We start from the raw sequence: 57671 nt of genomic DNA, 5'->3' as shown, positions 1-57671 counted from the left end.
TCAGCGTGCTGACGCAACTCGGTCGTGCTTCGGGCTTCGGCCAAGTTAAACGGCAAAATGGCGAAACCCGCTGGCGGATTGATCCCCCACTGGGCAAGTTTGGCTGATACAGAAATATAGTCGTGAACTTCGGTACTCATGGGGCCCTCTGGGTAGTTTTTTCAATGCAATCATGGTAACACTATGCCAGCAGGCAAGCGGGGCCTTGTCTACTAGCGATGGCGACTTGTTTGGATAAGCCTTTTGGTTATAACCCTCAAGGCAGTTAAAGCGTAGGCTGGCGATGGGGTGCCGGTCGGTATAAATAGCAAACCGATTCTTCATATGCTGCTGCATTGTCGTTGTCGCACTCACTGAGACTCCTACCATGCGTAAGCAAAAGCTGCTCGAGTTTCGGCGGCATCCGCCATGCACTCTTCCATGGCGAGCATTCTCGCCTAAATCAGTGTCCGGGTACATTAAACCACTACAGGCAGAGTTCGGCAATGCGCTCCCTGACGGCTGGTTGGCAGCGGGCCGCTATCCCGCTCGTAATGATTACTACGTTACACGCGCCGAAGAACTTCTCCGCGTCTTCGGCAGTCGCGGGCGTATGCTTGAGTGTTCCCACTATCGGGTAGCTGGCAGAATCTCGAAGAAGCTTCGCCCCTTCTAATCGTAGTACGCCGAGCGTTAAGAATTTCTCGGCGATCTGCGTCCTCAGCGCGTCAGTCGGCACGACGACGAGCACTCGCTCGCAGATGGATGAGACCGCTGCCGCGATCATTGTGTCGGTTTTGCCCGTACCTGTCGGCATAACCACCGTCGCTACGCCACTGTCCACACTCCAATGCGCCTGGATCGCATGCAGCGCACCAATCTGCGGCGGCCTTAGACCGACAATACCTCGCGCCTCATCCTCCTGCAAATATGAGAACGCTCCGCGCCATGACTCGACTACTTTGGCAGATAATTGGTGGGCAAGGATGACATCGATGCTGGATTCGCTTGGATAGAACCATTCTTCCTGCGAAAGATCTAGGTCGGACGTGGGAACCTCGTCGAAGGGACTCACAATGATTTGCATACCGTCCATGTCCCTATTCGGCTTCTTCGCTAGCAGATGGACATGCGGGAGAGCCACTTTGTCAGGTACAAATACTAAGCCACTTCCCACGTCGCCGGTCCATTTAGCAAACGTTCCCTCCACTTGGTAACCAGGGAATTCGATTTGCCGAATCTCGTCTCCAGCCTTCGCATAGCGTATAGCAAGGAAGGGGGGCAGTTTCAGTTTCACGGTGGCTCCGGGATTAGGCTCGCTCCTGTGGCGCTGGCGGGAACGATAATTTACGAAACTTGCAGTGGACCACCTAAGGGTTCCTTTTGGCAACCACTATATATGAAATTATATTTTTTATAATTTAAATTTTGCAACTCCGATGGATCTGCGGTACGAGTATTTGAGGAGATCTCAAAAAGCTATCTATGCAAATATCCAAGCAACGTTTACGCATCCGTTCAAGGTGAATAGAAACTCTGAATTCAAGATCATTCCAGTTTAGACCAACATTTTGTTTTCTTTTCTCCTAATGCCACGCTTTTTTGGACCGGTTTGATTCCCCATAGCGACAATTCAGAGTCAAAAAAACGAAGCGGGGTATTACGGCGGTCGTTACGGGGCATTAAGGCAGTCGTTAAGATCGATGCTCCATCCAAGCCCTTATCATGCATGTTGCTATTATTAGCAGGAGCAGCGCTACCCATAGCATAAAAGAAAGAGGCAGCTTATCCCGGAAGAATCTAAATTTCTTTTGCTCATCAACCCAATCAATTTGATACTGCCAAAAGAACTTGTAATGGGCATACCAATCGCTAAATAGAATCTGCTTACTTATAGTGGTAGCATAGTATTCCCTCTCTATATCGTGTAATTGATCAGCAAAGTGCTTAACATCATCACCTGAATGACCTTGAACACTTCTATATAAATCTCTAAGTCTGTTGTAAAGAACTGTCAGCTTGTTAGCCGTTTCTGCATAGTTATTCTTGTTTGGCTCATAAAAAGTTATGTACAGAGCTATCAGTCCAAAAATTATAAAAGCAGCAGAAAGATGTTTTTCTGAGAGTTTGTCATAAATTAACGAGAATATGCCGAAAGCAGTCGAAAGAAATCCTATGAGCCCCGGTATCTTATCAACAATATCGTAAGTAGCCCAATGCTTCCTACCTCCGAAACCTACGTTATAACCAGTTTCAGCAATAGATTTAAGTAGTTGATCTTTTCTCATTCGATTGGCACGTGAATTCGGCTTTTTGCCACAATCACTCCCTCTTTTTCAATATAACATTCAACTATGTGATCACCGTGAAAATTTGTTGTTTCCACTATCTCGGTATCGCCTTTATCAATAGTGCCACGAGTACACTTTCTGCGACGAGCTTCCACACCGCGATTCAATACTTTCCACAATATTGTATAGTTGTCCGGCACATCGCACGAATCGATGTAGAAGCGAAGTTTTTTATCACGATTCAGTGGCAATCTTCGACGTAAAAAGTCTCTAAGCAAATAATCCCTGAATCCGTTCTGGGATACCTCACAATCAATATTAAGTGAGTATCGGATATCTACTGGCCAATTATCTTCTATAAATTGTTCACGCGAATCAAAGTCCTGATATCGTTCAAGAGCTATTGAAGCTTGGGACTTAGCCACAGTATCCGAGAATTCTCTACCATAAATCTTCTGCCATTTTGTGGTTTCATTATCTTGGCCGGCGGCTTCGATGGCATCCAGTGCAAGTTCGTATGCCTTCTTCGCAGGTTTTTGGAAATAAGATTTTACGCGAACCCGTTGGCCACTGCCTAGCGCGGCAAAGTAGTCTTGGCGGGGTAATTCAGAAAGGTATTTAAAGAAGTCCCTGCTCATCCAGTCGTAATACAGATAACTCTTATTATCGTAATCGTTAGTATCACGCAGAAAATTATGCGCGAGAGTGTCGATAAGAAGGCCACCCATCCCTACCCCATGTTTGTTCTTCCACGCCCTTGCCATTTTGCAAAGCCGACGTAGATTTTTATTTTTCTCCGTGATGAATTCTGTCATTGCAGAAATTTCTTCACGTGGCTTAGTAATCTTCCAGCTACCTCCTCTATAGGTATCTGGATATTTAAAGCTTTTGTCATTCAATTCAAAAACAGGCTGAACCTCCACGTGAAAGTTTTTATAGAGGACGCGTACCACTAATCGATCAACATACATCTCTGTACGAGGATATCTGGATTTAATTGCTGCCTTAGTTCTCTCAAGCAATGCGCTCTGCCCACCATCTTTATACTTATCCCACTGTAATGCTGGAACAATATAAAGCATATCTAAATCTGAGACACCCTTGATCGCCGTCCAGCGACCATAGGATCCCACTTGTAGATTGTTTGAAGTTTTGCTTTCGGAATCCCTGAACTCCTTATTCAAAGCAGATGTTATTTCACCGTACCGAAGTTCAATTTGCTCATCATTATCAACCTTTATATTTGACAAAAACTGCTTAAATTTATCTGCAATGCTCAATGTTAAATCCCCTACTATTTTCACACAAGAAAAAGTGCATTAGCGCTTCCCCCACCGTTTAATATGTAACCGACCCAAGTAGTACGACCATCGTCTAACATCAACTAAAGAACTAGTTTAGGCCGTGTCCCGTCAAATTTTCTAAGGCTGAGATCGATGATGCACCTAATGATATCATGTTGTCAATCTGAAAAAATTCCCGAAATCTTATGAATTACTTAACGCAGTAACAGCTGTTGCGAAAATTATCGCAGACACAATTGAGTTTTTACGCAATGAACTGTGTACTTGCAAAGGATTTAGAGCCTATGACATACGTTATCGATTGGGAGGCTATCTTCATCATGATTTCCACATCGCCATATAGCATAACTATTCATCGCAGTTCCCCCATCTCCCGCAGCGCAGGAACAAATTTGAGATAGCCCCCCCTGATTCATCTGGTCAAGCATAAACTTGGCGCCCAAGCTTGCGACGTTGGCCACAGAGCGAGCAAAGATCAGGTCAATGTTCACTGTTCATATCCGCCTGGCATAAGCAGCAGCTGTAGCCGACCGCCATGCACGGCAGCACGTAGCCGCACCTTGCGTTCCTTGGCATACAGCGTTGCTGTCGGCGATGGTCTTCTCGCACATCAACAAGCCCCTTTTTTGACCAGGTGTCCTTTGATAGTATGGAAGATCTAGCGCATCAGTGCGCTCGAATCTGGCAGGTGGCCACCTGGAGCGGTAGACTCAACCACAAAGGAGCAGCAATGTGAATCGCCACGAATTCACTAGAAGCTCGCACGTGGTTTGAAATGCGGCTTTTTGTATGATCGGGTGCAGCTCGACGCGCCGTTACTGCCCCGCCGCCCCCTAAGTCGGACAGGTCTGGCTGGTGTGGTACGGTGGCGTGGCCAGTAACACCGCCGTTCCATTCCATCTTGTAGGCGAGTTACTGCCTGAACTCGTCCCAACCCTGGTCTGGAATGGCACGTTGCAGCCCCGACTTCCGCCTGACCTTCTTGCCCGGCTGTTCGAGGGTGCCTTTGGAGGATCTGGACATATTCCGTACCTGCAAATCCTCAATGCAGACAAGCCCGTGGTTTTTGCTAATCGCCACTGTAGCCTTGTGCAGGAAGTCGCGTCTAGCCTTGGCGATACGGGGGTGAATCTTCTGGGCGCGAGATTTCGCCTTGTTCCATTGACATCCTCCCCGTCTAAAGGACGGAGATTTCTACGGCGCGGCGCGATGAGTTGCGACACGCTTCGTTGACATCCTCCCTGCCTAAAGGACAGGGATTTCTACGGCGTGGCGCGATGAGATGCGACGCGCTTCGGAGGGTTCCTGCTTCTTCGAGCGGCCTGACTGCGCCATCTCTCCACAGGCTAGCAAGCGGTGCCCCCGCTCTAAAACATTTGCGGCTCCAACTACATCGGCGTGATTTGCGTAGCCGCAATTGACGCATAGGAATTTCGCCTGGGTCTGCCGATTGTCTTTTGATACGTGCCTGCAAGTCGGGCACGTCAGGCTAGTGTGGTGCGGTGGCACGGCAAGCAGCATGCCGCCACTCCATTCCATCTTGTAGTTGAGCTGCCGTCTAAACTCGCCCCACCCCTGGTCGAGAATGGCACGGTTCAGCGCGGCTTTCTGACGCACCCTCTTGCCCGGCTGTTCGACAGTGCCTTTGGCGGACCTGGACATATTCTGTACCTGCAAATCCTCAATGCAGACGAGCGCGTGGGTTTGGCAGATTGTCGTTGAGGATTTGTGCAAGAAGTCCTTCCGGGCATTGGCGATGCGGGTGTGAATCTTCTGGACGCGCGCTTTCGCCTTCTCCCAATTGCTGCTGAATTTGACCTTGCGGCCCATGCGGCGCTGGTACCGCGCCAAGCGCTGCTGGTGTCTCTTGAAGCTGTTCAGCGGCGCTATGAAGCTGCCGTCGCTCAGGGTGGCAAAGCGAGCGATGCCGACATCTATTCCAACTGCCCTCGTAGCGATAGGAACCACCGGATCTACTTCGCGCCGGGTCTGTATTGAAATGAACCACTTACCAGCAGCCTGGTTTATGGTTGCACTCACAGGTTCACCAACAAAGTCCCGGCTCTTGCGGTACCGTAGCCATCCTAATTTGGGAAAACGCAGGCGGCTGTTAGTTTGTTCGAATCTAATTGCCCCTTTTGCTGCCACGCGGAAGGAAATTCTGTCGCCCTTGCACTTGAATCTTGGAAATTTTGCACGGCCAGCAAAGAAATTCGCGTAAGCTTTCTCTAAGTCCTTCAACACATATTGAAGTGCTGAACGAGGTGCGGCAGCAAGCCAAGGAGTTTCGCAACAGTTGCGCCATGCTGTCAGATATTTCGACATGTCCAGATATCCGATGAACTTGTTGCCGGCTGCGTGATTTTCTTTTTGCAGAGCCAAGGCTTTGTTGAAGACGAACCGGCACGAACCAGCGAAGCGGCGCATGGCGCGCTCCTGTTCGCCGGTTGGTCTCAACTCGAACCTGTAGGCTTGATATCTTTCCATGATTCTTCAAGCTTACTCGTGTGAAGGCAGTATCGGCCACAAGAAAGCTAGCCAATTTGCGCCGTATTTTTACTTGACATGGATTGCATACCGTACTGAATTGCACCTCCGCTCTCCCTCATCTACCTGAGCTGAAACCTCTGCCTCGCGATGATGTCGTCGAGCGAAGAAATGAGCGATGTTGAGACCAGGGCACCCATTTGGCCAAATCCACCAGGATGTGGTCCAAAGTTGAATGCAGTCCCCTCCTTTTGAGCATCCACGAAGTCATCCACCGTGCCGATGGCATCGATCAGGCCAATTTCCTTTGCCTCTAACCCGCTCCAGATTTCCCCGCTGGCGTAATTGACATCGTGCCGCAGGACGCGGCCGCGCCGTTCCTCTAGTTCGCGCAAAAAGGTTCGCCCTACCCTGTCCACCAAATCCTGCGCCTTGGCTTGCGCGTCCTGGCTAGGCGGTGTGAACGGATTCAAGAATGCTTTCAGGTGACCGGATGCATATACCTGCTGCGAGATTTCCAGGCGGTCCAGCGCACGCGACAGTTGCCATGGCGCGATGATGGCGCCGATCGATCCCACCAGACTGTATTTCCCTGCGATGATCTTGTCGGCGTGCAAGGCAATCATGTAGGCAGCCGATGCGCCGACGTTGCTGATCGCCGCCACTACTGGTTTCGGGTGCTTTTTCCTGAAAGAGTGAATCGCGTTTCCGATACGCTCGGCCTCGACCGGCGCGCCGCCGGGACTATCTATCGCCAGAACTATCTGCGTAACGTTGCTGGACTCAAACGCCCGCTTCAGGGCCGGCACGATCTTGTCTGCGGACGCGAGTGAGGTTGCAGCGATCTCGCCTTCGATGTGCACTATGCCTATGACCGGGCCGAAGGGACCTATTTTAAACTGCAACATTTGCATGAAAAAGTACAGGCCGAACAGGAGTGGCATGAGAACGAGCAACGACTTCAGCGTCAAGGTGAGGCGGCGAGCAAATTTCCGATCCCGTTCAAGCGCCAGGCGTTCTTCCCTGAATCCCGCGCGTTGTTCGCGTATCTCAGCCAACATCAGTAGTGCGAGATTGGCGGCCTGCAGTTCAGCTTGACTCTTATCGTCTTTGTTTTCCATGGCGTTTCCTTGGGGGGCTAGGCGCGATAAGTTAGCGACAACTGCCCCCCCAACCCAGTACGACAGTTTCCCAGGTCATCTTGTCACCACACGTTTTTTTTTCTTCTTCTCTCCGGTTGGGCTGTGCACTGTGCATAGGCGCGCCTTCCTCGATCATGGCCTCCGTCGGTTTTGTTTTTTCCATTTCGGCTAATGCGGCGGTGGCTTCTTTGAGCTTTGAGATTGGGCAGCGCATAACAAAAGCCTGAGGATATTCTTGCGTGCTCGCTGCTTCTCGCGTGACATTGGAAACACTACATAACTGAGCAGTAACTACCCGAAAATATTGATCGTCGAAAGCGATGCCATCCTCAGAATGGAGCAGCAAGAGCTGGCCATTCTTACAATGACTTGTTATAAACCGCAGAGCTAGCCGAGCGTAAATAACGTTCTCGTCTCGCGTGCGTGCTTCGACGAAAGTTCGTTGGGACAATCTATACGTCGTCATCGTCGACAAATCGCAGACTGAGTCGTCTGTGGGCTTTTGTGCGAGTGCAACCGCTTGCACCGATGAAACCGTAAATGCGAAAATTAGAGTAATAGTCATATGCAATAATTTCATAATGGGAATCCCCCTCCCTTGATAATTTCTTTGTTTTTGCTAATATATATAAACACATATTTTCGAGGTCATCGTGAAAGAAATGAAACAAATGTTTCTTTGTGGACTTGCCGGTGCAATAATCGGAGTTTTGTTGAGCTTTGGCGAACCTTTAGTGTTAATTGCTGTGGTTGCAGTTATGGGATTTGTTACGCTCTTATTTTTATATTGGATAATTTTTTTGATTGTATTTATTCATGAAAAAATCCCCAAAGAGGCTCACTTTAATTCGTCGCATTTAGTCATTGATGCGAATGAATATGAATGTAGTGGAACTAAATACTTTAGCAATCCAGCCTATCGATTAGACGAAAATGGAGATCCTGCCTTAGACCCCCAATGCCTCATGCGAGAACCGCAATAAAATTATCGCTTCTTAAAAATTTCTTTCAGTTTTTTAAAACCTTTGGCTCCAACTTCTTTTATTCCTCCTATAACGATGTCTGGATCCTCGGTAACTTGTTTATTCGCCTTGCCGAACAACGATTTGTTCGATGACACGTTGCCAGACGGCGTCTCGACAATTCCACTGTCGTTTCTAAATTTTTGTCGCGCTTTATTTTTGTCCGCCTCGGCTTTTTCGTCTATTTTTTCTACATCTAACTGAACTTGCGTAGGCGTTTTTTCAATTCTAGCTCGCTCTGCTGCCATCCAATCTTGTCCTTCTACCGGTAGAGTCGGTCCATCGTGGTTTTCAGTACTGTTTGCAGAATTATTTGGATTTTTCGAATGGGCCCGTGATTTGTTAGCCTGATGCTGCTTGTCGATGTCTGGATGCAGTGATGGATTTTCTTTCATGTTCCGATACGCCTCTCTTACTGATTCAAATGAGTTTGGAAGTTTGCTGTTCGTGGTTGGCAATATGGGTGTGTTTGCAATGCTCCCAAGATACGAATCGATAATGATTTTGGCGGAGGCACTATTCTGGTTGTGTGACAAAAGTGACTCAAACAGTTGAATATTTTTCGGATCCTTTGCCAGATCAAGATTAAAAGATTCACCACGTGAATGCGCTGCCGATATAGTAGTCGCATAGTTTATTTGTTCACGCAACGTCGCATCTGCACGCGCCGAAGTCGCAACCGTCTGTGTGATTCGGGATGCATTTTCGGTGGCTGTCCGTTGATCAGAAGTAACGGAGTTCAATAGACTGGTATTCTTTCCAAGTGTCTCTGCCCACTCTTTAAATTTGGAAACTTCGTCGTTACTGAGATAATTTTTGATCTCCGTTTCTTTTTTGTCTATGGAAGCGGAGTACTGTTTTCCGCCACGGCCTGTTATTGCAAATCTGCTGCCAGGAATTACACCGACCTGCGGTGTACCAATGTTGAGATCCGCTGCTACCCCAAAAGCTACGTGTGCAACCTGTTGCTCGCTGGCCCCCACGGCTTTCCCAATTACGTTGGCAATTTGCTTTAGTTCTTGCGCACGCGCGCCAAATTCTTCAATACTGTTCCTTGTGACACCTTTAGACCGATTCGTTGTAACGCTAGTTCCGTCGACATGCAGCAGGGCATTCGAGAAGGCGGCAGCTTTGTCCCTTGTTGCTGCGACAGCTTTCGACTCGGCTGCGGATACTTGTTGAGTGGCAGCTGCGACATGATTTTCCGTGACCTTCCCCTCCACTGTTCTGGATACTGGTCCTTCATTAGACAATGCCTTAACCGCAGTCAGCCCAGACAACACATTGGTGGTGAAGCTATTTCCTGAAAGATCGTTTTGCCGATTCCTGAAGAACGGTGACGAGCGGACAGGCGTCAAGGTCTTCTGATCCATGGCGATATTGCCCATGGATACATTCCCCGTTGCGGCCGAATTGGTGGCGGTGGTCACATTTCCTTGCAGCAGGCGCGTGCCATCGATGAGCGCGGTGCCAAAGTTCTCCATGCGCTTGAGAGCGGCCCAGGCAATGAAAGGAATACTCAGCGTCATGTAACCGACCACTGCTTCGCCGGAAATCGCTGTGGAAAAAATGTCTGATGACGTTGTCAGCGACAGGGCGTTGACCCCGTTGCCTACGCTGGCCGAAGCGGCCAAATCGCGCATTGCATACATGGTCGCAGCGTAGTTGAGGATGGCATACAACGGCGGCCAAAGCTGGATCCAAATAAGCACAGACGCATAGTTCTTGAAGCCAGCCACGGTATCTTTGCCGTTAGCCAACATAAGGAGCAGGATCATCAGCGGGAAAATTGCGTATGCCACCACTTCGACCACGTTGCGGATTACAGGCAGTGCCTGTTCGGCTACTTTTCCAGCGTTGATCCATGCCGCATTGGTCTGTGCCGCCGCCTGCGCGCGGCCGATAGCCAGCAGCATCGTGGCCGGATCGTTGACCTTTTGGCTCGCCAGAAGGCTGGTGTCGTTCACCGCATTGATGAGTGCGTTTTGGCGGATGATATCGGCTGCTGTGGCCGAGGCGTCCGCGATCCTTGCTTTGATATAAGCCTGCTGAACCTGGTCTGCGATCAGCGCCGCTGCGACCGGTCCGGGTAGCGTCGGATTCATTCGGAATGCCAGTGTGCCCTGGATACGCTGTACTTCGGCAGGCATCTTTGCCGATAGCTTGGTATATGCTTGCGGACAGGGAAGCAACTCCGCAGTGCCGGCCGCATTCGTGACGCCGGTAAACCTGGCAGGATTGGGATCCCCCATGAGCGCCCAAACGTCACCAGAGGTCGCAAATGCTTCCGGTGAAATGTAGCCAGAGGCCAGATCGTACATCGTGCACTGGTGCAGAAAATTAATCAAATCGTTCCTGAAGTACGGACTTTGGAACACGACCTTGGACGTTTCGCGCACCAGCCGGCTGCCGAACATGAGTCCATTGTTCTGATAGCTCAGCTTATCCGGCATGCCGGCCGGCCCCGGGATCACCTGCATGGCCGCCTCTTCGAGTTCTGTCAGGCTGTTGCCGACCGTACTGGTCAGCGAAGCGAGCACCGCCAGACCGAACGGTACGTTGTTAATGAAGACTTCGGCCGAACCTCCTGTCTTGTCGACGATGCCGACGGTCACCTTCGGCACCACGAGTACTGAAAATACCAGGACTACCGAGGCGAGCCACTTCCAGCCCACCATCTTTTCCGGAGCGAAAGCATAGCCGACAAGGGCAGCCACGAAGCCACACACGACGGTGATGCCAAGCGCATTGCGGTAGGTATTGGCGCCGACCATGGCAGCAACCGCGTTCATGAGTCCGTACAAACTATCCGAGTTTTGATAAGCAAAAATTTCCCACATGATATTTCTCCTCGTTTTCCGGTCATCAGTGCATGTAGGCTGCCCGGCGACCTAACATATCAAGCACATGCTGCGGAATATTGGCGCGAATATGCCGTTCCAGGTGTTCCAGGTCGTTGGACACCTCCGTGAGGGAGTTCACCTTCTGGTACACGAGGGTCTTTTCGCGGGACAATTGGGCCAGCATGTCCTTGGCGCGCAGCCGGATTTCTTGGGCTCTCCCCTGCTGTTTCATGTCTAAAGTAAAGTCTTTCTCCAGGGCTTGCATCCCCAACCGCAGGTTCTTCTCCAGAAACATGTAGGCGTAATCTGCGGCAATCACATCCCGATACGTGGCAATCAGCTGCTCATTGGCTGTGGCAGAGGGAAACGATGCACCGATCGACAGCATGCGGTAGACAGGCTCACTGGTCTGGTTCACAAAACCGACCTCCGGCGACATGTTGGGAATCGGTGTGCGCGTCTCGATTTTGTAGGCGATCGAGCGCATCAGCTTTTCGACCTTGACTGTAAACGGGGTATGGACGTACTCGGGGTCGATGGTGACCTGGTCGCAGTTGGTGTAGTTGTTGCAGCGCAGAACCGTTTGGTGGACGTTGCCGCTCCCGGCATCCGACTGGCCATAGAGCAGCTGGGAGATCGATGTGAAGGTCGGTGCGATCGGGTTCGGGTCTCGTCCTTCCGGATAGAAAATAACGGTCCCGACCATACTCATGATCATTTCCCGCTCCTTGTCGTCCAGGTAGTTGCCGGCGAGCTTAAGCGATTCCCAGGTGAGGTTGCCGACAAACGGCGCCTTGTTTTTGACCAGGGGATCGGAGGATTTGCGCGCCGTATCGAGAATGGAGCCCTTGTCGGATTTGCAGCGGACGGCTGCGGCGGCATAGTCCGATTCGAGGCCCAGCGAGACGGCGATGTCCTCGCAGGCCTTGCTGGAGCTGAACCCCGTGGCCTCGGCGGCCGACGAGACCAGGGATTTGGCGGTGTTGCAGGAATTGATTTGCGCATTCGTCATCATGGACTCGAGGTTTTTGGTCCACTTGGTGATACCGCCGAGCATCGGGGACACCGATTCGAGCGCGAGCTGAAACGCCACGCCAGGTAGCGCGGAGGTGACGTTTTTCAGCATGTTCTTGAATTCGGCCGCCGAAATGTAGGAGAACGAGCCGCCGAAAAGATCGATGCCGCCGCAGCCAGCTTTGGCCGTCGGGTAGTTGATGGCCATGAGTTGATACGTCTTGTTCGGCGCGCGCAGCATCAGGCTGCCGCCGCTATAGGTGTTGTAGACCTGTCCACGGAAGGCGCCCGGCGCCGAGTAGTTGCCGATGGCGCCGAGGTCGTTGAACATCTTGTTGACCTCGGCATTCAGGTCACCGGCCGAGGCGGGATGGATGTACAGGCTGCTGGTGGACAGGGATAGTGCGATGATGAGTTTGCGCATAGGCATGATGAGCTCCTTAACGAGATGAGTAATTGGTTGTCAGCGGCGCTTCGACGGCTTCTGCGGCGCGCGGCCGCAGGGCGTCGATCCGTTCCACCAGCTGGCCTTCCGACAGCACGCCAAAACCGACCGGCATGATCTTGCCGGTGATGGGCTGTGCCAAAAACAGCGCCGGAACTTGCTTGACGTTGAGCGTGGCGGCGGTACCGTTGTCGGTGCGGGCATTGGTAAAACCCGGCACCGCGCCGCCATCCAGGCTGACTGGCAGCACCTGGATACGGTATTTCGTGGAAAATGCCCGCAATACCGGCCCATAGGCATGGCAGTACGGGCAATCGCCACGGAAGAAGAACATGAGGATGTGGTCGCTCCCGATGTTGGCGAGGGCGGAATATCTCTCCTGCATTTGCACCTGTTCAAAGACCTCCAGCGCCTGGGCATTGACGGGGCGGCCCTGCGTGGTGGGGTCCAGGTCCGGATTGGCCCACGCCACTTTCTGCGACAGGTCGGCGAACAGCGAGGCATTCCTGAGGACCTTCGATTCGAGTTCCATGTAGCGGCGCACATTGGAGATAGTTGGATGCATGACGGCGACGGCCTTGAGCTGTTCCAGCTGCACCTGTAAATCGCGCAGCGCCTTGACTTCAGGCGGTGGCTGCGGCCCGGTGGGTTTTGGTAGCGCGACTGGCGCAGGCGATACTGAGGCCTTCTGCGGTTCGTGTATTGCCGGGTCGTCATAGAAATGCCAGCCGCGCCGCACAGCGGCCTGCGCGCCAGCAGCGTGGCCTATTGCAGGGACACTGGCGGGAACCTGGGCGTGCACTGCTCCGCAGGCGAGCAGCGCTGCCAGACAGTAGGGATACCTTCTCATGGCGTTTTCTCCAGACGCAGATTGGCGGGCGGCGGGCCATTGCGGCAGTAATTGATGCCGATATCGATCGTTTGCCTATTTGGTGCCTGCGCTGCCGCGAGCCTGACGCCTTCCTGCCAAAATCGGACGTTGAGCCGGCGGCAGCCGTCTTGGGCGTAACGGGCCAGTGTCGTAACTTCCATGAAAAGTGCGGAGGTGGCAGAGAAGCGCCGGGTGATCGCGTCCGCCAGCTCTCCCGTCAACATGCCGGCTGCACGGCCGTCGGGTGCATCGATGGCCGCCAACATCAGTGCTTTCGGATCGTTCACCGCCACGCGTGGTGTGGCTTCCGGGGCCGCACTGGCTGCGGCGCCGAGCATGGCGGAGCAAAGGGCAAGAGAAACTTTGTACGTCGTGGTTCGATTCAGCATTTCCCTCTCCCCAGATAACAGCTTGGCGCGCGCTGAGCGGCAGTGTCCTTGAGTGCCGCCACGTTGGGCAGCGTCGGCACGATCGAGGCATAGAACTCGGTCAGATCCAGTTTTGCGAAGTCGATGCTTTGCAATTGATCCACGCTAAAACCGGAACAGGCAGGATTTTTGGGTGCTCCCCACCCTATGCCGAGCTGCGCCCTCCCCTGTTCGTTGATCATCCTGGCCAGGCGCGAGTTAAAACAGCATTTGGAGGTCGTATGCTCGATGCACGCCACGCATTTCCCTAATACCCGGATGCAGGAGCTGCACCAGGTGCCGATGGTGTGACATAGCTGGGCGCCCTCCTTCATCGCCAGCTTGCCCTCGCCGGCGTTGCAGGACATCATCGACACCGCGATGTACATCACCGCAGTCATCGCCAGGCTCCAGGGATTGAACGCGATCGCCAGGTGTTCGGTAGTCGCCAGCGTGACCGATCCCGCCGGCAGCGCCGTGCCATTGACGGCCACCGTCACGCCAAACGTCGTATAACTGCCGCTGAAACCGCCACTGGTCAGCAGCGCCTTGGCGCCTTGCGTGATGAACTCGCGGTTGCCACTGTTCATCAGGATGTCGAATACCAGGCGCGAGCCGATGCCAAACAGGGACTGGTTAGTAAAGTGGGCCCCGGCGCCATCGGTATAGCAGCAGTTTTTGAGGAGCCGGTTGCGGCAGGTATTACCCTCGCCATTGAACAAAGTCATGGTCTTCGGATCGAGATAGACGCCAGCCTCACGCACGGCCTCCATGTAGGTCATGACCTGCGCAAAATCGACGTCATTCGTATAACTCGTACTGAAACATTGCGTACCGAGACAGAACGTTTTTGGCGCACAAATAGCGCCAGCGGGGCAGCCGGTGGTGTACGCGGCCAGCGTCGTCTCGGCACTCAAGGGATCGCGGGCGATGGCTTGCGCGGCGGCGATAGCCGGATCGGTGGCCAGCACGGGCGGGCGCGGCGTGTTGGCCGAGTTCAGGGCACCCACTTGCGCCGCGCACGCCGGGTCGCCGGGTGTCAGGGCGCAGGCCGCCAGGTGGGTACTGGCATCGCTTTTGAGGTTACTCTTGCCGTGGTAGACGGTTTCGGGTGGCGTCAGCGTATAGCCGGGCACGTGGGCAGTGGCGCTCTGGGTGGTGACGCTGGCCCGGGCCGCCTGGTTGGCAGCCGTGGCGCCGGCCAGATCCTCGTTGACTTGCGCCAGGACAATGGCAGGCTGCACGCTGCTCAAGCAGCAGGCGGTCGTCAGGGCGATCAGGCGGCGCATGGCTATTTTCCGATCTTGTCCAGGAAGCGGCCGGCGCTGTCGGCGAAGCGCGGTGCGCGTTGCTGGATGGTTTTAAGCGCGTAGTCAAGCGAGACGTCGCCGGCGACGCGAACATAAGCATCCGGCGCGAAACAACTCCCTGCCCCGCAGGCCTGGGTGGGTGCGCCGGCACTGAGTAAAACGAAGGTGGGTGCCTGGCGTACGGCAAAGCGGTCAAATGCCTGCGGATCGATTTGCCATGCCACCTTGCGCTCGCCCATGATTTTTTGGACATGCACCACGGTTTTGACCAGTGATCCGTCGTCCAGGCCCCGTAGTAACAGGGTCGCCTGCAGCTGTGCAGCTTGCATTGCCAGCTTGTGCAGCGCAGCTTCCGGCATGGCAAAGGTCACAAAAACCAGCAGCCGGTCGCCATTTAACGCGGCAAGCGCGATTGGGTTAGATGCCGCTTCGTAGCCTTTGGCCATGGCGCCCAGATCGACGGGTGGCGTTGGGCGAGGCTGGGGCAAGGCGTCGATCCGCATCCGTGGGGTAGTGGAAGTAGGCCCTGGCGGCGGGTCTTGCGGCATGGAATGGGTGTGCATGGCGCGCGCGATATCCTGCTCGGTGATGACCGGCTGCAGCTTTTTGGCGCGTTCAATGTCCGCGTCAGTGATCGTTGGTATCGCCTGCGCCGCCACGACCTGGGCCAGGAACAGAGAACTTAGCCCTGCCATGGTACGCAGTGCAGCAGGCCTGGCGTCCGCAGAGGGCACTTGGATCGAATTAGTAGCCAACACAGCAGTTCCTTTTTCGAAATAACATAAACGCAAAATCTTCGCCCTTGACGGGGTATTCCTTGCCCGCTCCCCAGGCGATGGTGGTGCGGCCAAAAGGCTGGCAGCATTTGCCCAGTTCCTTGTCGGTGGCCGGAACGGGATACGTCAGCTGGGATTTGTAGGCCGTCTTGTCCATTTCCGGCAGGAAGTACGGACCGCACAGCCCTTTATGGCCATGCATGCCCCATGTCAGCAGTTCTCGGTGCATCTTGGCAGTGAGGCGCTGCATCATCAATTCGGCGGTGCGCACCCCGCCCACGTGGTAGGCCGCGTGGCCATCGAGCGGGAAAAGACCTCCCTGGCAGCCGGCGCACCAGAACAGTTCTGAGCGGCCAAATCCCGTCGTGGCGGCAACGCAGTCCGCAGCGCAGGCGGCGACGGCGCCGGGATTGGCGAAGAGCACCGTTTCCGGATTGATTATTAAGGTGAGCTCATCGTCGCCCCATAAGGGGTCGACCTCGGTCATGTACGCGATGTCGAAGGAGCCGGCCTCCAGGCAGGGGAAATCGGCGACCGCCTTGAGCCAGTACATGACAGGATTGACATAAAAATGCGCCTGGTAGAAGGCGTCCTGGGCGCCGCCTGCGTCCGTGGCCCTGGCGGCTTCCGGCGCAGGGATGCCCGGATTGAGATCGATGCCACCCAGGGACACCAGGCAAAACGGTTTGCGCACCACTTCCACGTGGCGCACGGGTTCCCAAAAGCCGATGGACAGGCCGATCACCGGATTGACTTTGCACGAACAAATCGGACTGGACGGATTGGCGGTGTCTTCCTGGCCACCCAGGTTGCCCAGGGTGACGCTGCCCAGGGAGATCGGCAGAATGCATGACCAGCAGATATCCGTGATCGGGTTCGGGAAGGCGCCAGTGCAGGTGCCTGCCGGCGCCGCCTGGGCATGGCCTGCCACGATGAGGAGCAGGATCAAACCGATGGTATGTTTGAATGGGCTCATCTGGCCACCACGATTTCGTCGATGCGCAGGCGCATGCCTTGCTGGTAGACCAAGGCCGGGACATGCCGGATGCCAAAGCGCCCTACTAATCTGCCCTGCTGATCGAAGTAAATGCGCGTTTTCCACTGTTTCATCAGCTCCAGATACGAACCGCCGACGAGTACCGGCTTGATCCGTGCGCCATCGCGTTGAAGCAGAGTGCGCGCCATCCTTGCCTGTGCCGGATCGCGCGCGTCAAAAAACAGCAGCTTTTTCGACATGGACGTGATCGCAAGCGGGTTGGTACGGGTGCCGGCGGCGAACAGGACGTGACCTTGTGCGTCGAGGATGTTCTTGTCGAGCACATAGGTGGGGTCAACATAGACGGTTCGTGGTGCCTTCGCCGGCGTTAAACCCGCCACCGGCGCCGGGTTGGCCACGGCCGCCCTGCCTTTGGCGATCGCCTGCTCCTGCAGTGCGTGAAGCTGGCCGCTCTTTTCCAGCGCGCGCAGGCGCTGGGCAATCATCTCGAGCAGGTTTTGCTCGGCAATCGGATACGTCGGCCCGATCGCGGCCAGTTCCTCGGCCTTTGCCAGTGCTCCCATGAGGCCACTGGCCAGCACCAGGATCGATAAGGCGCGCATGGCCAGCTCACCGCATGGCAGGCAGACGAAGCGTAGTGTCGCAGGTGTCGGCTCAAGCAATACCATCATTTTCTCCTCGCGTCAAAAGATCGGAATGACGACGCCCAGGACCGCATCGGCGCGTACCAGGCCATTGATGCTGTAGCGTGAATCGAAGCTGTCCGGGCTGGTGCCTTGCACATAAAAATACGATGGCGGAATCACCATCTCGGCGATGGGATCGAGCCGGAGATGTTTGACGTTGGTATGGGTCTTGGCAAAACCGACTTCCTCACCATTGACGAACACGTGGCGATCCCGGACGGTCACTTTGTCGCCAGCCACGCCGCGCACGATCTTGAAGAACGGCTGGTGGTGCAGGCCGGGGAAGATGCGGTCCGCCGCCCCTTCGAATGCATAGACCACATAATCTCCGCGACGGATGCCGTTCGCCCGGTAGTCGACCACTGCGACCGTGTAGGGCAAGCTGGGGGTCACGTTAAACAGAATCGGCAAGCGCGGGGTGGTATCGATAAACAAACGCACATAGGCGAGTGTCCAGATCGCGAGCAGCACCAGGTACAGATACCAGCGTCTGCGCGCATGCTGAAAAAAATCGCGGGTCACAGTTTCACCTTTTTCCTGAGCAATGGAGTGAGATCGATCAGCGTCGCGCGGCTGCCGATCACCGCCGTTTTGTCGACCACCAGGCATGCGCACTCTTGCGGCAATTGCGCCAACGCAGCAGCAAAGCGTGGAACGAATCGTTCAGCGTCAGATATCGCCTGCCGTCGCTCTATGTCGGTACGGCTGTTCGTCATGGCTTTAAAGACCTGTTCCTGCTTTGCATTGAAGACGTTCGCCGCGTCGACGACCCCGATGACCAGCATTGGCCGCAGCACCAGCCGGTCGTATGCCACAATGCCGATCGCCACGAAGCAGGCCGATACGAGGACGTTGATCAGCATGAGTCTCATTGGAGTCCCCTGTCGGCCAGTACCCGGGCGATGGCCTCGTCGATGGAGTAGCCCTGGGCACGCAAGGCATCAATCGGCTTGTTATCGGCGAGTTTGTTCGAGAAAAGCAGCTGTGTGGCGTGATCAATGACCAGGCGTACGACGCCTTCACCGATCGGCGACGAGACATACATTTCCGCAAAGGCGCCGGCCTCGGTGCGTAGCGATTTGAGTAGCCGTTTTTTGGCCGCATCCATGACGATGCGCTTGTTGCTTTCCAGGATTTCAATCGACTCCGGTTTTTGCCGCAGCAAGAACACCCAGTCGGAGCAGTTGAAAGCGGCTGTCATTTGCACCGAACCGTAATAGTCATCGGCGCCCTGCGTCGCGGTGCCCAGTGCACCACCATACTTGCGCGCACGCCGGGCTGCTTCTTCCACCACGGCTGCCTTGACCGGGTCGTCCGCACCGATCTCGCCAAGCTGTTGCTTGAGTTCATCGATGATCAGGAGCTTCTTGCGATCGCGGTTCAGGTACATCTCGCCGGTGATCTGGTACATCAGCAGGATATTGACGACGGCATGCAGATCTGGCTTGCGTTTGAGTTCTTCGTTTTCGATCACGACGAAGTCATTCGAAAAATCGACGTTATTCTTGCCCTCGAAGAATCGTTCGTATTGCCCGTCTTTCGAGTACGGATTGAGCATGATGGCAAGATCGCGGATGCGGTCATCGCCTTTGATTTCGAGTTCGGCAATACTGCCGGTCTTGAATTCGTCGCGCAACGCGGTGATCGTCAGATCATTGCCGTACGACTTCCATAGCTTCAGCAGGACCGTTGAAATGGCCTTGTATTGCACTTCTTGCAATTGCTGACTCATGGAACACATCTTCGCCAGGGCGGGCAACAGCATATCGATGTCTTCGTGAATGTCATTGACCGCCGTAAACGGGTTCAAAATGATCTTCGAGCGGGGGCTGAACTCGACATGCGTGCCATTGGCTTTCTTGCACAGCTTCTCGAATGAGCGCCCGAGATCCAGCAGGCGCACTTGCGCACCGCCGGATCGGTATGACCAGGCTATCTCGTTGAGGGTGACGGACTTGCCGGATCCTGGGGCGCCGACGACGGCAAAATTGTAGTTGCCCAGGTCGTTGTCATACAGGTCCAGCGTCACGAGCTGGCCGCGGCGGCCGGCGAAGATGAGCGTTGGCGTGTCAGTTCCTCGCCATTCCGCCAGCAGGGGCGCGAGATGGATGGCGTTCGCCATGGATTTGCGCGTCACCCGCTTCATCTTCTTCATATCATTGTGGAATGCGGGCGTCAGGGTCATGGGCAAGCTCGCCAGCAGCGCCTGGCGATGCATGTACACATCGGCATTGAGTTCAAAGCCGCTGGCACGCCAGATGGCCTTGGCCGCTTCTGCCGCCGCCGTCGCCTCGGCGGGCGGCGAGAAAATGGCCAGCTGGTGGTACATCGAGACGAGGTTGCCGCCGACATCCATGGCATTGGCGACTGCACTCCAGTCTTCCTGCTTCTTCTGCACGTCCGGCATGATGGCCGCCATCTTGCTACTGGCGTTCTGTGTCGCGCGGATATGGTTCGCCGTAATCAATGTCCGCGTCGTGTTCGTATCGAGGATGTGCACGCCCATGGTGAGCAGGAACGGCGCACGGTACTGCAGTGCCGGTTGCATGGCGTGGCCGATGAGCGCACCCATCTGCCAGAGGGGGAAACGTCCAGGAAACGATTTAATGGAGAAGAAGCGTGCTTCCACCTGCTGCGGCTTGCCTGGCTTCGAAAACCGGATGCCTTCGTTGGTCGGCTCCTGGACGGTATCGAAGTCCACAATCTGATCCCGCAATTCCCTACCCTCATCGTAGTTTATCCGTGGGATGAAACCATCCGTGAGCCGGTGCGGATTGGTGAACAGTGCGCACCAGTTGATTAAGTCGGCCGCTTCGCATACTTTGCTGGGTAAAGAGGCGGCGTCAAGGGTGCTTGCCATTGAGTCACGCAAACTGATGGCCGCTTCGCGCTGACCGATATCATCGGCGCGTCCATCCGTCGTGACGCTCATCATCAGTCGAAAGTCGCGCAGCGTAAAATGAAATCCCTTGGTCAGGGATTTCTGGCTTCCGGCCAGCAGATGTTGCACGCGCTGGCGCGCCAGTTGGCGATATAGATTGCTGTTCCGGGCCGGCCGGCCCCACTGCTGCGAGTTTTCATACTGATCCTCGTCTTCCATGCGCATGTTGGCATATTGGATCAGCGGGGCGCGGATGTCCGGCGAGCCAAACAGGTGAAATTGCACACCCGTGTTGGCGGGACAGTTGGTATACAGGCTTTGCAGCACTTCCACCATGCGCTCATCAGCGCCACCCTGGGGCATGAGTTCGAGCATGAAACCAAGCTGGTGATGGCGATTGATGAACAGCTGCTCGCTGTCGACATAGGGACCGTATGGTAGCCAGCTGGCAAACTGATCCTTGGCAAACTCCTCGCCTCGGCTTAATCCAAACAGATCCCAGATGCCAGCGCCGATCCCTTCACCAGCTTTTTCGGGCGTAAAAAACTTGAGCATATTTGTCCTCTCTGCATCCAACACCGCTATGGGTTTGTTGCCGGCGCTTGAGACGGCGCGCCTTCTGGAGCCGTCGTGACGGCCCCGGTGGGAGGATCGGTAAGCGCTCCCGCTGGCAGTGAGGTTGGCCGTGTTTCGGCGCCGGAGTTGGCCTGTCCGGAGGGAGACGCCGTCCCCGGAGATGACGCCTGCTGAGGTGTGGGCGGTTTCAGGGGCGCATAGGCATCACGGATCTGCCGCTGGGCATGGGCAATCTGCCACCGGCCTGGGTCTGTCTGCAGGTAGACAAAGGACTGATCGTGGAGATCATGGTCGCTGTCCTCCCACGGTTTGATCCAGAGCCGCATGACACGCGGCGGCGAGCGCAGTGCGGCGGGCTCGAACGCAGGCTGTCCTTGCATGGAACTGGCGCTGGAGGCCGCTTTGGCCATCGTGTACATGCTGCGCGGGGCTGCGCGTGGTGTTCCTTTTGTGGAAACTCCTTTGGCCGCCGCGCCGCCGCCCGATGTCAACGAGTTGTAGTAATTGCCGGATACGGAGTTGCACTGCACGCCTTCGGGCGCCTTGCAGGCATACTCGGACTTACCGCCCAGACCCGTCATGTCACCGCACCCGGCAAGAAGCGCCAGGCAAACCGCTGCGGCGGACAGGTTGTTGACGCGGAGTGAATTAGATGGAATCAGCTGCATGATTACTCCTTGGGGTTCTTGCTGGCTTGGCGGCTGGAGCCGGCCTGCGCCAGATGGGCCTCGATCGCGTTGGCATTGATAAAGCCGGTTTCCCGTGCGCCGTCAGTGAAAAAAATGGTTGGCGTACCCTGCACGCCCAATTTGCTGGCCAGGGCCAGGTTGCGGTCGAGCGGATGGGCGCATTGGACAGGTGCGCCCTGCCCGTCCAGCGTGCCGCTGACGGCGCTGCGCCAGGCAGCCAGGCGGTCGGCAGCACACCAGATGCGCAGAGGTAAAGCCTGGTCCTGGAAAGGCACCATGAAGTTATAGATGCGCAGGTTGGGGATATTCACCAGTTCAGGTTCGAGCTGGCGGCAATACGGGCAATGTGGATCGGTGAAGAGATAAAGGACGCGTTCGCCCTTGCCCTGCGTGGAGACGATCGCATCGGCCAACGGCAGCTGGCGTAAATCGATCGCCGCTGCCGTCGGTGCTGCCGGGCTGGCGGCGTTGCTCCGCTGCTGCAGTTTCGGCGCGGTCAGGTCGCGCATGGCGCGCAGATCGACCAGGCGGCCAAAAATCATGTAGTCAGGGCGGGTATCGGCGACAAAGCCGACGTTCTCTCCCATCCACACCTCGAAGACGTGGGGGATCGGCGTCGCCGTGACCGTATCAAAGGCCGTGCCGGGATAGGTTCGCTTCAGCGCGGCGAGCAATGTGTCCTCGGCCGTACTGGCGTGGGAGACAAAGGTGGCCGCGCAGGCGAGTGCGGCGAGACCCAGTCTAGTCAGCTTCGTCATTGGGAACCTCCATCGTCCGTTCTGCAAGGCCGAGCTGATCCTGCCGGTCCGCATCGCTGCGTGACATGGGCCGCGCGGGAATACGCACGCCACGGGTCAGCACCACGTCCACTTTGCGGCCCGCATGCACCTCGATGACGGGAAACGTCTGTTCGGCCAGCCGGATGTAATAGTTGGCCAGGTTGTTGAGCGCGCTCCCCATGCCGCTGCCAATGCCACGGCGGAACTGGTCGCCGGTGCCGCCGGTCGTCGTCGACAGGGTGCCAAACGGCGAAGTCGTAAATGAGCTGTTACCTTGTGCAAAACCCTGGCCGATGCCGCTGACGATCCCTGCGCGCAGTCCATTGGCCAGCAGCTGCCCCTGTTTGGAGACGAGCGTGCCGCGCAGCCCCAGGTTGCCATCCTCCCCAAAGATGTTGCCCTCGATCTTGACCTCGACCACCGAGCGGTCGTAGCGGATGCAGGAGAGCACGTCGGTGCGCAGGTACGCGCGTTCGGAACTGATGTCGCCATAGCCGGAAGCAACCACAAAGCATTCCTTGACGTCTGCACGGAACTGATTCGGCAAGATGGCGGCGGCTGAAATCTTGATGAGTGCCGGCAGCGGATTACTTTGGGCCTGGCCGCCCGTCGGGGCATCAATCCCGCCGAGCAGTTCTCCCGGCAGGATGCCGACTGGGAGGAAGTCGTCCAGCGTGTTTACTGGTTTCACCACATTGCCCCCGGCCTCCTTGGCGGCCCCGGTGTTTCCGCTGGAGTCTGTCGCGGCGCCCAGAGACACGCGGATCATGGGGGCGGGCGTCTCCGGTGGCTCGTTTGGCCGCAGTACGCCGGTGTTGCCACTGGCTGCGTCGATGGCGGGTGGGCCTGGCGGCGCGTTGCCACCTAGTGGCGTGCCGGGAGGGTACTGCAACGGAGCCGCTACAGGTGGCTGTGGTGCTGGCGGCGTGACGGGCGCAGGCGGCGCTGGTGGGGGCCCTTGTTCTGTCGTGGCGGCGGTTTTTGCTTCCAGATCCGCCAGACGCTTGAGCAAGGCTGCTTCGACAGCCTTGCGATCGCTGTTGATTTTGTCTTGCGCTTCCTTGTCGCTGTCATATTGGGCCAGCTTCTTGCCGGCATTGCCGACCCATTGATCTTCTGGCGAGATCTGGCCCGGCACCATCATGCTGGCATCATCCACATTGACGGTGGCACGTTTATCGGTCGACTTGGGAAGCTGCCGGGCGGGGTTGCCGGACTCGGAATAGGCCAGTACCGCCCACAAGACGCCAATGCAGGCTGTCACGATACCGGCGGCGGCCAGGTACTGCTGCTGCCTGGGCGTCAACCGTGCCGTGAAGGATTTCAATGTTTGCATGATGCGCATGGCGATTCACTCCCCTGCCCTGATGACATAAACCCGCGTGCTCTCGTTCGGACGCAAGTTAAGGTTGTCGATGGCGACGGCCAGGACATCGCCATCGTCGCGGTCAAATTCCTGTTCTGCGAGCACCAGCGGCGCGCCGCTGACATTGCTCAGTACATAGGTCTCGCCGATGAGGCCACGGCCTTCAAACTGGCGGATGAGCTTCATTTCCGCTTCCGCCCACAGCAGGCGCGCTTCGTCGCGCTCTTCCATCCGGACGTCGTCGGGCACCTGCTCGGAAGCCATGAACATCAGCATCGATTTCAGGGAGCGGATGAATGTGGCGGACCTCGCTGGCGCCGCGCCGACGGCATTGGCTGCCCTGGCCTGGCGCCTGGCCGACTTGTCCGAGATCACGATGGTGTCTGCGGGAACCTCCGCGCGGTTCAGGCGCAAGGTGTAGGTGGCCGTAGCGGAAGAAATAAACAGGTTGATCGGCTTGGCAGCAGTGCCCACCGGCTGAATATAGATTTCGCCTTTGGCCAGGTCGCAGGCAAGCGACAGCTGGCCGCCGGGATTGACGGCCGTGCCGGCGCCTGGCGCTACGGGCAGGCTGGCGTCGGCAGGTTTGGACGCACAGTTGCTGCTTGAATAAATGTTGCCGACGACGTCGATGATCTTGCTGCCCTCGATGCGGATGCGCGTCGGTTCATGTGCGGCGATGACCGCCTCGATGGTGGCGCCGTCCCTCACCTCTCTGGTCTGGTCGGCCCAAGCGGGAAGCTCAACGAGCCCCAGCAGCAGCCACGCCAGTGGCAGTATCCGGTTTTCCATCTTTCAACTCCTTAAAATCTTTCAAATGCACGCGTGCGCCACGGAAGACGAAGTCCGCACGGTAGGTCTTGAGGTTGTCAGAGGTATTGGCCCCGTTCACCTGGGTTTTGAGGTAGCCGGTCATCGTGACCGATTGCGTTTCTTCGTCCGGCACCAGTTGCTGCATCTGGAAATACGTGCTGGCATTGAGCTTCTTCAGTCTTGCCGCCTCCAGATCCTGGCGGGTCTTGATGCTGCCGGCGTTCTCCGGCAGGCACCAGCTGAGCAGCATGTCCTTCTTCCATTCGATCGACTTCGGCGTGACGTCCAGCATCAGGTAGGCGATATAGCCGGACATCTGCACCAGATAGTCGTTGCTGGCCTTGCCGTCCTCGATCCAGAATGTTTTATTGATGGCCGGCGGCACAATGACAGTGCGCTCCGTGCCCACAATGCGGACAATGATGGTCAACGCCAGCATCAGGCAAACAGACAGGATGCCAATGGCCAGGCGCTGGTCAAATACGCGGCGCCGCAGGGCGGCCAGGTCATCCTGATAGGTTTCCAGTTTCACGGTGCTCTCCTTGGTCCTACCCGACCATCTTGCGGATATGCGAAGGCGGGGTCGAGCGCATGGACGTCAGCGGACTGACAGGCAGGTACCAGTACGCCCAGTGCAGGACAAAGGCCGGATGCTTGTCCGCTTTTTTGCGGCTGAGCCAGCGCGACACGGCGACGCCGGCGCAGACCGCGAGGAAAAATCCGAGTTTGCTGCTGGCCAGATAGCCGACAAAGATCGAAAGGAGGACGGGAAAGGCGACATCAAAGTCCCATAGGCCAATCTTCCATTGGTCGTCCAGCCGTCGCGGAATATAGGTATCGGCTTCCATGGCGTCCTCCTTTCGTTGATGTGCAGCGTATCGGTTGGCCTGGTTCAGATCGTGGCGCCCATGATGGAGCCGCCGATGATCAGCCCGACCGCGCCGAAAATCGCCATGCCGATGTAGAACAGCACTGGGCTGAAATTACGCAGGGCGGTTAGCGAGATCAGGGCCACCACGAAGCCGATGAAACCGACCAGTGCTTTAACGCCGGGGGCCAGTGCGGCCAGTTGCGTCAGTGCGGACGTCAGCGGGCCGGTGATGCCGGTGAACGCGACGAGGTCGATGGCGGTGGCGGGAATGGCGGCGAGCAGGCCCAGGGTGATCAGGGTCAGCAGTGCCAGGACCTTGGCCGCAGTGGAGACGCGCAGGCCAAGCGGCCGCTTGCCGTGTTGTTTGAAAGGGAGAGCGGTGACGTATTGCAGGGTGTTCATGTGCATTCCAATCGTGATCGTGAAGAAAATTGCCTAAAACTGTCTGTGCGGGCGGCGAGGTGATGCGGCATGACGGCGTAGGGGGACCACGGACGGGGCATTGCCACGCGATCTTGCCCGGCCGGCACGTTACCCGTGCCGAAGTCAGGTTGATCAGGTGAGTTGGGGTTCTCATCTCTGCACCTGCCGAGGTGCGTCGGCGGTGAGGCTGAGCTCTACCCTCCTGTTGTTCTGGCGGCCCGTTTCGGTCGCATTGGCGGCGGCGTAACAGCAAGCGCCGCTGCTTTCCACCTCAAGTTGAACTGCAGGCACGTGCAGATGGCGGCGCAGATAGCGCTCGACCCTGGCCGCGCGCTGGTGTGCGATGGCATCGTTCAGGGCCGGCGTTCCGGTGTTGTCTGTTCTGCCAGCGATACGAATATGGGACGCTGGCTGCACCAGCGTGAGAAATTGCTGCAGAACGTGTTGGGCCGTTCTATCGAGGCGGGAAGAGCCCGGCGCAAAGTACACCGCAAGTTCGGTGACATCGGGCAAATCATTGTCGTTCGCTGCACCGGCTCCCACGGGTGTCCCAGCCATTGTCCGCTGGGTGCTGGCTGCGGCGATCGGGGCTTGCGGCACCTCTTCAATGTGCGCATCCCGTCTTGCCAGCGTCTTGGGCGTGCGCGTAGGACAAGCTGGATCGATACACAGGCCGTAGCGTGCCTGTCTGCCATAGTGAAGCTGAGTGATGTGCTGCATGTGCGACCCAGGCGCGGCTGCGCGGGAAGACAGGCCTGCAGGTTGTGGCTGGGTATGCACATTTTCGCAGGAGGCCATCAGCAAGCTGGCGGCAGCCATTCCTGTGGCGGCTAGTGTGGCCTGAGCAATAGCGCGTCTCATGTCAGCCCCACTGCCACCAGTACTGGCTGCGTTGGGACGACCGATTCAGCGCGCGCATTTTTCTGCGTCCGGTACTTACCGTGCGGCGTAGCGCGGCGTGCTGCCTGCGGCTTGGTGTTAGTGAGAAAGCGGTATACGCGCCACGCATAGCGGGTGCGCGTCGCCTGGCATTGGGCCGCATTCAGTTTGGTACACGAGGCGTTGTATGCACCGATCGCCTCCCAGGTATTGCCGTACCTTTGCAGCTTTTCCACGAGAATTCGGGAACCAGCATGAATGTTTTTACAGGGCTCATGCAGTTCTTGCTCGGTCACCCCCAAATTGCGCAGGACCCGTGGATTGGAATTGACGCCCATATAACCGATATCCACGGTACCGGTTTGGCGCAGATGACGGCGATTGACTGCGTTCGGATCCAGTGACGATTCCGCTTGCGCAATCGCATAGAGCAGCGGTGCCGGCACATGGTGGCGCACGGCGGCTTGCTCCCAGCAAGCCCAGGCAGGACCCGGACAAACAACGAGGATCGCGATGAAGCATGAAAGGTGTCGTTCCATGGCAAGGAGCAGGCATAAACCCGAAAGCGTTGATCCACCCGGCGCGCGCAGGCGCCAGACCATCAAAGGTGTACATCGGGTAAGCCTGGCATCAGCCTGGCAAGGTCACTTCGGGTCGCATATCCGTTTGCGATATGCCTTGCGATCTGCCTCTTATGGCAGGTGCGATACTGCCCGCTCGGCGATATTGCGCCGGGCCTGTTCAAATATTTTCTCTTGCGCCCCGTCTTCCTGCAAGGCCAGGGCGATGCACGCGGTCGTAAACTGCCCCAGGTCGAATCGAGGATGGGGATGCCGGTTCATTTCGGACTTCTGCAGCGCCAGCAACAATACATACTGTGCGCGCCAGATTTCCTCTTGTCGACGCGGCATGCATTGATCGCGCAACACCATCCGGGTATGCAAAAACGAAAAAATATGCTTCGCCGGTTCCGGCTGCGCAAACACTCTTGCAATACAAGCACTAATCAGATCGGGATGCCGCAATTTTGGCGAACAATTGTGATGATGGTTGAACAGCTGGTCGAGCAGATGAAATTCCTCCATCCAGACCAGCGTACCGATCGTTTCGTCACACCGCGAGGATGAGGCAGCAGAACGATGCGTAGCAGCCGTGTGAGCGGAGGATGAGGACGGCATCGAACGAAATTCAGTATTCATGGCGACTCGAAATCAGAAATGACTGCGTACGACATCATGCTAGCGCATCGCAGAATCAATGTTTGTCCAAAAAGTCGTGCTTTTTGTGGGCTATTTGGTGTAACCCAGTTTCCCTTCGGTGGCACCCGGTTCGGCGGCACCATCAACCACGAGCTGGAAAGGCTGCCGTCACCACAACATGCCGAGGCGATCGAAATTACCAATACCGATGGCCATGAGGCGGTAAACGCGTGCGAAGCAGTGCCAAAATGGAACGACGATCATGGCTGTAGCAGTCACGGCATTGACCTCGGCTATTGCCCTGCAGGCTGCGGTTCCGGGCCGGACGATTGAGATTTCTCAGGGACATGCATGCGCCCCAATATCATTCATTTAAAGGGCTACCGTGACCTCCATTTCAACCACCCGCGTTGAGCCAGCTATGAAATGATGCAAGAATGCCCAGCCGCGCATAGATGATATTCTGGGGCCTGACTTGCATACTCTGGCTACTATTTACGAAACGATGAACTGGGAACAACTCGGATACCCTGAACCGTCCATAAGATTGGAACAGCAAACCAACACCCAGCGGGCAGCGCTGGAACGGTGGCCGGTCCCTGAGTCCAGCGGGGCGACAGCTACAGCCAGTGCGATCCAGCGGAATGGAGCCAAGGCAAAGGCGCATGCGAGGCGTGCCAATACGGAAGAATGTCAATCCAGGCAAGACAGAATAGCGCCGGATCCCTGTCCTGACTTTATCGGTGTAGCAATTCTGATTGTCGCGCACGAAAATCAGAAAATCCTCAAGACCGACGCCGCCGGACCATCAAGTGTTTGCTGTTTGGCAGTCTACTTAATTTGAGCGCCCGATTGCATTCGAGAACGTCCACGAACGCTGCTCAATGCGGCCCTTAGCGTTTCTGACGCCTACTACGAAAATGGACTCGTAACCTTGCAGATTGCACGGTTTGTGCGTACGCTTGGATAAATACGCACAGCGAGTACAGGAGTACTTTAGTGACGCAACGAGTGCTAGGACTTTTCGAACGTTGGATCGCCTTGGAGCGTGCTGCTGGGTGATCTATGGGCGATATCCTCGCCGACTTGAACACTACCGCAGGCACCAACTACAAGCATAATTGGCCGTCCGTCATGGCATCACGCGGCAATAAGCTGGAGCGCTGCCCGCTCGAGGTTCGGCGCTATATGTTGCGGAAGGTACTGCAAGACGAGCTGGCCGGCATGGGGTTGGAGGCAAATCAAAGTCAGGTCGAGACACTCCTAATCGCCTTGACATAGTAACGTGGCATTACTGCTCTGTATTAGCTGTCTGCGGAGATAAATTATGAAAATCTTCTGGCTGTATGCGGTAGTCGGTACGTTGTACTACATGCAGTATTTAGCGGATGCACCCGTCCTCGCGAAGTATGCGGTTGGTCCAGTGTGGCTGATGATGGCAGCCGCCCCGGTTCTCTTGGCTTATTTAGCCGCTTTGCGGTTTGTTCGGCGGATTGATCCTTGAATGTTGTTTGACTAGGAGGAATAACATGGCCTTCATTGAAAATTCCGGCGTGCTCGATGCGAGCATATTTCGCACCATGCGAGACGAAATGCTGCCGGCCCAGGACATGGTGCGATAGGGTGGCTTGCATGCCATCAGCGTTCTTCTGGAGCATGGCTGCAATGAAGATACTGCCATACAAATGCGAAATGCGAAATGCGGGCATCGTTGCGGCAAAACGCCAGCTACATTCGATCCGAAGCAAAGCGACGCGGCAAGTCATTATTCGCTCATGATCAGACCAACTTCAATTAGTTGAAAACTATCACATCAGCAATCTATTCTTACCGGGGACGGTGATGGAGTTGTTCGGATTGATTGTACTTTTTGCCGCAGGAGTCTTTTTGTGGTTCGACGCAGGCCGTCTTGCGAAACATATTCTGGTAGCTGAGACCTTGATGGCACGAGGGCTGAGTGAAGAGGAAGCGATGGAACGATCTGGATGCAATTTTTGGGCTAAACCTTGGTATGAACGTCTAGTTTCATCGTATCCTCCACTTCTTAAATGAAATATCGCAGTTTGCTGTGCAGGTAGAGTGTATCTAAAATATGATCCAAGATTTAATGAAGTATCGACTTAAAATGCTCGCAGACTGGTGCCGCGTCAGTGGTTCTTAATCTAAAATTTACGCCATGACCTAGCTCCAACTCGATACACGCGAGAAGCCCATCGGGTACTACCATCTCTATACCCAACGTCGAGTGCAGAACCGTCATCTGCGTAAATACCGTCGGCTCCTGCTCCTTGGGGTGATAGATATCCGCCGCCCCCCCCTTCAAAGCCGCGAAGCACCTTCAGCGGCATCATGCTGCATTGAGTAGTTGCCAGTGGAATCGCGTTTCCTGCACCGTAAGCGGCGTGGCTTACACCTATGTCATCTACTACAAAACGACAGCCAGTAAATTGAAAAGTAAGGAAATAATGGCATTTAGCTTTTCAATAGTTTGCACTTACAGCCGTTAGGGGACACAGCCTATTTGGGCACCTCGATGCTGTTTGAAAGAGGGCGTCCAGTCCATTAGAACCGGAATTTTAGGTGGTCAGAGATCGGGGATTTTGACCGGCCGACGGGTAATCAGGCGCCAGACCCGTATTTGCGGGTCCAATTTAAGGAAGAGGAAGCAGCACAGATCCAGGCTTTGGTACCGGCATCTTGAGCTCCATACCGAACTGTAGCACTTGCTGTTCAATTTGACCCTGCTCGTTGTAGTAGGTTTCTTGTTGGACCAAAATTTGTTCGGCCTTCCCGCCAGAGTCTTTCGCCATCGATTGCAGCTTGTCGACGACCGCTTGAGGCGAAGAAAAATCAGTCGAGTTCCCAATTGAACTACCGATGGCGTTATATATGGAGTTCAACATCGAAGCAGTGGAGAGAATGCCCTTGAGTGCATTCATCGTTGCCGCAGCGTCAGCAAGATCGCGCTGGCGCCGCATCTCGGCTGCATACGCCGGCTCAATTGTTTTGATTTCGTCCGTTACTTCCTTGCGCTTTGCCTCGATATCAGGCAGCTCTTTTTTTCGATCGTTCGTGGCTGCCTTCGCTTGCAGGCGCTCAATGTATCCGGTAAACGCCTCTCCCTTGATGGCTTGCCTAAAAGTTGCGCGCGTGTATTGGTATTGCCATTGGCGTAGCGGCACGTTCGTTAATGCCGTTCGCCAGTTTCGTGCGCCAGACGTGAAAGCTGGCCTGCGAGGGCGCCTCATCCCGGCAGACGGCGGCGATGCTCTTGCTGCTCACGGCATGCCACGCCAGCTGACTAAGCCAGGTCGCTTCTTTCGATGTCTGGAATTCCTGCCTGTTCATGTTCCGCTTCGTGTTGTTGAACTCGGAGGAGATTGTGTCGGTTTGAAGTCCCGATAGATACAATGCCGTTCAGGAACTGGTTACCTTCAGTGAATAGCGATGGCTGCAGGGCTGTTACTGGGAAGCTCACGCATAGTGCACCACTATTTGCCCTGCCAGCCACACCACCCCACCTAACATCGCGGGCAACAGAAGCGGAGACAGTTGAACAGGCAGCACACACGCTACTGCCAAGAGACAAATCAGCAAGATCGCTACTCCCATTGCTGCAACAAACCACTCTGGGTGCGGCCTGGCAAATTCCAGGCGTTTAATTTGCCGGCGCACCGCCGCATCCACGATACAGGCCATCATCAGCACCGCAAACGTCGGCCACCACTCCACGATGCCTGCTAGTCTGTACAGCGCCAGCATGGTCAGCGTATCGAGTGAGCGAAAATAGCTGCTCTGGAACAGCTGTGAGCGTACCCGCCCAAGGCTATTGGCGACAGGTTGTGCTACCGGATCCACCTGCACATCGTGGACGTGAATCGATGCCGGTTGAGCGGCCAATGCAGCTTGATACTCAAACAATCGACTCAACACGCGTCCCGCATACGGATTACCCCAGCAATCCGCACTGGCGATATGCTCTGCGCGGATCTGGGCGACAAATCGCTGCGGCGGAAACGCTGAGGGCAGGTACAGCACCAGAATCAGCAACACGCTCAGCGAGACGATAGCCGTCAACCGAATCAGCATGCCTCCCCCGATTCCTTGTCTTCAGAACAGGCATCGTCCGCGCCTGGGTCGACCAGCGTAAACCGCCCCTTGTAGACATGTCCGCCCGAAACTGAAGCGAAGAACTGCAAATTGGGTAATTTACCGAGAAGCGATGGCGGGACTAATTCGTTGACCTCCTCGCTCAATTGGGTCGAATCGACAGCCGTAAAGTCCGTGAAGTGGCCGTCTCTGGCCGTGTTATGCCCTACTTTCATGTTATGGATGGTGGTTTGCCCCAGTGTTTCATTGATGAACTCCTGAGTGGGCTGATCCTTGGTCCGGAAGGCGATGAGGTTATTCAGGTTCCCTAATGCCATGCGTGCCGCCTCCTGGCTACCAAGGCGTTTGGCCAGGTCGGCAATCGTCTGCATGGCGGCCGTCGTATACAACCCTCCCTCGGCACCTTTGTTCAATATCTCGATCAACGGCTGATTAATCACGTTGGATAGCTCATCTACAAACAGGGCGATGCGCCGCTCTCCTCCCAGGTTGTAGCGAATACCGGAGCGGGCCGCCAGGTCGGCCAGCGCCATGGCGCCGATGGCCGTGGCAACGGAAGGATCCGGTAATGAGTCCAGACACAGCAGCAGTACATGTCCCGCGCGCTCGATCTTTTCCAGATTCATGATCGGGCGCTGGTCATCCGCATCAAACGGATCCGGCGACAGGCTTTTGCCCAGGTCTCCGGAGGTCAGCATGGACAAGATCGGTAAAAGATTGGCGGTTATTTTCTGATAGTGCTCGCGGTTATGCTGAAATACCCGGACCTGTGAACTGACCACCGGATCGCGCCGAGCTTCATGCACATGATGATCGTAGTAAGTCACGTACGCCAACAGCTCCTGGCTCGCGGCTGGCGTTGGCGACTTGATCTGGCCTCTCCGCGCTTTATCAAGCAAGCGCACCATCTCGGGTGTGCTACGCCACTGCATGCCAAGAAGCTGTTCGTAAAAACGCTCGAGCGCCTGTTCCAGGATCGGTTCGACGCCTCCCTCAATATACTGCTTTAGTTTTTCCAAATTCGGGCGCTTCTCCAGTTGCACCATCCCTTGCACGACCACATTCACCGCGTCCCAACCAAATGCGCTGAACGTTCCGGCTGTGTCCGGTGGCATGATTGACTGAATCCGCGAAGCGACTTCGGTGGGCTTTTGCCAGTTGAACGTGAAGTCAAGACGCACACCCGTTTCCGGAAAAGCAGGATGAAACCACAGAAAACTGTCTGGCTCACGATACAGTTGGCACGCCTTCATGACCAGTCGCTTGAGGCGACGTGAGTTTTTCGGATCAATAATAATGACGACATCGCCACGTCGAATAGCTTGAAAAATCAACCAACCAAGGCATACCCCTTTGCCGGACTGCGTGGTTCCGACCACCAAGGTTCCCCCTTCAAAGTTCTGCAGCGGCCGTATCAACAAGCGCTCTTCCGACTCGACGCCATGAATCCAGGGCAAGCCAATCTCTGCGTCGGATTGTGGGTTCGGCTGATATCCCAGAGCGCGTATGAGCCAGGGAGAAATGGTCATCGCGCGGTAATCGATCTTGATCAGCTCGTAAAGCCGCTGAGAGTGCAGTGGCAGCCAGATAAAACCCAGGCCAAATACGACCTGTTCAGGATCGCCTGTCCATTTGGCAAGCCGGGAAATTGGAACCATTTCCATGGCGCGGCCAGACAACGCAGCACGAATACGCACAACACGCAGGGCTTGCTGGCAGCGAATCAAGGCAATGAGAATTGAAACAACAATGAGCGGAACGCCCGCACGCGGTGGTAAATGCTCAGGTATTAGACAGTAAAAAATGGCGGCGGCAAGAATCCATGCCAGGGCGGCGGCCCCCTCAACGGGACTACGCCATGGCATTTCATACTGTCGCAGCAACATGATCAACCTGCGTTCGAATTGATTGAGGTCTCCCCTGCTCCATCCAAGCCCTCGATGAATTGGCGAGCGATGACCATTCCTACCAGTTGCTTGCCATGCAGCTTGTGATACTCAACAGGCTCGGTTCCTGCTGGCCCTGTGACCAGCATGTCGGCATCGGCAAGGGCGCGTAGCGCCATCTTCCCATCCGCCTGCCGCGCCGCGAAGACATCCAAGGGGACAAACAGGCCTGACGCCATGGGATAGCATGCCGGAGGCAAGGTCGTATCATTGAGAGTCTGCACGATCGCTTGCAGTATCTTGGCAACACCTGGATTCAATCGAATCGGTGCGCGTAACGAGTAGTGCCCGATTGCCGACTGAATTGGTTCAGTATGTTTGACCTTCTTTGCCTTTCCTTGGCGGCCATCTGTACGTGGTTCGATACCGGCACTCCCCGCCACTGCAGGGATGGGTGGGATGGTTGGCAGCGACAACTGACGATCACTAGCATCCGGAGGGGTCTCTGGCGCAGGGCACTCTTCCTGAGCCTGGGGTGGTGTCGCGCTCGCCTGCCGCAGCTTGGTATCACTCTCCGTGGTTCGCTCCTCCTCATGCGATCCATTGAGAGCAATGTTCATGTCCAGCGCCACTGGTGACGGGTGTAAGACAGCAAGGACACAACCTGGCGTCACTAACTTCAACGCCTCCAAGGGTTCGGGGGCACCTGGTGGCCGGATCGACCAAACACTCTCGTCCGAACTCATTGGCAGGATGATCCCGGCATCGATCAAAATTTCCATGGCATCGACTGGCGAGGCCGGCAAGCCATACAATCCCTCGTCTTCCAACAAGGTGAGTATGTCGCTGATACCGTTCGGCCACACCAGAAACAAGCCATCCCGCCCGAGCCACATGCGGGACCGGTCCGCATTGGGCACCCATCCCTGATGAGACTGAACCAACTCGCGCATCGCGTTCAGGAGAAACCTGGCAAGGTAGGCTCTCGCCCGCGCTCTACCTGCCGGCGCATCTGCATCGCGCAAGTCGCGGTGTATCACCAAAGTTGATGCTCGATTGACGAGATGGTCAATGACGTTATGATCGTGATACCTCACCTCACCACTGATCGCCGCAAGCATGTGGGCGACGATCATCGAGCCGTCCTGGGTCAGGTAGGCCAACGTGTCGGTCGGCAGGATCATCGGTAGCGCGAACAATGACAGGGAGCGGCATTCCTGCCTGGCCTCCCCCCATTTGACAAACAGACGGCCAACCGAGTGTTTGTGGATCCATTCCCCGAGGGATGTCAGGTATGGATGCCACACGGTTCCATGCTCGTCACTCACGACGACAGTGTCCAACGCGCGGTAGAGGTAAGCGCATAGGCCTGCGGCGAAGGTGCCGAAGCGCCAGCGTGGCTCCAACTGTCGACGAGTAGAAATCGTCGCTCTGCCAGCAAAAATCTGCGAATCGGTCGCTTGTAATGCAAAGAACGCCGTCTCGAGCCCCAGGCGTGCTAAACCTCCTGGGCGAGCAAAAAAACTGTCCTGCGTCGCAGGCAATACGTTCACGTACGCGATGTACTTCCTGATGAGTGGAAGCATTTCCTTGGCAAAGGCATTCCCATCGCCGCCATAAGCCAATTTAATGCGCCCCAGGATATCCCGATTATCGTCCAAGATCGCATCGACACTACGGGGACGCATTCCGCCGTCACGCGTTTGAGCGGGTTGGGGCAGTAAACGTTGCGGACAGATGGGCGCGGCCTGCCGGCCGCGATCACATTGGCGATCGTGGCCAAGCCAACCCAGGTACTTGAGGATATTCACACCGGCCATAAGAATCACTCACTTGGCTAGGTGAGCATTATGGCTGTGCAGATCGACGTACGTCCAAGTGAAAGCCTGCCTTCCAATACGACTATTCATCGACAGAATGACGAGGAATTCAACGATGTAACACACCTGCTATTCCCTGGCTACGATCTATGCGGGTAGCCTATTGCAAAATGTCATGCCGCTCCGGCATCCGAGTTTTTTCGCCAAGTAATTACTCCCGACGCATTCCATATCTGAGCATGCACGTGACATCAAACAACAGGACTGGCACACTGATAACAAACCGACCTACTTTTTACGACGCTGAATATGCGATAAGGTGAAACGCGATAGGGAACCCGATCTTATCGGTAAGCAATGCTGCGACCAATGAGGCAGCCTTTCTGAGAACACGCTCGCAATCCTATTGCTGACAGCTGTGTAGATTCGCTTTCAACTAAAGATTCAACCGGTCTCCGGCGCCAACATTGGGGAACTCGTTGCAACTGAGAACTCCCTAAATTTTCCTCACAACCGAACTCAATTCCACAACCTCCAGCCAGTACTATGCACAATTGGCGCACTTTCCCATTCAAAGGTAACGCCAGGGAACTGCTTCTTCATCTCGAACTCCGTGTCGAACTCGAAGAAGTGCTCTGGGACATTTTTGATTGGCATGTAAAAGTTAACAAGCACACCGTTCTCCCATGCCTTTCCAAGATGAGATCGAATATTTAACACCAAGAGCGCCTGTTCATAATTGGATAGCTTCGCTCGTAGTATCTTTCCTAGAGCAATCTTTTCTTTTCTATTCAATTTAGACGATTCGATGAATGAATAAGCAGCATACAGGTTTCGAAAATAATGGGCCAACCGGTTTTGATGCCCCGTGAACTGCCGCCCTTGTGTTCGTTTACTCATTTTTCTCGCTTTAACTGCAATCGTATTATTTAACTGGAAAAGATGAGGCTTGGCATATTGACTCAACACTTTCATCGTGTGGAGTTTGGGACCATAGTAAGTATAGGTGTAGGCGATATCTATACGTTGCTTCAAATCCCAACCTGCAACTGCTGCTATGGCAGTTGTAGCCCTATAAATGAAGTGGAATTCACTAAGTATATGACCTATTGCATCGCGGCCCTTCGCGTTACCAATCTGAATCGAAGATAGAATTTCTTCATGTGTTCGTAGCATTTCGGCAAAGACTTGATAGGCTTTAGACTTGTAATCTGTCTTACGTGACGTATTCCATGCAAGAAATACAACTATCATTGTGACGATCGAAACAAAAGTACCGAATACCCCGCCAATATAGTCGCCGAGAAGGCCGTCAACAGTACGAGAGTCCATTTTCTCGGCAGGCACCGCCGCGACCGCTGATAGACAGGCTGGTGCAGCGGCCGCAGCACAACGAGGTGCGACGTCTCGAATGGAGTCAATAATTTTTGAAGTGAGTACAACCACATCTCGCTGCGGTTCAACTTTCGGTACGGTGGATTTTCCCTCTGCTGCGTGAATAAAAGACGTGATGTTTAAGAAGAATAAAAACGCAAGAATTCGAATACACATTACATACCTAAAGTGGTCAAGTTCCAAAAAAATTCTGGAGGATCTAATTGCTTGAATCAAGCATTTTCCCGGAATGATATGGAAGCACCCGTTGAACTTAAAGGACTAGATTAGCCAATAAGCGACAATACCAATTGCCCAGTGTACGATAATATTTACTTTATCGCAAGTAGTAGTTTCGCAACGCAAATCTAATTTTAATTCGCAATACAACCAAAAAGTGCCGCTGTATAAACCGTCAAATGACTAATTTTTCTCTGAGGTCAGGCGCAAATCAGGATTGCCAGCAAAGCTCGATTGAATACGGGAATCAGTGGCATATCGTTTGACGAGCTTACAGAACACACATCCGGAGTGATCCGCCGATGTGTCCCCGAGTGCGATCAGATAACGACAACGGCACCGCGCACAGGTATGCAGAGCTAACTGCGCTGAATGTTGGGTCCAAATGCCCTCAACACTAGCGATCAGCTCGAAAGCGCGGTCAAACGAGATGCTGGAACGGCCACTCCACCGCTCTCGATACATCTTGTAGGCGCAGACCATGGCCTTGCGTGCCGAGCAGGCATGTTCTGTGCGCAAGAACTGAAAAATACTGGCAATCAGTGACGCCTCAGCACGTTGCACCAGCGTCGCCATATGGTACCAATCCTGCGAACTGGGCCATCGGCCGCCGGTGGCCGCCCGGTCATTGTAGAAATACTCCCGCAGCAGTGATGCACTCAATCCGGTCAAGTAGGCGACGGTTTTCATCCGCGCACCGTGTTCGACGCAGGATTTAGCGAGCTGCAGGGCCTGAATGTGCCGCTCAGCATGTTCGTACGCCATACGTCACCTACGCCAAGCGCGCACGGGCCGCAGTGGCCTGGCCGGCACGCGATGGTCCGCGTGCTGCATCCTGATCCACAGCGCCGACCCTGCACAACGTCATGGCCAAAACGGGCGGTGTTTCAAGGAGAGTTTTAAAATTACCTATTGGCTTAAACAGGCTTTCATGCGACATGCTCGCGGCCAGCAGCTGCAATGAGTCCACGCTCATTGCAGCGAGCGTCTCGGCTGAGGCTGTGTCGAGGTGAAAGGTACAGCAAGTGGCCAGGGGATCATGCTTCAGACCCACCTGGATAGTGAGTAAGTAATTCAAGTTGAGGTACTGCACTTCCGTATATCGAATCGCGTCTTCCATGGTCCACCCCGCTTTGCCCCGCGACGGCGGGGCGTGGTCATTCATCCGGTTTCCGCTGTGCACATCTGCCAAGTCGGTCAACTGAATAGCGAAGTCATGGTTAAGAGGACTACGCGCGAAGGCAAAAGCACATTAAAAAAAGACTACTCCGCAAAATTTCAAAGGTCAATAGCAACTGCTAATCAAATCAAAATATTTATATGTACTTTGGCAAACTTTCACTGGAGGAAATCCAATTCTCGCTCTAAAATCAAGCTCTGCCCCATAAAAATACGCCTGTAACAACTGCTACAAATAATCTACAAACAAACAAAGGTCTCTCACTTTACCCCGGCCTGGAGACAAAAATCGTGACAATAAGCAATAACATCCCGCTTACCAGAGAGGCCGTCCGCGAACTTGACATTGATATCGTCCCTGGTGTCCGGCAACGGCTCATTGAAGAACTCGACAGACGGGGAATACATCCAGGTCAACGCGAGCACTTCCTGAGCCAGATTACCGGCCGAGCGCTGCAAACAGTCGCGCGCTGGATCGATGAAGAAAAACCGGGGCTGCCCGACCTGAAATCCCTCGCCATTGTCTGCCTGCAGTTCGACATGGATGCGAACTGGATCCTGGGACTGACATCGAATCGTCTCCCGTTCCCCAAGCAACAACTATCGCCGCGGGTTCAGGAACAGGTGTACGGTCATGAAGAGCCCAGCTTTGACTGGATCGGCAACATGCTCGGGCAAACCGCATCGTTCTCCGGCCCTAATCAAGTAGCAGTGATGAAGGGCGACGATATGGCTCCGCTCATCCATGATGGCGCCCCATTTTTTTTTGATGCGACAGTCAATGAGGTGGAGGTCAACGGAATCTATGTATTGGATTACCAAGGAAGGCGCCTTGTGCGCCACATTGAAATCATCGTAGGCGAAGGCTTATTACTACGTTGCGAGAACCAACGCTACAACTCAACTCTCGTAAAATTATCCAAAGCAATGCTTACCCTGACAATTTTAGGACGTGTTAAAGCAGCCATTAACATCAATCGTTTTTGACGAATTAAGACTCGCATCACGCTTCATTGAACGGAATTCCCCGGCAGCCAAGCTACCGGGGACCGCAATCGTCGTGGTGTTAGATTTCACGCCACGCTACTTTGCTTCAGCGACCTCGCTCCACTCCTTGAGCGAAAATTCGAGCATTTTTCCACCAAACTCCTCAAATTCAGTGGCGCGATCGTAGTTTTCCACTTCCTGCGAATACCCTGTCACCGCATTGAGCAATCCGTAACCATTGAGCTGCTGTTCGGCAATCAGGTGACGTAACACGCCTGCGCGCTCCGCTTCGTTCAATACGAAGCGATTCGCCAACACCTCCACCGCCTTCACCGGATCGCCCGTCAATGTGATGCCCATGGTCTTGCGCATCTTGTCCGAGATCAGTTGAAAGGTGGTCTCCGACACCGCAGTCTGCACCATGTCCCGCGCCTTCAAAAAGATCGCGCGATCTTCGGCCTCCACGGTGTCATCTTGAAGAATGACGTCATCGCCGCACTCCAGCAAACGCCCAGCATGGTTTTTCCGCATCGAGCGCTCACAAGCGATCAACCCATTGCTGCATTTCAGGCGATAAATCAATGGGTCCACACGCAGCCGCCCCACCCCGATCTCCGAGTTGCTGACCACGACGCCGGCCTGCAACACGTCTCCAGGCACGACCTCATGCGTCACCTCGGCACTGACCACCTTCACATACATCTTGTTTTCTGTCAGCTCCACCGACTCAAAACGGGCACCCGGCAGTTTAAGCAAGATCGGTAAAATGCTGTGGGCCAAATCGATATTGTCGAGCCGACGGAAGCGCGACGACAAGAAGGCTCTGGCCCGCCCCGCCAAGGTCCGTACCATATAGCTATCTGTGGCCTTGATTCTGAGCCACGCATTGATGTTTTCATCAAGCAGTTCGGTATCGAACGAACGCATACGCTTAAAATACGGCAACGGTATATCCAGTTTCTTTGCCAACTGCGCGCAGGTGAAGTCGTTCATCAGGTATCGTTTCTTGCCATGGGGTTCATCAATGACGAGATTGCACTGCCCTGCCGCTGTCGTCTCGCTCACCAGTTTCGTTGCCGGCACAATCATGTCCTTCTTAAGTGCGGCCTGCCGCTCGAGTTCGACGACGAGTTGTTCCAAAGGACGTCCTGTTTTCATCACAACCTCCATGAAAAAAGCGGGCGATGCAGCTCCCTGTCGGGAACGCATCCCCGCAGGGTCAAGCACGCGGAATGTACTCGATTCCACGTGGGCGCAGCATTGCGCCATCATGCGGCGACCAACCGGCCACCGCGCCAAATTCACTGTTTTGCTCTCTGCACCTCACGCCGCACGACAAGTGCGGTGTGAAATTTTCAGTAACACCTCTGCCCAATCGGCGCCAGCCGACTTCGGCACAAACACCTCGGCCGATCGCCCTGCCCGCCGTGCATGGGATTTCAGGTAGCGACGCGCGAGGCTATATGCAGCGGCCTGCCCATCAAAAAATGCATGCGCATCGTTGTCGGCGTAAATGCGCAGGCGTTTGACTGTGTCCGGGATCCACAGTTTTTCCAGGTTTCCGGCACTAATCCCTGCCCACACTGGCTGATGCGAACGCTTCATGACCGCCAGCGCTGTCTCGATGCCCTCACACACAGCCAATTCATCTGTGGATGGAGCCAGACGAATGGCAGCGCCATCGATGCCAGCGCACAGTAACTTCTTGACTGCGCATTCGCGGGCCTTCTCGCCATTGCTCAAGTAAGTCCGATGCAACGACACCGTGTGGCCACTCTTATCCTGCACACAGGCCACCATGGCCGGGTAACGTCGCACCACAACGGCTTTACCAGTTTGCCCGTCGCGCTCGTAGTAACCCAACGCAGGATGCAGGCGCAGCGTCGACGGGTAGCGTTCCAGGTTCACGCCCCGGTTCCGCAGATACCTGTCCACCTCATCTCCGGGCATCACTGGCACCGTGTCGGCCAGAATCTTCCGAATCAGACCATCGCGTTCGGCACGTGCATCCTGTGAGAGCGAGATCGGTGGCTTCGGTGCACTCATACCCAGGTAGCTGTCTACCTTGCCAAGTGCATCAACAGCACTGAGCCCTAGGCAACCCATCAACAATTTGAATCCGCCACCGGCGCCGCAGCCACGGCAAACATAGTTGCCGTGGCCAAACTTATCCGTGTACTGAAACCGGTCGGTGCCGCCGCAATCACCCAAGGGACACGGCTGATTACGTTGGTTGAGCACTTTCGCATCCACGCCCAGCGCCAGCAGAATTTCCGTCCATCTTCCAAACGCACGCTGCTTGACTTGCTGAAAGAGCGCGTTGAATTCTTCCTTATCTCTGCTCATGTCGCCCTCCCTATGTCAGCCCCTGAGAGGATTGCCACGGCTCGAGGCATGCCACACGGCGTGTAAACAGCCACCCGTGATCCATGGCAACGCCAATCTCCCCAGACAGCAGTTCGTTTACGGTGAAGGACATCGCTCTTCTCTCCGGACGCCCACGCTGTGGATCGACTTGAAAACCGCCCGGCACTAAGGACAAGCGTATTGACCGCAGTTCTTGACCGAGATAAAAAACACGACCTGCCTTCCCCACAACAATCTCGCTTTCCTTGATTCTGAAAGTCAACTCGTCGATGTCCCGCACCCGACAGAAGCGAACGGAAGGGAATGCAGCGGCAATGAATGCATCAAGCATGGCGCCCTCCCTTCGTATTTACCTGCCGTCCAGACTTACCGACATGCCCACGCAAGCAATCCTCATCTTTTGCTGCACCCAGCGATGTAAAAAGGTCGGATTGATGGAGCTTGATCTGCTCATTCATCCACTGCGGGTTCTTGAATAAATTGTCGGAAATCCAGTCTGGCTTTTCCAGTACCGCCTGCCGGACCCACGCTGGGTAGTCCTGCAGCGAACCCAGAAACCAGCGGCACAACTGGGAACCAATCCAATCGCGCACTTCCTGCGCATCAACGGCACCGATGAACGGTAGCTGCGACAAAGGACTGCCACTGACCACCTTCATGCAATTGACGAAGGAAAACGGCTGCGTATCCCGAACCGGATCCGTGAACACCCAACGAACCAGTTCAAACTTCTCCTCCAATGGCGTGCGCGGGTCGCTGAGCAAACTCACCTTGCGTAACAGCCACCAGTGCAATGCCACCAACTCCTCTTCTGAAAATTCAATCGCGTCATCATTCGTCTCGCGCGCGGATACCCTTTTTACGGGTTCGCGCGGCACGCCAGGATGGAAAGAAGTGTCCCTATCCTGGGGGACGCGACAATAGTTGATCTGATATCTGCTCATGATTGCCTCGCACAAGAAAATGGGACGAGGCAACTCCCTCTCGGGCCGCATCGTCCCAAAGGGGGAAATAGATCATCCGGTTGCTACGACGCACCGGAACTTCAATTGACTGGCTTGATACTGTCGGCTGATGCCGTTTCGGCGGGATGCCAGCTACCGTCCTGAAAACGTATGCAAAATGTTTTGACGTGACTGCGCGGCACGCATGGCGCGTCAAAACACTCTCGTTACTCAGAAACACGGACGTCGGGCCTGGAAACAGGAGACTGTCCAATCGGTGCTGCGGCGCGCTGGGCGCAATTGAAAGGCTTGCCGGACGATGCAGGGCTAGCTACTGCGATGATGTCCTGACTTTAGGCCGCCCTCACCTGCCTGTCAACACAGGTTCGACGAAAAATGCCATCCGCAAATTGACCTGCGGTGGGAACCGCGGTTGTGTGCGAATCAATGCGGTTATCAGCCGCCCACACGCGCGCGCGCAGTACCCGCAAATACGCTTCCAAAGCTCCGTGCATTCCTCTTGAATCAGCATGATGGCGAGTACACCATGTCATGTAGCCCCATGGGCATTTTCGAGGACATCATCATGAACCACCCAGCTCCCACCCATTTGATCGTCACGCGTGATCACGGCGAAACCAACAGGAAGTTGCTGGCCAAGGAGGGCCCCGCCGATCTGACGCGTGTCGAATCTGCGAGCCGCAAGGTCAATATCACGCTCGCCAGCCCGGAGGGCAAGCGTTTGTACTTGCGATGCTTCTACGTCTCACAAGCGAATTTCCATTTTATTTCCGTCTTTGGCAGGATGAAACTACCAGCCGAGGATGTCGATAAAGTGGAACAGGAATTGCGCACCATGCTCGACGCGCGCATTGCCTTGGCCAACCAGCGTATCGTCGCTTTCGAGAAACTGTGCCATCAACATGGCATCACCGAACTGGCCAGCTATGACATCGAACCTCTCGCCGTTGAGGCCAAAGTCTTTTCCATGTTCGGCCGGCGATTACTGGAATTGATCAGCAAAGTCGACCAGCTCATGCCCATGCTCGAAACCTTGTGCATTGACGAAGCGCTCTCGACAAGCCAGCTCATCGCCGAAAAATCGCAGATCAAGAAAACCGTACGCGCAGTGACCGCCACCACGCGCGCGCTGTCCCTGGGCCTGCTCAAACGTATCAATGCCCTGCCCGTATCCGAACGCAAATCCACCACAACGAACAGCCATCCATCCCCTGGAGAGGGATCCGCCATGCGCACATCGTTCGACGGCGAACCTCAACAATCAGGCGCCGCAGAGCCCAATGCGGCCCCTGGGAGCGTTTTGAGCGATCCTGCTACGGAGATGGGCGAAGAGGCGTCCGCGAGCCCCTGACAGGCTTAATAAGCCTTGCTACCCGCATCGCGGATAGGGAGACTAAAACCACTGCGCCGGCACGGAGGAAGCCATGTGCATAAAAATGATGCTCTGCAGTGAACTGCCTGTGACCCAGGCATGGTGTATCGCTGCGATGGAAACCGCGTTTGGGCCAGCCTATCGCGTGGCCCCAGGGACCGACTGTATGTCTCCCCTGGCCACGCCCCTGGTACACAACGGCATTGCAATGATCGTGATCGAGCGGGTATCGAGGTTCGCCCCGAAGGATGTCCGGCAACTGATCAAGTGGTGCCATGCCCATGACAAGGCTCTGCTGGTGTGCGGAGCGTTGTCTGAGGAAGAGCGGGAAACCTACGGATTAAGCCATTGCATCGCGATTGACATCACTGCCCTACACGCGCCGGTATGTATCCATTGGACGTCCTGCGCCGGCACGCTCCAGCTGTTCGAAGAAATGTTCATACCTACGCTGAAAACCGTCCAGCGGACCGCCCATCTCTACTGTTCCGGGCTACGCTGCCGGCACCATCGTCGTAGAGAGGTAACAGGTACTCAGCGGATACAGACACCTATCCAGGGACCGGAGCGCAGGAAACGTCCCATAGGCCATTCGCATGCCAACGCTTTCCCACATGACCACGACCAATCGGCCACACGCCACTGACGGCCGCCGCGACAGCATCCATCAATTGCCGTGAAATGCCACCAAAATATGCCTGTTTTCAACTTGATGACCACGATCAGCGCAGCCACCATGGCTCAGGATCATCCGTCATCGTTCATGGAGACAGTTCATCATGAAATACAATCCCCCTTCGAACCAATCGCCCTTTGCCCCCTCGGTGTATCCAGCCTTTGGTCAGCGGGCAATTATCAGCGGCATCAAGCGCCAGCGTCAGGCTGCTCAGAAAGCCAGCCGATCACCCCGCGCAGCACGGACGCTTACCGAGAGCGACCTCAGGATACCTGGCCGGGTCCTCATTAAACGCCGCCAGCTTTTGCAAAAAGTGCCGCTATGCGAGCGGACCATCCTGAACCTTGAAAAACGAGGGCAGTTTCCACGGCGCTTTAGCATCACCTCGCGTTTGGTCGCCTGGGATCTCAAGGAAGTGGACGCATGGATCGCAGAACAGCAAACGGCGGCACGCCTGCCTGCGGTGCCGCAAGCACACCCTGTGCAACGCAAAGCGCTCAGGTAGTCTCTCACTCTTTCAGCTTTGTCCAGGCGTCGATCATGTCTGCCCACTCCTGCAGCATGGTTCGGCGCTGCACCGAATACTCAGCCTTGTTGTACACGGCTCGCACGCCCCTCTGCTCGTGGGCAAGACATTTTTCGATCCAATCGGTGTTGTAGCCGGCTTCGTGCAGCAGGGTCGATGCTGTTCGCCGCAAATCGTGCGGCGAAAAATCGGCCAGTTGTTTCCCGCCGTCTCGTGCCGTGGCGCAGACCGACTCCAAGATGCGATTGAGCGACGCACGATTCATCGGCACATCAGGGTCATATCGCGATGGCAAAATATAGTCGGATGTGCCGGCACAGGTACGCAACGCAACGAACATATCCAATGCCTGGCGAGACAGGTAGACGTTGTGGGGGTTGCGGCGCTTCATACGTCGGGCCGGAATAGTCCATAGCGCATCGGTAAAGTTGACCTCACTCCATGTTGCCTCCGTCAGTTCGGATTTGCGTACCATCGTGAGCAATAATAATTTGCAAGCCAGGCGCAAGGTCGGTGCGCACTGCACGTATTCGATATATTCGTAGAACAACGCGATCTCTTCGGCCCCCAATGCCCGGTCGCGCGGCTCAAATACGGCAATGGATGAGGGAGCGACCAGATCGGCCGGGTTGACTATCTGTTGTCCTCGTTGTTCCGCATACTTGAAGACCAGTTTAACGATATCGCGCGCATGCACGGCCGTCGCAGGGGCGCCACGTGCGAGGATGGCGTCGCATACGGAACGCAACTCGTTGTGCGTAATTTCATGCAGCAAGAGATTGCCAAATGGGCGTTTCAGATCGCGTTCGTACACTGCGCGCCGCATGTCCCGCGTCGACTCCGCCATTTTGTACTTAACTAGCCAACGCTCCGCCCAGACGCTGAATGGTTCTCCAGTGGCCAACTGATGGCGCGATTGGGCTTTGAGGCGCGACGGGGACTTGCCTTCTGATTGCGCTTTCTTCGCTTCCCGCAAGCGCTCCCTCGCCTCCTGCAAACTCAAGCCACCGGCCCCGTAGCGTCCGAGCACCAAGGTTTCGTATCGGCCATTGACGCGGTAGTTATAGCGAAACGAGATCGTGCCACTGGGGAGAACCGTCGCATACATGCCATCACGATCCGGCACCTTGTAGGCCTTCTCTGCTGGTTTCAGATTCTTCAATTTCGTATCGGTCAGCATAGGCTCCTCCCATTCATACAAAGTCTGTATCGGCACCGGATATATTTCAAACAATCAATCACTTAGCACGAAAAAAAAGTGACATCTGCTGCTACTCACGAGGTCCAGATACCCTCGCCGCGACGAGCGCTCCGGGATTCAATAAATGCCTTTAAAATCAACACCTTAACCAAATAAGTACCCTCACCGATACCCTCGCCGTGCAAAATGGGCTGTAGGAACCAAATGTGACATATTCCAGGCAGCAAGTTGAGTACCCATAACCATACCCACAAAAAAACGGGCTTGGCTCTGCCCTGGGTTGCTTGCGTTTGCCAGACAAAATAAAAAAAGCCCCTGAAAAATCAGGGGCTTAGCTGTTTCATTGACCCGGCGTTACCTTACGGTGCCGGACGGGAGATTATTCCCATTCGATGGTCGCCGGCGGTTTGCCCGAGATATCGTAGACGACGCGGTTGATGCCGCGCACTTCATTGATGATGCGATTGGAGACCTTGCCAAGCAAGCTGTGCGGCAAGTGCGCCCAATGGGCCGTCATGAAGTCCTGCGTCTGCACGGCGCGCAGGGCCACCACGTATTCGTAGGTGCGGCCGTCGCCCATCACGCCCACCGACTTGACGGGCAGGAAGACGGCAAACGCCTGGCTCGTCGCTTCGTACCAGTTCGCGGGCAGCGCGTCCGGGTCGACGGCCTGGCCGGCGACGAATTCGTACGGCGTGTTGCGCAGTTCTTCGATGAAGATGGCATCGGCGCGGCGCAGCAGGTCGGCGTAGTCTTTCTTGACTTCGCCGAGGATGCGCACGCCCAGGCCCGGGCCCGGGAATGGGTGACGGTAGACCATGTCATGCGGCAAGCCCAGGGCCACGCCCAGCTTGCGCACTTCGTCCTTGAACAGTTCGCGCAAGGGTTCGAGCAACTTGAGCTTCATGGTGTCCGGCAAGCCGCCCACGTTGTGGTGGCTCTTGATGGTCTGACCCTTTTTACCCTTGCCGGCCGATTCGATCACGTCCGGATAGATCGTGCCTTGCGCCAGCCATTTGGCGTTGACCAGCTTGCCCGACTCGACCTGGAACACTTCGACGAATTCGCGGCCGATGATCTTGCGCTTCTGCTCGGGGTCGGTGACGCCGGCCAGGTGGCCCATGAACTGGTCTTCCGCATCGACGCGGATAACTTTCACGCCCAGGTTCTTGGCAAACATGTCCATCACCATCTTGCCTTCGTCCAGGCGCAGCAGGCCATGGTCGACGAAGACGCAGGTCAGCTGGTCGCCGATGGCGCGGTGGATCAGGGCAGCGGCCACGGACGAATCGACGCCGCCGGACAGGCCCAGGATGACGTCGTCGGTGCCGACTTGCGCGCGGATTTTTTCCACCGCTTCGCTGATATAGTCGGGCATGTTCCAGTCCGACTTGCAGCCGCAGATTTCATGCACGAAACGACCGAGCATGGCCTTGCCCTGCACCGTGTGCGTCACTTCCGGGTGGAATTGCACGCCGTAGAACTGGCGCTCTTCGTCGGCCATGGCGGCGATCGGGCAGCTCGGGGTGTTGCCCATCAACTTGAAGCCTGGCGGCATTTCCAGCACCTTGTCGCCATGGCTCATCCACACTTTCAGCATGCCGTGGCCTTCGTCGGTGACGAAGTCGGCGATACCGTTGAGCAGCTTGGTGTGGCTGCGGGCGCGCACTTCGGCGTAGCCGAATTCGCGCACCAGGCCGTTTTCCACCTTGCCGCCCAGCTGGGCCGCCATGGTTTGCATGCCGTAGCAGATGCCCAGCACGGGCACGCCCAGCTCGAACACGGCTTGCGGCGCGCGCGGCGAGTCGCCGTCCAGGGTGGAATTGTGGCTGCCCGACAGGATCACGCCGGCGGCGCCATAGTTGCGCACGAATTCGTCGCTGACGTCATACGGGAAGACTTCGGAAAACACGCCGGAATCGCGCACGCGGCGGGCGATCAACTGGGTGACTTGGGAACCGAAATCGAGAATGAGGATTTTAGAATGCATGGTCGGAGCTTTATTCAGGGTCAATTGCAAAACCGGCGCACTGGGCGCCGGTCTGGACTTTCGTTACCGCTTACTCGGAGCGATAATTTGGCGCTTCTTTCGTGATCTGCACATCATGGACATGCGACTCGCGCATGCCGGCCGAGGTGATTTCCACGAATTCCGCTTTTTCGCGCAATTCGTCGATGGTGGCGCAACCGCAGTAACCCATCGATTGACGCACGCCACCCACCAACTGGAAGATGATCGCCAGCACGCTGCCCTTGTAGGCGACGCGGCCTTCGATACCTTCGGGCACGAACTTGTCGGCCTTCATGGTGGCGTCCTGGAAATAACGGTCAGCCGAACCATCGGACATCGCGCCCAGCGAACCCATGCCGCGGTACGATTTGTAGCTGCGGCCCTGGTACAGGATCACTTCGCCCGGTGCTTCTTCCGTACCGGCAAACATTGAACCCATCATGACGGTCGAGGCGCCAGCGGCCAGCGCTTTCGAGATGTCGCCCGAGAAGCGGATACCGCCGTCGGCGATACATGGCACGCCCGTGCCGGCCAAGGCTTCGGCCACGTTCGAGATGGCCGTGATTTGCGGCACGCCCACACCGGCGACGATACGCGTGGTGCAGATCGAGCCAGGACCGATGCCGACCTTGACGGCATCGGCGCCGTATTCCACCAGCGCCTTGGCGGCGGCGGCGGTGGCGATGTTGCCGCCAATCACTTCCACTTGCGGGTACTTGGTCTTGATCCAGCGTACGCGGTCGAGGATGCCTTGCGAGTGGCCGTGGGCCGTGTCGACCACCAGCACGTCGACACCGGCGGCGACCAGCAGGTCGATGCGCTCTTCATCCTTGGCACCGACGCCGACGGCGGCGCCGACCAGCAGCTTGCCCTGGCTGTCTTTCGACGCGAACGGGTGGGAAGTCGACTTCTGGATATCCTTGACGGTGATCAGGCCGCGCAATTCGAAGGCGTCGTTGACGACCAGCACGCGCTCGAGGCGGTGCTTGTTCATCAGGCGCTTGGCTTCGGCCGTATCGGCATCTTCGTTGACGACCACGAGTTTTTCGCGCGGGGTCATCTTGGCGGAGGCTTCCGCGTCGAGTTCCTTTTCAAAGCGCAAATCGCGGTTGGTGATGATGCCGACGACTTCCTTGCCCTTGACGACCGGGAAACCGCTGATGCCGTATTGTTCCGTCAGCGCGATCACGTCGCGGATTTTCATGTCCGGCGGAATCGTGATCGGATCACGCAGCACGCCAGCTTCGAAACGCTTTACGCGGGCCACTTCACGCGCCTGGTCCTTCGGATTCAAATTCTTGTGGATGATGCCGATGCCACCCTCTTGTGCCATCGCGATCGCCAGACGGGCTTCCGTCACCGTATCCATGGCTGCGGACAGCAAGGGAATATTCAGGGTGATATTGCGGGTCAGGCGAGTTTTGAGGGACGTATCGGCGGGCAGAACGTTGGAGTAGGCTGGGACGAGCAGCACATCATCGAATGTGAGTGCTTTTTGAAGTAGACGCATAGCATTTCCTATTGGCGCAAAAGCAGATTATACAGAAAAAAGCGCCCTCCGTCCTTGCAGCATAGAAAAGATATTTGAAAATAGCAAAAAAATGGCGCGCGCCAGGCAGCGTCGCGCCACCGCCCTGCCCGCTCAGCCCTTCGCTGGCTTGCCGCTGGCACGGCGCCGGCGCGCCTCCTTCGGGTCCGCTTGCAAGGGACGATAGACTTCCACCCGGTCATGCTGGCGCAATACGGTATCGAGCGGCTTGCGCTTGCCATAGATGCCGACCATGTTCACGGCCAGGTCGATGCCGGGGACGGCCTGCAGCAAGCCGCTCTGCGCCACCGCTTGCTCGATGGTGGTGCCTGCAGGTACGTGCAGGGAGCGCAGGAACGCGCTGTCCGGCAGCGCGTAGCAAACCTGCACCGCGATGTCCGCTTCAGCCATAAACAGTCTCCGCGCGCTTGCAGAAGGAATCGACCATGCTGTTGGCGATCATGCCGAAGACGGGACCGATGATCTGCTCGAGCACGCGGCTGGAAAACTCGTAATGCAGGTCCAGTTCGATCTTGCACGCATCTTCGCGCAGGGCCTTGAAGGTCCACACGCCGTCGAGGGTCTTGAAAGGACCGTCCACCAGCTTCATCTTGATGGAAGTCGGCGGCACGTTCTCGTTGGACGTGGTGAAGCTTTGGCGCACGCCGTGGTAATGTATGCCCACGCTGGCGACAACCGTGTTCTCGCCCCGCTCGCGAACCTCCACCGCGCCGCACCAGGGCAGGAATTTGGGATAATCCTCCACCGCCGCCACCAGCGCGAACATTTGTTCGGCGCTATAGCCGAGAAAAACTGATTTATGTACTACTGCCATTGAAGAACCATTTGCTATGATGTTGGATACATTTGATTTTATCGCGCTTGCGCGAGACAGTAGTTTAACCGACCCGCGCACATTTACCATCTCATGACCATAGCAGACAACAGAAAAGCCTTCCACGACTACTTTATCGAGGATCGCTACGAAGCCGGCATCGTGCTGGAAGGCTGGGAAGTCAAAGCCATCCGCGACGCCCGCGTACAAATCAAGGAAGCCTACGTCGTCGTCCGCGGTGATGAACTCTTCCTGTTCGGCGCGCATATCAGCGCCCTGCCGACCGCCTCGACCCATATCCATCCGGAAGCCGTGCGCACGCGCAAGCTGCTGCTGCACCGCGCGGAAATGGATAAACTGATCGGCAAGGTGGAACGCTCCGGCTATACGCTGGTGCCGCTCAACCTGCACTACAAGGGCGGCCGCGTGAAATGCGAAATTGGCTTGGCCAAGGGCAAGAAGCAGCACGACAAGCGGGCAGCGGAACGCGACCGCGACGGCGCGCGCGAAGTGCAGGCGGCCATGAAGTCGCACCGCCGTTGATCCGGCACCACGCGCAGCATGCTGCGCCGATACCCTCAAGCCCGGCTATATGCCGGGTTTTATTTGGCTCTGTCATCGGCAAATAGGGGAAATGCCGGAATCTTCCGTTGGCTGTGCGGTCTGACTCTGCATACCCACCACACAGGGAGCAGATCATGCGGCCAGCCGAATGGATCAGCTTTATCGCGCAGTTTGCGCAGTTGAACCGGCGCCAGCGGCAGGCAGGCATGGCCCTGCTGCGTGGCAACACGCCACTCGACGCGACCGTCGCGCTGCTGGAGGACGTGGCGCAGTCGCGCTTGGCCTGTCCCGCCTGCCACTCGCCGCACCTGCATCGGCATGGCCATGCACACGGCTTGCAGCGCTACCGCTGCGTGCCTTGCGGGCGCACCTTCAATGCCTTGACGGGGACGCCGCTGGCCCGCCTGCGCCATAAATCGCTGTGGCTCGATTATGCCGACTGCCTGCTCGATTCCCGGTCGGTACGCCAGGCGGCCAGCCAATTGGGCGTGCACCGCAACACCACGTTTCGCTGGCGCCACCGATTTTTATCGTTGGCAAAAACGGACCGGCCGCATGGCCTGCATGGCATCGCCGAGGCCGACGAGTTATATGTGCTGGAGTCGGAAAAGGGATCCAGGCAAATGACGCGTCCGGCCCGCCGCCGGGGTGGCCATGCCCACCAACGCGGCATTTCCAATGAACAGGTCTGCATCCTGGTGGCGCGCGACCGCACGGGCCAGACCCTCGATTTCGTCACGGGCAAAGGCGCGCTGACGAAGGCGCAACTGCACCGCTGTTTGTTGCCTGTCATCGACAAGGATATCCTGCTGGTCACGGATGGCCATGCCGCCTACCGGGCGTTTGCGCGGGAGGCGGGCCTCAGCCACGAGGCCCTCAACTTGCGCGCCGACATCCGCGTGCGCGGTGCCGCGCATGTGCAGAACGTCAATGCGTATCACAGCCGCCTGCGCGAATGGCTAAGGCCGTTTCACGGCGTGGCCACGCGCTACCTGCCAAACTACCTGGGATGGCGCTGGATACTCGACGCCAAGCGCATCCGTTCACCCGAAACGTTATTGAAAGCAACGATGGGAGCGTTCCCACATCTGACGGTGACATAGCCCTTTATTTTGCCGGCGCCTGCGCAAATGGAAAAGCACGGCGCGACGGAATAAAACAGGGAAAAGAAAAGATACGGCGGAAATAAGACGGGTATTGGTGAAAATACCGTGGAGATAAGCGAATGAATCAGCTTTGCCTGTCTGGCCAAAGACGATAATGCAGGATAGTTCCGGATGCTTGCATGCTGCCTTGTACTACACCTGTACCACTCCACAGGACAAGCATCCGAATGAACGGTTATTTAAACCTTCAGGATCATACCTTCAGCAGATCACGCGACTTGCCCGAATCGGTCCACTCTTTGACCCATTTCGGTTGACGGCCACGGCCAGTCCATTGTTGCGTCGCATCATCCGGATTGCGATAGCGTACCGCGACCGTGCCGGTTTTAGCGCGGATACCCGTACCAACCAGATCTTTCACGGAAACGCCTACGCTCTGGGCGATGGCCAGGATTTGCTCGCGCGCCTTGGACAGATCGTCCTGTTCGCGTTTCTTCATTTGCTTCTTGATGTCGTCCTGCAAGGTGCGCAGTTCGGACAGGGATAAGCTGGACAGATCCATGATATTTCCTTGTGTGAGTTGAAAAATATAACTGAACAGTTAAATTCTATCCAATTGTAACGCGAGTGCGGTGATTTTTCTTGAGATTTGATTGTTTTTTACAATTCTTTTACCAAAAGCCCGACTTCCCCGACCTTCAGATGATGCAAGCCTTCAATCCAGGGAGCGGACCTCGCGCTGGAACGACCGCCTGCGCCGACTTCCCCACCTCGTGTGATCGCGATTCAATGCAACACCACTGATGGTATTTATTCTGCAGTATTTTTTGTTTCATTGCAATTTATAGCAATTAAAAATGGCAATTCAAAATATACAGGGGAGCAATACCATCGCCAATTATGCAGCGACTCCACAAACACCCCCCTGGTATCAGGCGCGGATATCGGTGCAAGCATCGCCACGCATATGCAGCAGATTCTACTTCATTCAAATAGATAAACGTCGCACGACAGCATATAATCCCGAAAGTGCGCACAGCATAGCATAAAGAAAAGATTTTCAACATTACTGGCTCACGCGCAGATACGCGAGCCCTGCCGCCGGCATATATTCCAACAGCGCAAATGAAAACTGCCCGCGATACGGCGGGCAGTTTTGACGGCAAACTTGCTATGCGTTTGCTATTCACCCGGCAATCAGGGAATCGCCACGCCGCCTTTCGGCTTCTGCGTTTTCACCACCTGCATCGCCGTGGCGATCAAACCGCTCATATCACCCAGATTGGCCGGCACGATAATCGAGTTATTTGTTTTCGCCAATTGCGCGAACGCGCCCACATACTGCTCGGCCACTTTCAGGTTGACGGCATCTTCCCCGCCCGGTTCGCGAATGGCGGCGCCCACCTGGCGCAGCGCTTCCGCACTGGCCTGCGCCAGCGCGACGATAGCCGTGGCCTGGCCTTCGGCCCGGTTGATCGATGCCTGCTTCTCGCCTTCCGAGCGGGCGATGGCCGCTTCGCGCTCGCCGCTGGCGATATTGATCTGTTCCTGCTTGCGCCCTTCCGAGGCGGCAATCAGCGCGCGCTTTTCGCGCTCGGCCGTAATCTGTGCCTGCATCGCATGCAGGATTTCCTTGGGCGGCGTCAAATCCTTGATTTCATAGCGCAATACCTTGACGCCCCAATTCGCCGCCGATTCATCGATGGCATTCACGATCGCCGTATTGATATGGTCGCGTTCTTCAAATGTCTTGTCGAGTTCCATTTTACCGATCACCGAACGCAAGGTCGTTTGCGCCAGTTGCGTAATGGCGGCAATATAATTCGACGAGCCATACGACGCACGCATGGCGTCGGTAATCTGGAAATACAGAATGCCATCGACCTGCAATTGCGTATTGTCGCGCGTAATGCATACCTGCGGCGGTACGTCGAGCGGAATCTCCTTGAGCACATGCTTGTAGGCGATGCGATCGACAAAAGGCACGACAATATTCAGGCCAGGGCCCAATACCGCATGGAATTTACCCAGACGCTCCACCACCCAGGCATGCTGCTGCGGCACCACATTGACCGTCTTGAAGACAAATACCAATGCCAGCAACAACAAGATCAGCGACACGCTTCCAATGCTTACTTCCATAATCTACTCTCCAGGTTATCCAACGATCAAACGGCTGCCACGCACGGCACGAATGGTGTAATGACCGGCCTGCGTATCGCTGCCGGGAATCAGTTCCACATCCCACAAGGCACCGCGGTACATAACGCGTGCCGCGCCATCGACCCAATGCGCGACCGCCACGCTTTGGCCGATATCGAGATTCACATTCGGATCCTGCGCCGCATCGCGCCGCGCCGCTTTGCCAAAACGGCTGCGCCGCAATAACAGCGTGGCCGCCACGCCGACAATGGCCGCCGCCAGGGCTTGCCAACCGCCATTGCCGCCCGCCAGCGCCACCAATCCTCCGGCACTCATGCCGATGGAGATCATCAGCAAATAGAACGTGCCTGTAAACAATTCCAGGATCAATACCGCGCCAGCCGCCACAAACCAGCCTACCCATTCAGCCATGATGCCTCCATCTTTGCGAATCCGAAAATAAAAAACCCCGCGGCCTATATAAGCGACGGGGTTTAATGCGTATGACTGCCTGATATTATTCTTGCCAAACACCTATATACAAGCAGTCTAACGCAATTCCTGATGGCGTCAATAGCCGGGGGCGAATTAACGCCGCCAGTTTATTCTTCCAGCAGGCTGCGCAGCATCCACGCCGTCTTTTCATGCAAATCCAGGCGCTGCGTGATCAGGTCGGCCGTCGGCTGGTCATTGGCTTTTTCCAGCAGCGGGAACAGGCGGCGCGCCGTGCGCGCGGTCGCTTCCTGTGCCGACACCAGATGGCTGACCATGTCCAGCGCCGGCGGTACGCCGTCGATTTCCTTGATCGAGGCCAGCTTGACGAATTCCTTGTAGGTGCCCGGCGCAGGATAGCCAAGGGCGCGGATGCGCTCGGCGATCAGGTCCAGCGCGGCCCACTGTTCCGTATATTGCGTCATGAACATCAGGTGCAAGGTGTTGAACATCGGCCCCTTGACGTTCCAGTGAAAATTGTGGGTCATCAAGTACAAGGTGTAGCTGTCGGCCAGCAGGCCGGACAGGCCTTCCGCGATCTTCGCGCGGTCCGCCTCGGAAATGCCGATGTCAATCTTTGCCACTTTGCTCGGTTTCTTGCTTGCCATGAGAACTCCCGTTTCAATGTATTGGTGGAATCATTTTAGCTGATCTGGCGCAAGCCCATCAAATACTGCCGTGCGCCGCATGACAGGCGTAAAAAAACCCGCTGCCGGGTGAGCGGCAGCGGGTTTTCAGAGGGCGATACAGCTGCTTACGCTTTCAGCGCGGCCAGCTTTTGCCAGGTGTCGATCACCGAGTCCGGATTCAGGGACATCGATTCGATGCCCTGCTCCATCAGCCAGACGGCGAAGTCCGGATGGTCGGAAGGACCCTGGCCGCAGATGCCGATGTACTTGCCACGCGCCAGGCAAGCCTTGATGGCCAGGGCCAGCAGGGCTTTCACGGCAGGATCGCGCTCGTCGAAGTCGGCGGCCAGCAATTCCATGCCGGAATCGCGGTCCAGGCCCAGGGTCAGCTGGGTCAGGTCGTTCGAACCGATCGAGAAGCCGTCGAAATGGTCGAGGAACTGGTCGGCCAGGATGGCGTTCGACGGCACTTCGCACATCATGATGACGCGCAGGTCGTTCTCGCCGCGCTTCAAGCCGTTTTTCGCCAGCAAGTCGATGACTTTCTCGGCCTGGCCCAGGGTGCGCACGAATGGCACCATGATTTCCACGTTCGTCAGGCCCATGTCATTGCGCACGCGCTTCATCGCTTCGCATTCCATGTTGAACGCTTCGGAGAAGTCGGCCGACAGGTAGCGCGCCGCGCCGCGGAAGCCCAGCATCGGGTTTTCTTCGTCCGGCTCGTAGCGCGAACCGCCGATCAGCTTCTTGTACTCGTTCGACTTGAAGTCGGACAGGCGCACGATGACTTTTTTCGGCCAGAACGCGGCGGCGATGGTGGCGATGCCTTCGGCCAGCTTGTCGATGTAGAACGCTTTTGGCGAGGCATGGCCGCGCGCCACCGATTCCACGGCCTTTTTCAGGTCGGCGTCGATGTTCGGGTATTCGAGGATCGCGCGCGGATGCACACCAATATTGTTATTGATGATGAATTCCAGGCGCGCCAGGCCCACGCCCGCATTCGGCACGGACTGGAAGTCGAACGCCAGTTGCGGATTGCCCACGTTGAGCATGATCTTGGTGTCGAGCTTCGGCAATTCGCCGCGCGACACTTCCGACACTTCCGTTTCCAGCAAGCCATCGTATATCTTGCCTTCGTCGCCTTCGGAGCACACCACGGTGACGAAGGTGCCGTCTTTCAGCACGTCGGTGGCGTCGCCGCAGCCGACGACGGCAGGCACGCCCAGTTCACGCGCGATAATTGCAGCGTGGCAAGTACGACCGCCACGGTTGGTGACGATGGCCGACGCGCGCTTCATGACCGGTTCCCAGTTCGGGTCCGTCATGTCGGCAACGAGCACGTCGCCTGGCTGCACGCGTTCCATGTCGGCCGGGTCGTGGATCACGCGCACGGGGCCGGCGCCGATCTTCTGGCCGATGGCGCGGCCGGACGTCAGCACGGTGCCGGTGCTTTTCAGCTTGAAGCGCTCCTGCACGTCGGTCGCCTTTTGCTGCGACTTGACGGTTTCAGGACGCGCCTGCAGGATGTACAGCTTGCCGTCGCGGCCATCCTTGCCCCACTCGATGTCCATCGGACGGCCGTAGTGGTTCTCGATGATGACGGCGTATTTG

At 56.1% G+C, this 57671-nt stretch carries 57 protein-coding genes and 1 pseudogene (2 of these 58 cut by a window edge); 8 read left to right on the top strand and 50 right to left on the bottom strand.

Annotated features, from left to right (window positions below):
* The 8 genes and pseudogenes from GCN78_RS16885 to GCN78_RS16850 form a co-directional block, all read right to left on the bottom strand.
* Positions 1-140, bottom strand: partial view of a hypothetical protein gene (locus GCN78_RS16885; protein WP_152252721.1) — the 5' end (the start) only. 349 nt of this gene lie to the left of the window's left edge; the window shows 140 of its 489 coding nt (coding positions 1-140); the start codon lies at positions 138-140; its stop codon lies off the left edge, out of view.
* A gap of 326 nt (positions 141-466) precedes the next feature.
* Positions 467-1276 carry a DEAD/DEAH box helicase family protein gene (locus GCN78_RS16880; protein ID WP_152252720.1) on the bottom strand — a complete coding sequence of 270 codons (810 nt, stop codon included), beginning with the start codon at positions 1274-1276 and terminating at the stop codon, positions 467-469.
* 397 nt (positions 1277-1673) lie between these two features.
* Positions 1674-2267 (bottom strand): SLATT domain-containing protein, encoded by a 594-nt coding sequence (locus tag GCN78_RS16875; RefSeq protein ID WP_152252719.1) that lies wholly within the window; start codon positions 2265-2267, stop codon positions 1674-1676.
* Entirely contained in the window at positions 2264-3550 is a 1287-nt protein-coding gene (locus tag GCN78_RS16870; protein ID WP_152252718.1) for an SMODS domain-containing nucleotidyltransferase, read from the bottom strand. Before GCN78_RS16870 ends, GCN78_RS16875 begins: the two co-directional genes overlap by 4 nt.
* An 863-nt stretch (positions 3551-4413) precedes the next feature.
* Positions 4414-4735 (bottom strand): annotated as a pseudogene (locus GCN78_RS16865) (RNA-guided endonuclease TnpB family protein); the annotation flags it as partial.
* An 84-nt stretch (positions 4736-4819) separates the two neighbouring features.
* Positions 4820-6061, bottom strand: a complete 1242-nt coding sequence (locus GCN78_RS16860; RefSeq protein WP_152252717.1) for an RNA-guided endonuclease InsQ/TnpB family protein — start codon at positions 6059-6061, stop codon at positions 4820-4822.
* Between the two features lie 122 nt (positions 6062-6183).
* Positions 6184-7182: a S49 family peptidase gene (locus GCN78_RS16855; protein WP_152252716.1), complete on the bottom strand. Its 999-nt coding sequence runs from the start codon at positions 7180-7182 to the stop codon at positions 6184-6186.
* 31 nt (positions 7183-7213) lie between these two features.
* The gene (locus tag GCN78_RS16850; protein WP_152252715.1) at positions 7214-7783 is read right to left on the bottom strand and encodes a hypothetical protein; all 570 of its coding nucleotides are present in this window, start codon (positions 7781-7783) and stop codon (positions 7214-7216) included.
* Positions 7784-7856: 73 nt separating this feature from the next.
* On the opposite strand from GCN78_RS16850, the gene GCN78_RS16845 reads away from it, so the two are divergent.
* Complete coding sequence (locus GCN78_RS16845; protein ID WP_152252714.1) at positions 7857-8186, top strand: hypothetical protein; 330 nt, start codon at positions 7857-7859, stop codon at positions 8184-8186.
* Between the two features lie 2 nt (positions 8187-8188).
* Here the strand turns inward: GCN78_RS16845 and GCN78_RS16840 are convergent, their stop codons facing one another.
* From GCN78_RS16840 to GCN78_RS16740, 21 genes are all read right to left on the bottom strand, one after another.
* Entirely contained in the window at positions 8189-11065 is a 2877-nt protein-coding gene (locus tag GCN78_RS16840) for a conjugal transfer protein TraG N-terminal domain-containing protein (RefSeq protein WP_152252713.1), read from the bottom strand.
* A gap of 25 nt (positions 11066-11090) precedes the next feature.
* A complete protein-coding gene (locus GCN78_RS16835) occupies positions 11091-12512 on the bottom strand; it encodes a conjugal transfer protein TraH (protein WP_152252712.1) in 1422 nt (473 codons plus the stop codon).
* Between the two features lie 10 nt (positions 12513-12522).
* Positions 12523-13377 carry a conjugal transfer protein TraF gene (gene traF, locus GCN78_RS16830; protein WP_152252711.1) on the bottom strand — a complete coding sequence of 285 codons (855 nt, stop codon included), beginning with the start codon at positions 13375-13377 and terminating at the stop codon, positions 12523-12525.
* Positions 13374-13787, bottom strand: coding sequence for a hypothetical protein (locus tag GCN78_RS16825; RefSeq protein WP_152252710.1), 414 nt, complete (start codon positions 13785-13787; stop codon positions 13374-13376). The genes traF (GCN78_RS16830) and GCN78_RS16825 overlap by 4 nt, the downstream gene beginning before the upstream one ends.
* Positions 13781-15094 carry a conjugal transfer protein TraN gene (gene traN, locus GCN78_RS16820; RefSeq protein WP_152252709.1) on the bottom strand — a complete coding sequence of 438 codons (1314 nt, stop codon included), beginning with the start codon at positions 15092-15094 and terminating at the stop codon, positions 13781-13783. Before traN ends, GCN78_RS16825 begins: the two co-directional genes overlap by 7 nt.
* Positions 15095-15096: 2 nt before the next feature.
* Positions 15097-15870, bottom strand: coding sequence for a type-F conjugative transfer system pilin assembly protein TrbC (gene trbC, locus GCN78_RS16815; protein WP_152252708.1), 774 nt, complete (start codon positions 15868-15870; stop codon positions 15097-15099).
* Positions 15860-16867, bottom strand: a complete 1008-nt coding sequence (traU, locus tag GCN78_RS16810) for a conjugal transfer pilus assembly protein TraU (RefSeq protein ID WP_152252707.1) — start codon at positions 16865-16867, stop codon at positions 15860-15862. Before traU ends, trbC begins: the two co-directional genes overlap by 11 nt.
* Entirely contained in the window at positions 16864-17559 is a 696-nt protein-coding gene (traW, locus tag GCN78_RS16805) for a type-F conjugative transfer system protein TraW (RefSeq protein WP_226939676.1), read from the bottom strand. Before traW ends, traU begins: the two co-directional genes overlap by 4 nt.
* A gap of 12 nt (positions 17560-17571) precedes the next feature.
* Positions 17572-18096: a conjugative transfer signal peptidase TraF gene (traF, locus tag GCN78_RS16800; protein ID WP_226939675.1), complete on the bottom strand. Its 525-nt coding sequence runs from the start codon at positions 18094-18096 to the stop codon at positions 17572-17574.
* The gene (locus GCN78_RS16795) at positions 18093-18437 is read right to left on the bottom strand and encodes a hypothetical protein (RefSeq protein WP_226939674.1); all 345 of its coding nucleotides are present in this window, start codon (positions 18435-18437) and stop codon (positions 18093-18095) included. The genes traF (GCN78_RS16800) and GCN78_RS16795 overlap by 4 nt, the downstream gene beginning before the upstream one ends.
* A 5-nt stretch (positions 18438-18442) precedes the next feature.
* Positions 18443-21010: a type IV secretion system protein TraC gene (gene traC, locus GCN78_RS16790; RefSeq protein ID WP_152252704.1), complete on the bottom strand. Its 2568-nt coding sequence runs from the start codon at positions 21008-21010 to the stop codon at positions 18443-18445.
* 26 nt (positions 21011-21036) lie between these two features.
* Positions 21037-21699, bottom strand: coding sequence for a type IV conjugative transfer system lipoprotein TraV (traV, locus tag GCN78_RS16785; protein WP_152252703.1), 663 nt, complete (start codon positions 21697-21699; stop codon positions 21037-21039).
* A 2-nt stretch (positions 21700-21701) separates the two neighbouring features.
* On the bottom strand, positions 21702-22478 hold the full coding sequence (locus GCN78_RS16780) for a DsbC family protein (RefSeq protein WP_193316765.1): 777 nt from the start codon (positions 22476-22478) through the stop codon (positions 21702-21704).
* Positions 22462-23844 carry a TraB/TrbI/VirB10 family type IV secretion system protein gene (locus tag GCN78_RS16775; RefSeq protein ID WP_152252701.1) on the bottom strand — a complete coding sequence of 461 codons (1383 nt, stop codon included), beginning with the start codon at positions 23842-23844 and terminating at the stop codon, positions 22462-22464. Before GCN78_RS16775 ends, GCN78_RS16780 begins: the two co-directional genes overlap by 17 nt.
* A 6-nt stretch (positions 23845-23850) precedes the next feature.
* On the bottom strand, positions 23851-24657 hold the full coding sequence (locus GCN78_RS16770) for a type-F conjugative transfer system secretin TraK (protein WP_152252700.1): 807 nt from the start codon (positions 24655-24657) through the stop codon (positions 23851-23853).
* Positions 24608-25210 (bottom strand): type IV conjugative transfer system protein TraE, encoded by a 603-nt coding sequence (gene traE / locus GCN78_RS16765; RefSeq protein WP_193316764.1) that lies wholly within the window; start codon positions 25208-25210, stop codon positions 24608-24610. The genes GCN78_RS16770 and traE overlap by 50 nt, the downstream gene beginning before the upstream one ends.
* Positions 25211-25226: 16 nt before the next feature.
* On the bottom strand, positions 25227-25526 hold the full coding sequence (traL, locus tag GCN78_RS16760) for a type IV conjugative transfer system protein TraL (protein ID WP_092804423.1): 300 nt from the start codon (positions 25524-25526) through the stop codon (positions 25227-25229).
* 44 nt (positions 25527-25570) lie between these two features.
* A complete protein-coding gene (locus GCN78_RS16755) occupies positions 25571-25951 on the bottom strand; it encodes a hypothetical protein (RefSeq protein WP_226939673.1) in 381 nt (126 codons plus the stop codon).
* A 171-nt stretch (positions 25952-26122) separates the two neighbouring features.
* Entirely contained in the window at positions 26123-26692 is a 570-nt protein-coding gene (locus tag GCN78_RS16750) for an OmpA family protein (protein ID WP_193316763.1), read from the bottom strand.
* Between the two features lie 137 nt (positions 26693-26829).
* Positions 26830-27453: a lytic transglycosylase domain-containing protein gene (locus tag GCN78_RS16745; RefSeq protein ID WP_152252697.1), complete on the bottom strand. Its 624-nt coding sequence runs from the start codon at positions 27451-27453 to the stop codon at positions 26830-26832.
* 90 nt (positions 27454-27543) lie between these two features.
* Positions 27544-28050 (bottom strand): hypothetical protein, encoded by a 507-nt coding sequence (locus GCN78_RS16740; RefSeq protein WP_152252696.1) that lies wholly within the window; start codon positions 28048-28050, stop codon positions 27544-27546.
* An 18-nt stretch (positions 28051-28068) separates the two neighbouring features.
* Between GCN78_RS16740 and GCN78_RS16735 the strand changes: the two genes are divergently transcribed.
* Positions 28069-28383 carry a hypothetical protein gene (locus GCN78_RS16735; RefSeq protein WP_152252695.1) on the top strand — a complete coding sequence of 105 codons (315 nt, stop codon included), beginning with the start codon at positions 28069-28071 and terminating at the stop codon, positions 28381-28383.
* A 994-nt stretch (positions 28384-29377) separates the two neighbouring features.
* Positions 29378-29554 (top strand): hypothetical protein, encoded by a 177-nt coding sequence (locus GCN78_RS29365; RefSeq protein ID WP_193316762.1) that lies wholly within the window; start codon positions 29378-29380, stop codon positions 29552-29554.
* Positions 29555-30701: 1147 nt separating this feature from the next.
* Here the strand turns inward: GCN78_RS29365 and GCN78_RS16730 are convergent.
* The 7 genes from GCN78_RS16730 to GCN78_RS16700 form a co-directional block, all read right to left on the bottom strand.
* Positions 30702-31232, bottom strand: a complete 531-nt coding sequence (locus GCN78_RS16730; RefSeq protein ID WP_152252694.1) for a hypothetical protein — start codon at positions 31230-31232, stop codon at positions 30702-30704.
* A 292-nt stretch (positions 31233-31524) separates the two neighbouring features.
* Positions 31525-32139: a DUF4400 domain-containing protein gene (locus tag GCN78_RS16725; protein WP_152252693.1), complete on the bottom strand. Its 615-nt coding sequence runs from the start codon at positions 32137-32139 to the stop codon at positions 31525-31527.
* Positions 32133-34046 carry a conjugative transfer system coupling protein TraD gene (traD, locus tag GCN78_RS16720; protein ID WP_152252692.1) on the bottom strand — a complete coding sequence of 638 codons (1914 nt, stop codon included), beginning with the start codon at positions 34044-34046 and terminating at the stop codon, positions 32133-32135. Before traD ends, GCN78_RS16725 begins: the two co-directional genes overlap by 7 nt.
* 2 nt (positions 34047-34048) lie before the next feature.
* A complete protein-coding gene (gene mobH / locus GCN78_RS16715; protein WP_152252691.1) occupies positions 34049-35866 on the bottom strand; it encodes a MobH family relaxase in 1818 nt (605 codons plus the stop codon).
* A 519-nt stretch (positions 35867-36385) separates the two neighbouring features.
* Entirely contained in the window at positions 36386-37477 is a 1092-nt protein-coding gene (locus tag GCN78_RS16710) for a putative phage abortive infection protein (protein ID WP_152252690.1), read from the bottom strand.
* 186 nt (positions 37478-37663) lie between these two features.
* The gene (locus GCN78_RS16705; protein WP_152252689.1) at positions 37664-38245 is read right to left on the bottom strand and encodes a FlhC family transcriptional regulator; all 582 of its coding nucleotides are present in this window, start codon (positions 38243-38245) and stop codon (positions 37664-37666) included.
* 7 nt (positions 38246-38252) lie between these two features.
* On the bottom strand, positions 38253-38600 hold the full coding sequence (locus GCN78_RS16700) for a hypothetical protein (protein WP_152252688.1): 348 nt from the start codon (positions 38598-38600) through the stop codon (positions 38253-38255).
* A 350-nt stretch (positions 38601-38950) separates the two neighbouring features.
* On the opposite strand from GCN78_RS16700, the gene GCN78_RS16695 reads away from it, so the two are divergent.
* A complete protein-coding gene (locus GCN78_RS16695) occupies positions 38951-39646 on the top strand; it encodes a S24 family peptidase (protein WP_152252687.1) in 696 nt (231 codons plus the stop codon).
* A gap of 96 nt (positions 39647-39742) precedes the next feature.
* Here the strand turns inward: GCN78_RS16695 and GCN78_RS16690 are convergent, their stop codons facing one another.
* From GCN78_RS16690 to GCN78_RS16675, 4 genes are all read right to left on the bottom strand, one after another.
* A complete protein-coding gene (locus GCN78_RS16690; protein ID WP_152252686.1) occupies positions 39743-40804 on the bottom strand; it encodes a DUF932 domain-containing protein in 1062 nt (353 codons plus the stop codon).
* Positions 40805-40969: 165 nt separating this feature from the next.
* Positions 40970-41992: a DUF7146 domain-containing protein gene (locus tag GCN78_RS16685; protein WP_152252685.1), complete on the bottom strand. Its 1023-nt coding sequence runs from the start codon at positions 41990-41992 to the stop codon at positions 40970-40972.
* Positions 41993-42002: 10 nt separating this feature from the next.
* A complete protein-coding gene (locus GCN78_RS16680) occupies positions 42003-42344 on the bottom strand; it encodes a hypothetical protein (RefSeq protein WP_152252684.1) in 342 nt (113 codons plus the stop codon).
* Positions 42337-42957, bottom strand: a complete 621-nt coding sequence (locus GCN78_RS16675; protein WP_152252683.1) for a hypothetical protein — start codon at positions 42955-42957, stop codon at positions 42337-42339. Before GCN78_RS16675 ends, GCN78_RS16680 begins: the two co-directional genes overlap by 8 nt.
* 586 nt (positions 42958-43543) lie before the next feature.
* Here GCN78_RS16675 and GCN78_RS16670 point away from each other — a divergent pair.
* Together GCN78_RS16670 and GCN78_RS16665 are read left to right on the top strand one after the other, a co-directional pair.
* Positions 43544-44329, top strand: a complete 786-nt coding sequence (locus GCN78_RS16670) for a DUF1845 domain-containing protein (protein WP_152252682.1) — start codon at positions 43544-43546, stop codon at positions 44327-44329.
* Positions 44330-45129: 800 nt separating this feature from the next.
* On the top strand, positions 45130-45531 hold the full coding sequence (locus GCN78_RS16665) for a helix-turn-helix transcriptional regulator (RefSeq protein WP_152252681.1): 402 nt from the start codon (positions 45130-45132) through the stop codon (positions 45529-45531).
* 4 nt (positions 45532-45535) lie between these two features.
* On the opposite strand, the gene GCN78_RS16660 is transcribed toward GCN78_RS16665, so the two are convergent.
* From GCN78_RS16660 to GCN78_RS16640, 5 genes are all read right to left on the bottom strand, one after another.
* The gene (locus GCN78_RS16660; protein ID WP_152252680.1) at positions 45536-46732 is read right to left on the bottom strand and encodes a tyrosine-type recombinase/integrase; all 1197 of its coding nucleotides are present in this window, start codon (positions 46730-46732) and stop codon (positions 45536-45538) included.
* 400 nt (positions 46733-47132) lie between these two features.
* Complete coding sequence (guaA, locus tag GCN78_RS16655) at positions 47133-48743, bottom strand: glutamine-hydrolyzing GMP synthase (RefSeq protein WP_152252679.1); 1611 nt, start codon at positions 48741-48743, stop codon at positions 47133-47135.
* Between the two features lie 70 nt (positions 48744-48813).
* Positions 48814-50274, bottom strand: coding sequence for an IMP dehydrogenase (gene guaB / locus GCN78_RS16650; protein WP_152252678.1), 1461 nt, complete (start codon positions 50272-50274; stop codon positions 48814-48816).
* 132 nt (positions 50275-50406) lie between these two features.
* Positions 50407-50703 carry an RnfH family protein gene (locus GCN78_RS16645; RefSeq protein ID WP_152252677.1) on the bottom strand — a complete coding sequence of 99 codons (297 nt, stop codon included), beginning with the start codon at positions 50701-50703 and terminating at the stop codon, positions 50407-50409.
* Complete coding sequence (locus tag GCN78_RS16640; protein ID WP_071077738.1) at positions 50696-51127, bottom strand: type II toxin-antitoxin system RatA family toxin; 432 nt, start codon at positions 51125-51127, stop codon at positions 50696-50698. The genes GCN78_RS16645 and GCN78_RS16640 overlap by 8 nt, the downstream gene beginning before the upstream one ends.
* A gap of 93 nt (positions 51128-51220) precedes the next feature.
* Between GCN78_RS16640 and smpB the strand changes: the two genes are divergently transcribed.
* Positions 51221-51670: an SsrA-binding protein SmpB gene (gene smpB / locus GCN78_RS16635; protein ID WP_034784131.1), complete on the top strand. Its 450-nt coding sequence runs from the start codon at positions 51221-51223 to the stop codon at positions 51668-51670.
* A 155-nt stretch (positions 51671-51825) separates the two neighbouring features.
* Positions 51826-52794: an IS1595 family transposase gene (locus GCN78_RS16630; RefSeq protein ID WP_152252676.1), complete on the top strand. Its 969-nt coding sequence runs from the start codon at positions 51826-51828 to the stop codon at positions 52792-52794.
* Positions 52795-53050: 256 nt separating this feature from the next.
* Here GCN78_RS16630 and GCN78_RS16625 read toward each other — a convergent pair whose 3' ends face one another.
* The 5 genes from GCN78_RS16625 to ppsA form a co-directional block, all read right to left on the bottom strand.
* Positions 53051-53359 (bottom strand): H-NS histone family protein, encoded by a 309-nt coding sequence (locus GCN78_RS16625; RefSeq protein ID WP_010397665.1) that lies wholly within the window; start codon positions 53357-53359, stop codon positions 53051-53053.
* 635 nt (positions 53360-53994) lie between these two features.
* Positions 53995-54939: an SPFH domain-containing protein gene (locus GCN78_RS16620; RefSeq protein ID WP_034752220.1), complete on the bottom strand. Its 945-nt coding sequence runs from the start codon at positions 54937-54939 to the stop codon at positions 53995-53997.
* 15 nt (positions 54940-54954) lie between these two features.
* Positions 54955-55371 carry an NfeD family protein gene (locus tag GCN78_RS16615; RefSeq protein WP_152252763.1) on the bottom strand — a complete coding sequence of 139 codons (417 nt, stop codon included), beginning with the start codon at positions 55369-55371 and terminating at the stop codon, positions 54955-54957.
* 170 nt (positions 55372-55541) lie between these two features.
* Positions 55542-56039 (bottom strand): Dps family protein, encoded by a 498-nt coding sequence (locus tag GCN78_RS16610; RefSeq protein ID WP_034752224.1) that lies wholly within the window; start codon positions 56037-56039, stop codon positions 55542-55544.
* 146 nt (positions 56040-56185) lie between these two features.
* On the bottom strand, positions 56186-57671 hold the 3' portion of the coding sequence (gene ppsA / locus GCN78_RS16605; protein WP_152252675.1) for a phosphoenolpyruvate synthase. 947 nt of this gene lie beyond the right edge of the window; the window shows 1486 of its 2433 coding nt (coding positions 948-2433); its start codon lies beyond the right edge, outside the window — the gene reads right to left on this strand; the stop codon is at positions 56186-56188.

Origin of the sequence: Janthinobacterium rivuli, assembly GCF_009208735.1 — a bacterium.
GTDB lineage: Bacteria > Pseudomonadota > Gammaproteobacteria > Burkholderiales > Burkholderiaceae_D > Janthinobacterium.
The sequence above is the reverse complement of the archived record's forward strand: the minus strand, read 5'-3'. Positions and strand labels throughout refer to the sequence as shown.

What these genes read in the sequence shown, in the direction of transcription:
- GCN78_RS16875 (WP_152252719.1), bottom strand. Translation starts at nt 2,267, where the DNA reads ATGAGAAAAGATCAACTACTTAAATCTATTGCTGAAACTGGTTATAAC.
- GCN78_RS16860 (WP_152252717.1), bottom strand. Translation starts at nt 6,061, where the DNA reads ATGGAAAGATATCAAGCCTACAGGTTCGAGTTGAGACCAACCGGCGAA.
- GCN78_RS16855 (WP_152252716.1), bottom strand. Translation starts at nt 7,182, where the DNA reads ATGGAAAACAAAGACGATAAGAGTCAAGCTGAACTGCAGGCCGCCAAT.
- GCN78_RS16850 (WP_152252715.1), bottom strand. Translation starts at nt 7,783, where the DNA reads ATGAAATTATTGCATATGACTATTACTCTAATTTTCGCATTTACGGTT.
- GCN78_RS16840 (WP_152252713.1), bottom strand. Translation starts at nt 11,065, where the DNA reads ATGTGGGAAATTTTTGCTTATCAAAACTCGGATAGTTTGTACGGACTC.
- GCN78_RS16835 (WP_152252712.1), bottom strand. Translation starts at nt 12,512, where the DNA reads ATGCCTATGCGCAAACTCATCATCGCACTATCCCTGTCCACCAGCAGC.
- traF (WP_152252711.1), bottom strand. Translation starts at nt 13,377, where the DNA reads ATGAGAAGGTATCCCTACTGTCTGGCAGCGCTGCTCGCCTGCGGAGCA.
- GCN78_RS16825 (WP_152252710.1), bottom strand. Translation starts at nt 13,787, where the DNA reads ATGCTGAATCGAACCACGACGTACAAAGTTTCTCTTGCCCTTTGCTCC.
- traN (WP_152252709.1), bottom strand. Translation starts at nt 15,094, where the DNA reads ATGCGCCGCCTGATCGCCCTGACGACCGCCTGCTGCTTGAGCAGCGTG.
- traU (WP_152252707.1), bottom strand. Translation starts at nt 16,867, where the DNA reads ATGAGCCCATTCAAACATACCATCGGTTTGATCCTGCTCCTCATCGTG.
- traW (WP_226939676.1), bottom strand. Translation starts at nt 17,559, where the DNA reads ATGATGGTATTGCTTGAGCCGACACCTGCGACACTACGCTTCGTCTGC.
- GCN78_RS16795 (WP_226939674.1), bottom strand. Translation starts at nt 18,437, where the DNA reads ATGCTGATCAACGTCCTCGTATCGGCCTGCTTCGTGGCGATCGGCATT.
- traC (WP_152252704.1), bottom strand. Translation starts at nt 21,010, where the DNA reads ATGCTCAAGTTTTTTACGCCCGAAAAAGCTGGTGAAGGGATCGGCGCT.
- traV (WP_152252703.1), bottom strand. Translation starts at nt 21,699, where the DNA reads ATGCAGCTGATTCCATCTAATTCACTCCGCGTCAACAACCTGTCCGCC.
- GCN78_RS16780 (WP_193316765.1), bottom strand. Translation starts at nt 22,478, where the DNA reads ATGACGAAGCTGACTAGACTGGGTCTCGCCGCACTCGCCTGCGCGGCC.
- GCN78_RS16775 (WP_152252701.1), bottom strand. Translation starts at nt 23,844, where the DNA reads ATGCGCATCATGCAAACATTGAAATCCTTCACGGCACGGTTGACGCCC.
- GCN78_RS16770 (WP_152252700.1), bottom strand. Translation starts at nt 24,657, where the DNA reads ATGGAAAACCGGATACTGCCACTGGCGTGGCTGCTGCTGGGGCTCGTT.
- traL (WP_092804423.1), bottom strand. Translation starts at nt 25,526, where the DNA reads ATGGAAGCCGATACCTATATTCCGCGACGGCTGGACGACCAATGGAAG.
- GCN78_RS16755 (WP_226939673.1), bottom strand. Translation starts at nt 25,951, where the DNA reads ATGAACACCCTGCAATACGTCACCGCTCTCCCTTTCAAACAACACGGC.
- GCN78_RS16750 (WP_193316763.1), bottom strand. Translation starts at nt 26,692, where the DNA reads ATGCAGCACATCACTCAGCTTCACTATGGCAGACAGGCACGCTACGGC.
- GCN78_RS16745 (WP_152252697.1), bottom strand. Translation starts at nt 27,453, where the DNA reads ATGGTCTGGCGCCTGCGCGCGCCGGGTGGATCAACGCTTTCGGGTTTA.
- GCN78_RS16740 (WP_152252696.1), bottom strand. Translation starts at nt 28,050, where the DNA reads ATGAATACTGAATTTCGTTCGATGCCGTCCTCATCCTCCGCTCACACG.
- GCN78_RS16735 (WP_152252695.1), top strand. Translation starts at nt 28,069, where the DNA reads ATGACTGCGTACGACATCATGCTAGCGCATCGCAGAATCAATGTTTGT.
- GCN78_RS29365 (WP_193316762.1), top strand. Translation starts at nt 29,378, where the DNA reads ATGAAAATCTTCTGGCTGTATGCGGTAGTCGGTACGTTGTACTACATG.
- GCN78_RS16725 (WP_152252693.1), bottom strand. Translation starts at nt 32,139, where the DNA reads ATGCTGATTCGGTTGACGGCTATCGTCTCGCTGAGCGTGTTGCTGATT.
- traD (WP_152252692.1), bottom strand. Translation starts at nt 34,046, where the DNA reads ATGTTGCTGCGACAGTATGAAATGCCATGGCGTAGTCCCGTTGAGGGG.
- mobH (WP_152252691.1), bottom strand. Translation starts at nt 35,866, where the DNA reads ATGGCCGGTGTGAATATCCTCAAGTACCTGGGTTGGCTTGGCCACGAT.
- GCN78_RS16705 (WP_152252689.1), bottom strand. Translation starts at nt 38,245, where the DNA reads ATGGCGTACGAACATGCTGAGCGGCACATTCAGGCCCTGCAGCTCGCT.
- GCN78_RS16700 (WP_152252688.1), bottom strand. Translation starts at nt 38,600, where the DNA reads ATGGAAGACGCGATTCGATATACGGAAGTGCAGTACCTCAACTTGAAT.
- GCN78_RS16690 (WP_152252686.1), bottom strand. Translation starts at nt 40,804, where the DNA reads ATGAAAACAGGACGTCCTTTGGAACAACTCGTCGTCGAACTCGAGCGG.
- GCN78_RS16685 (WP_152252685.1), bottom strand. Translation starts at nt 41,992, where the DNA reads ATGAGCAGAGATAAGGAAGAATTCAACGCGCTCTTTCAGCAAGTCAAG.
- GCN78_RS16680 (WP_152252684.1), bottom strand. Translation starts at nt 42,344, where the DNA reads ATGCTTGATGCATTCATTGCCGCTGCATTCCCTTCCGTTCGCTTCTGT.
- GCN78_RS16675 (WP_152252683.1), bottom strand. Translation starts at nt 42,957, where the DNA reads ATGAGCAGATATCAGATCAACTATTGTCGCGTCCCCCAGGATAGGGAC.
- GCN78_RS16670 (WP_152252682.1), top strand. Translation starts at nt 43,544, where the DNA reads ATGAACCACCCAGCTCCCACCCATTTGATCGTCACGCGTGATCACGGC.
- GCN78_RS16665 (WP_152252681.1), top strand. Translation starts at nt 45,130, where the DNA reads ATGAAATACAATCCCCCTTCGAACCAATCGCCCTTTGCCCCCTCGGTG.
- GCN78_RS16660 (WP_152252680.1), bottom strand. Translation starts at nt 46,732, where the DNA reads ATGCTGACCGATACGAAATTGAAGAATCTGAAACCAGCAGAGAAGGCC.
- guaA (WP_152252679.1), bottom strand. Translation starts at nt 48,743, where the DNA reads ATGCATTCTAAAATCCTCATTCTCGATTTCGGTTCCCAAGTCACCCAG.
- guaB (WP_152252678.1), bottom strand. Translation starts at nt 50,274, where the DNA reads ATGCGTCTACTTCAAAAAGCACTCACATTCGATGATGTGCTGCTCGTC.
- GCN78_RS16645 (WP_152252677.1), bottom strand. Translation starts at nt 50,703, where the DNA reads ATGGCTGAAGCGGACATCGCGGTGCAGGTTTGCTACGCGCTGCCGGAC.
- GCN78_RS16640 (WP_071077738.1), bottom strand. Translation starts at nt 51,127, where the DNA reads ATGGCAGTAGTACATAAATCAGTTTTTCTCGGCTATAGCGCCGAACAA.
- smpB (WP_034784131.1), top strand. Translation starts at nt 51,221, where the DNA reads ATGACCATAGCAGACAACAGAAAAGCCTTCCACGACTACTTTATCGAG.
- GCN78_RS16630 (WP_152252676.1), top strand. Translation starts at nt 51,826, where the DNA reads ATGCGGCCAGCCGAATGGATCAGCTTTATCGCGCAGTTTGCGCAGTTG.
- GCN78_RS16625 (WP_010397665.1), bottom strand. Translation starts at nt 53,359, where the DNA reads ATGGATCTGTCCAGCTTATCCCTGTCCGAACTGCGCACCTTGCAGGAC.
- GCN78_RS16620 (WP_034752220.1), bottom strand. Translation starts at nt 54,939, where the DNA reads ATGGAAGTAAGCATTGGAAGCGTGTCGCTGATCTTGTTGTTGCTGGCA.
- GCN78_RS16615 (WP_152252763.1), bottom strand. Translation starts at nt 55,371, where the DNA reads ATGGCTGAATGGGTAGGCTGGTTTGTGGCGGCTGGCGCGGTATTGATC.
- GCN78_RS16610 (WP_034752224.1), bottom strand. Translation starts at nt 56,039, where the DNA reads ATGGCAAGCAAGAAACCGAGCAAAGTGGCAAAGATTGACATCGGCATT.